This window comes from Methanooceanicella nereidis, from assembly GCF_021023085.1.
Lineage (GTDB): Archaea > Halobacteriota > Methanocellia > Methanocellales > Methanocellaceae > Methanooceanicella > Methanooceanicella nereidis.
This window is the reverse complement of record NZ_PGCK01000009.1, coordinates 57672-114838: the sequence shown is the minus strand read 5'-3', so window position 1 is coordinate 114838 and position 57167 is coordinate 57672. Positions and strand designations below refer to the sequence as shown.

At 45.2% G+C, this 57167-nt stretch carries 61 protein-coding genes and 2 tRNA genes (2 of these 63 cut by a window edge); 33 read left to right on the top strand and 30 right to left on the bottom strand.

From position 1 onward, the window contains the following. The 4 genes from CUJ83_RS11360 to CUJ83_RS11345 form a co-directional block, all read left to right on the top strand. Positions 1 to 819, top strand: partial view of a PAS domain-containing sensor histidine kinase gene (locus tag CUJ83_RS11360; protein WP_230742484.1) — the end only. It extends 1131 nt beyond the left edge of the window; the window shows 819 of its 1950 coding nt (coding positions 1132-1950); the start codon falls outside the window, past its left edge; it ends in the stop codon at positions 817 to 819. Between the two features lie 47 nt (positions 820 to 866). Beyond that, positions 867 to 1478 carry a LysE/ArgO family amino acid transporter gene (locus CUJ83_RS11355; RefSeq protein WP_230742434.1) on the top strand — a complete coding sequence of 204 codons (612 nt, stop codon included), beginning with the start codon at positions 867 to 869 and terminating at the stop codon, positions 1476 to 1478. A gap of 26 nt (positions 1479 to 1504) precedes the next feature. Then, a complete protein-coding gene (locus CUJ83_RS11350) occupies positions 1505 to 2035 on the top strand; it encodes a tetratricopeptide repeat protein (RefSeq protein WP_230742433.1) in 531 nt (176 codons plus the stop codon). Positions 2036 to 2369: 334 nt separating this feature from the next. Next, positions 2370 to 2735, top strand: coding sequence for a hypothetical protein (locus CUJ83_RS11345; protein ID WP_230742432.1), 366 nt, complete (start codon positions 2370 to 2372; stop codon positions 2733 to 2735). An 83-nt stretch (positions 2736 to 2818) separates the two neighbouring features. Here CUJ83_RS11345 and proS read toward each other — a convergent pair whose 3' ends face one another. Then, positions 2819 to 4243: a proline--tRNA ligase gene (gene proS / locus CUJ83_RS11340; RefSeq protein WP_230742431.1), complete on the bottom strand. Its 1425-nt coding sequence runs from the start codon at positions 4241 to 4243 to the stop codon at positions 2819 to 2821. A 143-nt stretch (positions 4244 to 4386) separates the two neighbouring features. Between proS and CUJ83_RS11335 the strand changes: the two genes are divergently transcribed. Together CUJ83_RS11335 and CUJ83_RS11330 are read left to right on the top strand one after the other, a co-directional pair. Continuing rightward, positions 4387 to 4617, top strand: coding sequence for an Lrp/AsnC ligand binding domain-containing protein (locus CUJ83_RS11335; protein ID WP_230742430.1), 231 nt, complete (start codon positions 4387 to 4389; stop codon positions 4615 to 4617). Between the two features lie 348 nt (positions 4618 to 4965). Next, positions 4966 to 6306, top strand: coding sequence for a cation:proton antiporter (locus CUJ83_RS11330; RefSeq protein WP_230742429.1), 1341 nt, complete (start codon positions 4966 to 4968; stop codon positions 6304 to 6306). Positions 6307 to 6352: 46 nt separating this feature from the next. On the opposite strand, the gene CUJ83_RS11325 is transcribed toward CUJ83_RS11330, so the two are convergent. The 3 genes from CUJ83_RS11325 to CUJ83_RS11315 form a co-directional block, all read right to left on the bottom strand. Continuing rightward, on the bottom strand, positions 6353 to 8260 hold the full coding sequence (locus CUJ83_RS11325; protein WP_230742428.1) for a KamA family radical SAM protein: 1908 nt from the start codon (positions 8258 to 8260) through the stop codon (positions 6353 to 6355). A 129-nt stretch (positions 8261 to 8389) separates the two neighbouring features. Next, complete coding sequence (locus CUJ83_RS11320; RefSeq protein ID WP_230742427.1) at positions 8390 to 9670, bottom strand: cation:proton antiporter; 1281 nt, start codon at positions 9668 to 9670, stop codon at positions 8390 to 8392. Between the two features lie 165 nt (positions 9671 to 9835). Further along, on the bottom strand, positions 9836 to 10372 hold the full coding sequence (locus CUJ83_RS11315) for a DUF5817 domain-containing protein (protein ID WP_230742426.1): 537 nt from the start codon (positions 10370 to 10372) through the stop codon (positions 9836 to 9838). A 109-nt stretch (positions 10373 to 10481) separates the two neighbouring features. On the opposite strand from CUJ83_RS11315, the gene CUJ83_RS11310 reads away from it, so the two are divergent. After that, positions 10482 to 10658, top strand: coding sequence for a hypothetical protein (locus CUJ83_RS11310; RefSeq protein WP_230742425.1), 177 nt, complete (start codon positions 10482 to 10484; stop codon positions 10656 to 10658). A gap of 32 nt (positions 10659 to 10690) precedes the next feature. Here CUJ83_RS11310 and cofD read toward each other — a convergent pair whose 3' ends face one another. Then, positions 10691 to 11584, bottom strand: coding sequence for a 2-phospho-L-lactate transferase (gene cofD / locus CUJ83_RS11305; RefSeq protein ID WP_369424233.1), 894 nt, complete (start codon positions 11582 to 11584; stop codon positions 10691 to 10693). A gap of 363 nt (positions 11585 to 11947) precedes the next feature. Here cofD and CUJ83_RS11300 point away from each other — a divergent pair, with 363 nt between their 5' ends. From CUJ83_RS11300 to CUJ83_RS11280, 5 genes are read left to right on the top strand one after another with little or no spacing between them, the layout of a single operon-like run. Beyond that, positions 11948 to 13192, top strand: a complete 1245-nt coding sequence (locus CUJ83_RS11300; protein ID WP_230742423.1) for a chloride channel protein — start codon at positions 11948 to 11950, stop codon at positions 13190 to 13192. 38 nt (positions 13193 to 13230) lie between these two features. Further along, positions 13231 to 14421, top strand: coding sequence for an HD domain-containing protein (locus CUJ83_RS11295; protein WP_230742422.1), 1191 nt, complete (start codon positions 13231 to 13233; stop codon positions 14419 to 14421). Further along, entirely contained in the window at positions 14422 to 14781 is a 360-nt protein-coding gene (lpdD, locus tag CUJ83_RS11290; RefSeq protein ID WP_230742421.1) for a prenylated flavin chaperone LpdD, read from the top strand. Next, positions 14766 to 15368 carry a UbiX family flavin prenyltransferase gene (locus CUJ83_RS11285; RefSeq protein WP_230742420.1) on the top strand — a complete coding sequence of 201 codons (603 nt, stop codon included), beginning with the start codon at positions 14766 to 14768 and terminating at the stop codon, positions 15366 to 15368. Before lpdD ends, CUJ83_RS11285 begins: the two co-directional genes overlap by 16 nt. A gap of 22 nt (positions 15369 to 15390) precedes the next feature. Continuing rightward, entirely contained in the window at positions 15391 to 15918 is a 528-nt protein-coding gene (locus CUJ83_RS11280) for a CcdC protein domain-containing protein (protein ID WP_230742419.1), read from the top strand. Between the two features lie 50 nt (positions 15919 to 15968). On the opposite strand, the gene CUJ83_RS11275 is transcribed toward CUJ83_RS11280, so the two are convergent. Then, positions 15969 to 16712 (bottom strand): HesA/MoeB/ThiF family protein, encoded by a 744-nt coding sequence (locus tag CUJ83_RS11275; RefSeq protein ID WP_230742418.1) that lies wholly within the window; start codon positions 16710 to 16712, stop codon positions 15969 to 15971. A gap of 254 nt (positions 16713 to 16966) precedes the next feature. On the opposite strand from CUJ83_RS11275, the gene CUJ83_RS11270 reads away from it, so the two are divergent. The 7 genes from CUJ83_RS11270 (at position 16967) to CUJ83_RS11240 (ending at position 23307) form a co-directional block, all read left to right on the top strand. Further along, positions 16967 to 17038 (top strand) — tRNA-Cys (locus tag CUJ83_RS11270). Between the two features lie 197 nt (positions 17039 to 17235). Next, entirely contained in the window at positions 17236 to 18489 is a 1254-nt protein-coding gene (locus CUJ83_RS11265; RefSeq protein WP_230742417.1) for a UbiD family decarboxylase, read from the top strand. A 110-nt stretch (positions 18490 to 18599) separates the two neighbouring features. Beyond that, positions 18600 to 19652: a radical SAM protein gene (locus CUJ83_RS11260; protein ID WP_439651969.1), complete on the top strand. Its 1053-nt coding sequence runs from the start codon at positions 18600 to 18602 to the stop codon at positions 19650 to 19652. Between the two features lie 57 nt (positions 19653 to 19709). Further along, positions 19710 to 20027 carry a DUF2551 domain-containing protein gene (locus CUJ83_RS11255; RefSeq protein WP_230742415.1) on the top strand — a complete coding sequence of 106 codons (318 nt, stop codon included), beginning with the start codon at positions 19710 to 19712 and terminating at the stop codon, positions 20025 to 20027. A 5-nt stretch (positions 20028 to 20032) separates the two neighbouring features. Continuing rightward, positions 20033 to 21016 carry a polyprenyl diphosphate synthase gene (uppS, locus tag CUJ83_RS11250; RefSeq protein WP_230742414.1) on the top strand — a complete coding sequence of 328 codons (984 nt, stop codon included), beginning with the start codon at positions 20033 to 20035 and terminating at the stop codon, positions 21014 to 21016. Between the two features lie 183 nt (positions 21017 to 21199). Further along, positions 21200 to 22492: an Nre family DNA repair protein gene (locus tag CUJ83_RS11245; RefSeq protein WP_230742413.1), complete on the top strand. Its 1293-nt coding sequence runs from the start codon at positions 21200 to 21202 to the stop codon at positions 22490 to 22492. Positions 22493 to 22494: 2 nt separating this feature from the next. Next, entirely contained in the window at positions 22495 to 23307 is an 813-nt protein-coding gene (locus CUJ83_RS11240; protein WP_230742412.1) for an SPL family radical SAM protein, read from the top strand. A gap of 27 nt (positions 23308 to 23334) precedes the next feature. On the opposite strand, the gene CUJ83_RS11235 is transcribed toward CUJ83_RS11240, so the two are convergent. Next, positions 23335 to 23562, bottom strand: a complete 228-nt coding sequence (locus CUJ83_RS11235; RefSeq protein ID WP_230742411.1) for a DUF2769 domain-containing protein — start codon at positions 23560 to 23562, stop codon at positions 23335 to 23337. 239 nt (positions 23563 to 23801) lie between these two features. On the opposite strand from CUJ83_RS11235, the gene CUJ83_RS11230 reads away from it, so the two are divergent. Then, positions 23802 to 24140 carry a rhodanese-like domain-containing protein gene (locus CUJ83_RS11230; protein WP_230742410.1) on the top strand — a complete coding sequence of 113 codons (339 nt, stop codon included), beginning with the start codon at positions 23802 to 23804 and terminating at the stop codon, positions 24138 to 24140. 109 nt (positions 24141 to 24249) lie between these two features. On the opposite strand, the gene CUJ83_RS11225 is transcribed toward CUJ83_RS11230, so the two are convergent. The 6 genes from CUJ83_RS11225 to CUJ83_RS11200 form a co-directional block, all read right to left on the bottom strand. Beyond that, a complete protein-coding gene (locus CUJ83_RS11225) occupies positions 24250 to 25632 on the bottom strand; it encodes an MDR family MFS transporter (RefSeq protein ID WP_230742409.1) in 1383 nt (460 codons plus the stop codon). 564 nt (positions 25633 to 26196) lie between these two features. Further along, positions 26197 to 26640, bottom strand: coding sequence for a DUF3795 domain-containing protein (locus tag CUJ83_RS11220; protein WP_230742408.1), 444 nt, complete (start codon positions 26638 to 26640; stop codon positions 26197 to 26199). 255 nt (positions 26641 to 26895) lie between these two features. Further along, positions 26896 to 27066 (bottom strand): Em GEA1 (EM1), encoded by a 171-nt coding sequence (locus CUJ83_RS11215; protein WP_230742407.1) that lies wholly within the window; start codon positions 27064 to 27066, stop codon positions 26896 to 26898. 359 nt (positions 27067 to 27425) lie between these two features. Continuing rightward, positions 27426 to 27596, bottom strand: a complete 171-nt coding sequence (locus CUJ83_RS11210; protein WP_230742406.1) for a hypothetical protein — start codon at positions 27594 to 27596, stop codon at positions 27426 to 27428. Between the two features lie 72 nt (positions 27597 to 27668). Next, positions 27669 to 28007 carry a P-II family nitrogen regulator gene (locus CUJ83_RS11205; protein ID WP_230742405.1) on the bottom strand — a complete coding sequence of 113 codons (339 nt, stop codon included), beginning with the start codon at positions 28005 to 28007 and terminating at the stop codon, positions 27669 to 27671. A gap of 2 nt (positions 28008 to 28009) precedes the next feature. Continuing rightward, positions 28010 to 29689 carry an ammonium transporter gene (locus CUJ83_RS11200; RefSeq protein ID WP_230742404.1) on the bottom strand — a complete coding sequence of 560 codons (1680 nt, stop codon included), beginning with the start codon at positions 29687 to 29689 and terminating at the stop codon, positions 28010 to 28012. A gap of 502 nt (positions 29690 to 30191) precedes the next feature. On the opposite strand from CUJ83_RS11200, the gene CUJ83_RS11195 reads away from it, so the two are divergent. Beyond that, positions 30192 to 30761, top strand: a complete 570-nt coding sequence (locus CUJ83_RS11195) for a ribbon-helix-helix protein, CopG family (protein WP_230742403.1) — start codon at positions 30192 to 30194, stop codon at positions 30759 to 30761. 491 nt (positions 30762 to 31252) lie between these two features. Then, on the top strand, positions 31253 to 32116 hold the full coding sequence (locus tag CUJ83_RS11190; RefSeq protein ID WP_230742402.1) for a DUF362 domain-containing protein: 864 nt from the start codon (positions 31253 to 31255) through the stop codon (positions 32114 to 32116). An 853-nt stretch (positions 32117 to 32969) separates the two neighbouring features. Here CUJ83_RS11190 and CUJ83_RS11185 read toward each other — a convergent pair. Together CUJ83_RS11185 and CUJ83_RS11180 are read right to left on the bottom strand one after the other, a co-directional pair. Next, a complete protein-coding gene (locus CUJ83_RS11185) occupies positions 32970 to 34841 on the bottom strand; it encodes a PAS domain S-box protein (RefSeq protein ID WP_230742401.1) in 1872 nt (623 codons plus the stop codon). 173 nt (positions 34842 to 35014) lie between these two features. Next, the gene (locus CUJ83_RS11180) at positions 35015 to 35437 is read right to left on the bottom strand and encodes a hypothetical protein (RefSeq protein WP_230742400.1); all 423 of its coding nucleotides are present in this window, start codon (positions 35435 to 35437) and stop codon (positions 35015 to 35017) included. Positions 35438 to 35635: 198 nt separating this feature from the next. Here CUJ83_RS11180 and CUJ83_RS11175 point away from each other — a divergent pair, with 198 nt between their 5' ends. Continuing rightward, positions 35636 to 37102: a fasciclin domain-containing protein gene (locus CUJ83_RS11175; RefSeq protein ID WP_230742399.1), complete on the top strand. Its 1467-nt coding sequence runs from the start codon at positions 35636 to 35638 to the stop codon at positions 37100 to 37102. Between the two features lie 165 nt (positions 37103 to 37267). Here CUJ83_RS11175 and CUJ83_RS11170 read toward each other — a convergent pair whose 3' ends face one another. From CUJ83_RS11170 to CUJ83_RS11160, 3 genes are all read right to left on the bottom strand, one after another. Continuing rightward, positions 37268 to 38077 (bottom strand): ABC transporter permease, encoded by an 810-nt coding sequence (locus CUJ83_RS11170; protein WP_230742398.1) that lies wholly within the window; start codon positions 38075 to 38077, stop codon positions 37268 to 37270. After that, on the bottom strand, positions 38070 to 39029 hold the full coding sequence (locus tag CUJ83_RS11165; protein WP_230742397.1) for an ABC transporter ATP-binding protein: 960 nt from the start codon (positions 39027 to 39029) through the stop codon (positions 38070 to 38072). Before CUJ83_RS11165 ends, CUJ83_RS11170 begins: the two co-directional genes overlap by 8 nt. A 316-nt stretch (positions 39030 to 39345) precedes the next feature. Continuing rightward, positions 39346 to 39639 (bottom strand): hypothetical protein, encoded by a 294-nt coding sequence (locus CUJ83_RS11160; protein WP_230742396.1) that lies wholly within the window; start codon positions 39637 to 39639, stop codon positions 39346 to 39348. Positions 39640 to 39652: 13 nt separating this feature from the next. On the opposite strand from CUJ83_RS11160, the gene CUJ83_RS15935 reads away from it, so the two are divergent. Next, a complete protein-coding gene (locus CUJ83_RS15935) occupies positions 39653 to 40720 on the top strand; it encodes an invasin domain 3-containing protein (protein ID WP_230742395.1) in 1068 nt (355 codons plus the stop codon). A 262-nt stretch (positions 40721 to 40982) separates the two neighbouring features. Here CUJ83_RS15935 and CUJ83_RS11150 read toward each other — a convergent pair whose 3' ends face one another. The 5 genes from CUJ83_RS11150 to CUJ83_RS11130 all read right to left on the bottom strand — a co-directional run bounded on the left by CUJ83_RS11150 (position 40983) and on the right by CUJ83_RS11130 (position 44437). After that, positions 40983 to 41525 (bottom strand): MarR family winged helix-turn-helix transcriptional regulator, encoded by a 543-nt coding sequence (locus CUJ83_RS11150; RefSeq protein ID WP_230742394.1) that lies wholly within the window; start codon positions 41523 to 41525, stop codon positions 40983 to 40985. Next, on the bottom strand, positions 41522 to 41935 hold the full coding sequence (locus CUJ83_RS11145; protein WP_230742393.1) for a flavodoxin family protein: 414 nt from the start codon (positions 41933 to 41935) through the stop codon (positions 41522 to 41524). Before CUJ83_RS11145 ends, CUJ83_RS11150 begins: the two co-directional genes overlap by 4 nt. 15 nt (positions 41936 to 41950) lie before the next feature. Next, positions 41951 to 42760 carry a hypothetical protein gene (locus CUJ83_RS11140; protein ID WP_230742392.1) on the bottom strand — a complete coding sequence of 270 codons (810 nt, stop codon included), beginning with the start codon at positions 42758 to 42760 and terminating at the stop codon, positions 41951 to 41953. Positions 42761 to 43008: 248 nt separating this feature from the next. Then, entirely contained in the window at positions 43009 to 43818 is an 810-nt protein-coding gene (locus CUJ83_RS11135) for an Fpg/Nei family DNA glycosylase (RefSeq protein WP_230742391.1), read from the bottom strand. A gap of 160 nt (positions 43819 to 43978) precedes the next feature. Next, positions 43979 to 44437, bottom strand: a complete 459-nt coding sequence (locus tag CUJ83_RS11130) for a GNAT family N-acetyltransferase (RefSeq protein WP_230742390.1) — start codon at positions 44435 to 44437, stop codon at positions 43979 to 43981. 220 nt (positions 44438 to 44657) lie between these two features. On the opposite strand from CUJ83_RS11130, the gene CUJ83_RS11125 reads away from it, so the two are divergent. From CUJ83_RS11125 to CUJ83_RS11105, 5 genes are all read left to right on the top strand, one after another. Then, entirely contained in the window at positions 44658 to 45320 is a 663-nt protein-coding gene (locus CUJ83_RS11125) for a TetR/AcrR family transcriptional regulator (RefSeq protein WP_230742389.1), read from the top strand. A 60-nt stretch (positions 45321 to 45380) separates the two neighbouring features. Then, positions 45381 to 45797 carry a flavodoxin family protein gene (locus CUJ83_RS11120; protein WP_230742388.1) on the top strand — a complete coding sequence of 139 codons (417 nt, stop codon included), beginning with the start codon at positions 45381 to 45383 and terminating at the stop codon, positions 45795 to 45797. Between the two features lie 14 nt (positions 45798 to 45811). Further along, the gene (locus CUJ83_RS11115) at positions 45812 to 46378 is read left to right on the top strand and encodes a flavodoxin family protein (RefSeq protein WP_230742387.1); all 567 of its coding nucleotides are present in this window, start codon (positions 45812 to 45814) and stop codon (positions 46376 to 46378) included. 12 nt (positions 46379 to 46390) lie between these two features. Beyond that, positions 46391 to 46987 (top strand): CDP-alcohol phosphatidyltransferase family protein, encoded by a 597-nt coding sequence (locus CUJ83_RS11110; protein WP_230742386.1) that lies wholly within the window; start codon positions 46391 to 46393, stop codon positions 46985 to 46987. Between the two features lie 435 nt (positions 46988 to 47422). Further along, a complete protein-coding gene (locus CUJ83_RS11105; RefSeq protein WP_230742385.1) occupies positions 47423 to 47953 on the top strand; it encodes a hypothetical protein in 531 nt (176 codons plus the stop codon). 100 nt (positions 47954 to 48053) lie between these two features. Here CUJ83_RS11105 and CUJ83_RS11100 read toward each other — a convergent pair whose 3' ends face one another. Continuing rightward, entirely contained in the window at positions 48054 to 48908 is an 855-nt protein-coding gene (locus CUJ83_RS11100; RefSeq protein WP_230742384.1) for an ABC transporter substrate-binding protein, read from the bottom strand. 132 nt (positions 48909 to 49040) lie between these two features. Beyond that, on the bottom strand, positions 49041 to 49295 hold the full coding sequence (locus CUJ83_RS11095; protein ID WP_230742383.1) for a hypothetical protein: 255 nt from the start codon (positions 49293 to 49295) through the stop codon (positions 49041 to 49043). A gap of 200 nt (positions 49296 to 49495) precedes the next feature. Between CUJ83_RS11095 and CUJ83_RS11090 the strand changes: the two genes are divergently transcribed. Next, a complete protein-coding gene (locus CUJ83_RS11090; protein WP_230742382.1) occupies positions 49496 to 50509 on the top strand; it encodes a hypothetical protein in 1014 nt (337 codons plus the stop codon). Between the two features lie 229 nt (positions 50510 to 50738). On the opposite strand, the gene CUJ83_RS11085 is transcribed toward CUJ83_RS11090, so the two are convergent. Beyond that, entirely contained in the window at positions 50739 to 51332 is a 594-nt protein-coding gene (locus tag CUJ83_RS11085; protein ID WP_230742381.1) for a fasciclin domain-containing protein, read from the bottom strand. Positions 51333 to 51490: 158 nt separating this feature from the next. On the opposite strand from CUJ83_RS11085, the gene CUJ83_RS15930 reads away from it, so the two are divergent. After that, complete coding sequence (locus CUJ83_RS15930; RefSeq protein WP_369424195.1) at positions 51491 to 51979, top strand: putative immunity protein; 489 nt, start codon at positions 51491 to 51493, stop codon at positions 51977 to 51979. A gap of 70 nt (positions 51980 to 52049) precedes the next feature. On the opposite strand, the gene CUJ83_RS11075 is transcribed toward CUJ83_RS15930, so the two are convergent. The 4 genes from CUJ83_RS11075 to CUJ83_RS11060 form a co-directional block, all read right to left on the bottom strand. Then, entirely contained in the window at positions 52050 to 52736 is a 687-nt protein-coding gene (locus tag CUJ83_RS11075; protein WP_230742379.1) for a DUF8091 domain-containing protein, read from the bottom strand. A gap of 348 nt (positions 52737 to 53084) precedes the next feature. Further along, positions 53085 to 53555 (bottom strand): PAS domain S-box protein, encoded by a 471-nt coding sequence (locus tag CUJ83_RS11070; RefSeq protein ID WP_230742378.1) that lies wholly within the window; start codon positions 53553 to 53555, stop codon positions 53085 to 53087. A gap of 249 nt (positions 53556 to 53804) precedes the next feature. Beyond that, a tRNA-Glu gene (locus tag CUJ83_RS11065) sits at positions 53805 to 53882 on the bottom strand. Positions 53883 to 53984: 102 nt separating this feature from the next. Further along, complete coding sequence (locus CUJ83_RS11060; protein WP_230742377.1) at positions 53985 to 55859, bottom strand: hypothetical protein; 1875 nt, start codon at positions 55857 to 55859, stop codon at positions 53985 to 53987. Positions 55860 to 56171: 312 nt separating this feature from the next. Between CUJ83_RS11060 and CUJ83_RS11055 the strand changes: the two genes are divergently transcribed. Both CUJ83_RS11055 and CUJ83_RS11050 read left to right on the top strand, forming a co-directional pair. Further along, entirely contained in the window at positions 56172 to 56720 is a 549-nt protein-coding gene (locus CUJ83_RS11055) for a hypothetical protein (RefSeq protein ID WP_230742376.1), read from the top strand. Continuing rightward, positions 56717 to 57167, top strand: partial view of a glycosyltransferase family protein gene (locus CUJ83_RS11050; RefSeq protein ID WP_230742375.1) — the 5' portion only. It continues 647 nt past the right edge of the window; only the first 451 of its 1098 coding nucleotides appear in the window; it begins with the start codon at positions 56717 to 56719; the stop codon falls past the right edge of the window. Before CUJ83_RS11055 ends, CUJ83_RS11050 begins: the two co-directional genes overlap by 4 nt.

Genomic DNA, 57167 nt, shown 5'->3' with positions numbered 1-57167 from the left:
ATGGTATCCAGCTATATCACCATGGTCGAGGATATAACGGAGCGTAAGCGCAGCGAGGAAGCGCTTAAGAGGGCATATGACGAGCTTGAGATGCGTGTAAAGGAACGCACTGCGGAACTCGGCATCACTAACGAGGCGCTACAGAAAGAGATACTGGAACATAAAGCAGATGAAGAAAAGATCAAAGCATCCTTAAAGGAAAAAGAGGTGCTGTTAAAGGAGATCCATCACAGGGTCAAGAATAACCTCCAGATAGTCTCGAGCCTGCTTAACCTGCAGTCTTCGAACATTAAGGATAAACACTATCAGGACATGTTCAGAGAAAGCCAGAACCGTATCCGCTCGATGGCCCTTATACATGAAAAGCTATATCAGTCAAAGGACCTGGCGAGGGTGGACTTTGCGGAGTACCTGCGAAGCCTTACAACTTATCTCAGCCATTCGTACCGGTCAGAAGCGTCCGGTATAAGCATTGTGACAAACATAGATGAAGTCTCCCTGAATATCGACTCCGCTATCCCCTGGGGACTCATCATAAACGAGCTCGTGTCCAACTCGTATAAACACGCTTTTCCTGACGGCCGAAGAGGCGAGATCTGCGTGGAATTCCACTCCAATGGCAATTGCCAGTATGTGCTGAAAGTCAGGGATGACGGGATAGGCCTTCCGGAAAGCCTGGATATTTACAATACGACATCGCTCGGGCTACAGCTTGTTCATATTCTGGCCGAGGAACTTAATTGTTCAATGAAAGTCGAAAGGTCGAACGGTACCTGTTATACGCTCACGTGCTCCAATGCGGAGCAAAAGGGCGAGTAATGTAAACCCTTTTTATAATTTTCTTCCGGCAGTCAGGCGATATTAAAATGATCGAATATATATTACAGGGCTTTATCCTTGGCATAGCATACGTGGCACCGATCGGAATGCAAAATCTTTACATAATAAATTCCGCAATAAAAATGGACCGTATCGGTGCCTATAAGGTAGCGCTTATCACCGTGCTTTTTGACATATCCCTGGCTATTGCATGTTTTTTTGGCATCGGGGTCCTCCTTGAGGCGTTTCCGGCATTAAAAGGGGCTATACTTGTCATTGGTTGTATAGCAGTCATATATTTTGGGATAAAGCTTATTATGGCCAAACCTTCCTTGAAAAGTGACGTGAATGTCGAGGCATCCACGCTGAAGGTGATCGCTATCTGCTTTGCCGTCACATGGCTTAACCCTCAGGCAATAATCGACGGCTCGATACTGCTTGGCGGGTTCCGCGCATCTCTGCCGGCCGTCGCATCGGACTTTTTCATCCTTGGTGTCGTACTATCTTCCTTTACCTGGTTTATGGGACTTACCACTGTGACGTCGCAGTTTAAAAAGGTCCTGGATGAAAAGACATTGCATTACGTAAACCTGATCTGTGGCGTGATCATAGTGTTTTACGGCTTATTACTGGGATATAGTTTTTTAGTGATGTTATGATCATATTATAATTATTGCGGGTCAGGATGAAAGGATCGGATGATCTATCGAACAATAAAAACACTGCCGGAGGTCTATCCATAAAAAACGATGATGCAGGTTATCATGTCTATAAGGCTCATATCCTGTTATCGTCGGGAGACGTCGAAGGGGCTATCAGTGAATTTAAAAAAGCCATAAACATAGAACCGGATAACGGGTCCGTACATTATGATCTGGGAATCGTATACCGCAGGGTCGGTAAAAACCGGGACGCAATAAATGAGTACAGGGAAGCTATCCGGATGGGCCCGGATAAGATGGAGTTCCATAGTAACCTCGCTGCCGTGCTGACGATAACCGGCGATCATGCCGGGGCAATAGAAGAATATAAAAAAGCGATATCGATCGACCCTTCTAATCCCGTCCTCCATTATAATCTCGCATATACACTGGAGTCCGTCGGGCTTTATGAGGATGCGAGGGATGAATATGAGGAAGCGATAAGATTAAAGCCCGATTTCGAGCAGGCAAAATTCTACCTGTCAATGTTAAAAGATCATGCGAACAAAAAATAATGCTGATAAATATAATATTTTGAAAGGAAATATTTACAATTTTAGAAAGTTATGAATTATGAATATCCTCATTGTATCCATCAATATGGCCGTAGAATGATACTATCAACAATAAATCTTGATTCCCAAAAAAATGAAATTAAAAAAGCTCAAAATATCTATATTTTTTAAAAATAAGCAAAAAAGTGCGCTGTAACTGCTTTATCTTCGCTGTCCGGCCTATTAATATTAATAAATTTCAAATTTGAATTTATTATCCGCATAGGATAAATATAAACCAATATAGCTACCTTAAAAAAATATCAAAAAATGATATCATAAGAGGGGCTTGACATTGGATATACTCAATGAATCTTTACCGGGCGACGCCGAAGTGCTGGAAGACCTTTTATTCAGCGCGGTAAGGTTTTGTGACATAACCAGCTATCAGTGCGAGATGTGTAAGTGCGATACATACAGCGGTGTCAGGTTATACTTGAATTCACATAAAGAGTTTCCCGACGACGAGTTGAACTTTTTCAACCTGCGGGTAATAAAAGGCTACAGAGGATTTGCAGTTCTCTGCGATGAATGCTGGGATGAATATGAGAGGCCGTTAAAAAAACTGATGGAAAAGATCGTCGGCGATATACGGCCGGAGGATGAGGTCTATAGCAAAGGAGATAACAGGGAAGGCATCTCAAAACCTGTGCATCTTTAGGCCTTTTAGAAATAGTTGATTGGGCTCAATAAAAATCTTATAGAGTTGAATTTTAATTATACCGTTTAAAAAAATTAACAAGGTCAATATGACCTTGCCATTATGATTATCTTATCCGTGGGTTTTCCGCAGACCGGGCAGGTTCCCGCGCCGGTCATTCCATGCGGCGTACCTAACAGCTTACAGTTGATGGCGTCTTCCAGCGCATGTCCGCAGGACTCCTCTCCGCACCAGTATAATTTTACCCAGCCGGACTCGACATGCTCCTTTGCCTCGTCAATAGTGGCGCATTCCTTTATTCTTGAGAGCATAGATACTCTTGCCGTTTCCAGAAGCTCGGACTGGTAGTCCATCAGCTTGTTCCTGACAGTTTCTGACAGGCCGTCCATTGATATGGATTCCTTCTTGCCGTCTCTCCTGACCAGCATGACGGAATTGTTCTTGATATCCCTCGGGCCTATCTCGATGCGGAACGGGACTCCTTTCATTTCCCACTTATAGTATTTGGCTCCCGGCCTTTCATCCGCATCATCTATCACCGTCTTAATGCCCGAATCGTTAAGGAGCGATCCTGCCTTTCTGCATACTTCCTTAACGGTCTCTTCCTCCTTCTTGAACACTATCGGGATGATGACTATTTGTGTCGGGGTTGTGTTCGGCGGCAGGACGAGGCCCTTATTATCTCCGTGAATGCCTATCACGGCAGCTATGCAGCGCTCGGATATGCCGTAGCAGGTCTGGTTTATCAGTTTCTGCTCTCCGGAAGCGTCTTCGTAAGTTATTTCGTATGTCTTTGCGAATCTTGTCCCCAGGTGGTGGACAGTCCCTATCTGTAATGACTTGCCGTCCGGCATCATAGTGTCGAACGCCATCGTGTAGTCAGCCCCCGGGAACTTGTCCCATTCAGGGCGCTTATTTACAATGAACGGCACCGCAAGCTTTGTGAAGAACTCGCTATAGACGCCCATCGCCTCAAATACCTGCTTCTCCGCATCTTCCCATGTCGTGTGGGCGGTGTGTGCCTCTTTGAACGACGTTATCTCCCTGAGGCGTATCAGGGGGCGTGTATGCTTGGTCTCATATCTGAAAGTGTTCACTATCTGGTAGACCTTCAGCGGGAGGTCCGCGTGAGACCTGATCCACAGCTTGAACATCGGGTAGATCGCGGTCTCGCTCGTCGGCCTCAGGGCCAGCGGTATCTCCAGCTCTGTCAATCCGCCGTGAGTGACCCAGTAGACCTCGTCTTCGAAACCTTTGATATGTTCCGATTCCTTGAGAAGTTCCGGTTTCGGGATGAGCATCGGGAAGTAAGTCTCCTGGTGGTCGACATCCATCAGGTCCCTAAGCATGTTATAGACCTTTTTCCTTATCTGGAAGCCGAACGGGTACCATACGTAGACTCCTTTGATCGGATAGCGCACGTCCATGATCTGCGCCATCATCAGTAGCTCGTTGTACCATTCGCTGAAATTATCCTTTGTGGGTAACGATTTAGATTCTTGTTCCACGATATCACCCGATATACGTTTAGGCATAATAGGCTGTCTATTATTAAAGTTTACTATGCCATGGTAAATAGGTTATACAATTTTTTATCTGATATGACGGATATCCTTAAATAATCACATGTATATTTAAATTCGGTGAAAACATGGTTATCGGAGTGACGATGATTAACGTCGTGCCGGGCGAGGAGCGCTCGTCCTATAACGAAATTTTGAAAATAGATGGTGTAAGGGATGTTTTCCATGTATTCGGAGAATATGACTTTATAGTCATCATTGACGTAAACGGGCTTTCAGAAATAAATAAGACCGTTGATACTATCAGGGAGATCAAGGGCGTCACTGCGACCAAGACCATTATTGGCGCCGAGTTATAGTTTTAGCGACTATACTCATACGATACTATTTCTTTTTACTGTGTAGATTACGGTCAAGTGCGTGTCAACACTGATCCTATAGATCATTCTCGGACAGGTCGTTAATGGCCATAATCCTGCAGGCATTACATTCAGGCACTATATATCGCATCATATATTACGATCAGTTGATCATTACGTCCCGGTCATGCCGGCATGATAATGGCTGCCTGTGCTTTATAATGGTCAGTATGTTCACTTGTATCGTTCTAACCGTTGTATGAAAAAGCACCTACAAAATACTTAAATAATGCAACTGATATTTGATTTAAAAACATTAAGATTATTAAAATAACGAGATTGATCCTGATGTCTGGCGTTGAAAATTACGTACTTGAAACATTGCTTACGCTATGTCTTCTCCTGTTCGCCGCAAAGATCGGCGGAGAGGTGGCAAAGAGGTTCGGCGTCGCCGCGGTAGTGGGCGAACTGTTCGCCGGTATAATTTTAGCGCCCACTCTTCTGGGCGGCATACACATACTTGATATGCAGCTCATCGTTGTTAACGAAGAAGTGAAGATGTTCGCAGAACTGGGTGCGATATTACTTCTGTTCCTCGTAGGTCTCGAGACGAGGTTCGCGGACTTCAAGAGAAGCGGCCTTGTGGCCACGATAGTGGCGATAGGCGGTGTAGTCGTACCTTTCGTGCTTGGATACGGCCTTGTTATAGCATGGGGATACCCGGCAACAGAGGCGATGCTGGTGGGCGCGGCCCTGACAGCGACAAGTATCGCGATAACCGTAAAGGTCTTGAAGGACATAGGAAGATGCCAGACGAAAGAAAGTACGATCCTTATCAGCGCTGCGGTGATAGACGACGTTTTAGGCTTGATAGTGCTTGCGATAGTGCTTGGCCTGGTGAACGGCGGAACCCTTGACCTTGTCGAAGTGGGCATCATCGCGGTGAAGTCGGTAGGATTCTGGCTTGCGCTGACGCTTGTCGGAGTGTTCATACTGGCAAAGATCATCGACAGGCTATGTCCGAGAACACAATGTTATCATATGACTGACATGTCCGAACTCCTCGAAGGTCCGACCGGAGAAGGTACACATTGTGTCATAAAATGCCACGGCCCGCAGGAAGCCTCTGCCATAGCAATGTGCTTCGGATTTGCATATGCCGCAGGTATCGCAGGGCTGGCGCCGATATTAGGGGCGTTCGCGGCGGGTATGTCGATCGCAGAGACAAAAGTGCTTCCGACAGTGCAGGAGGTCACGGAGAAGATCAACTTCATAATGGCCCCACTGTTCTTCGTAGTGATCGGTACTTATGTGGACCTGACCGGCCTCACGATGAACTCTTTGATATTCGCGATATGCCTGATAGTGCTGGCAATGCTGGGCAAGATCATCGGCTGCAGCATTCCCGTATATCTGTTAAATAAGAGCTTCCCTGAAGCGGTCATAGTGGGCCTCGGGATGATGTCAAGAGGCGAAGTCGGTCTCATCATTGCCGGTATCGGCGCGACATCCGGCGTGTTTTCCCCTGATGTGTTCTCAGCGGTCGTCCTGATGGTTGTTGTTACCACTGTGGTAACACCGATAGCTTTAACGGAATCCTATAAGCGCTTAAATTTCAAGCACACCGAGCCTCAGCCTGAACTGCTTGACGAAGAATGTGCGAAGGAACCAAAAAAGTCCAAAAAATAGGATAAAAATTTTTCAGGTGCATCACAGGATGCACCTTTTAGCCTTTTTAGAAATAGTACCAGATATACTTGTATTCATTGATGTCTTCGTTATCGGCCATAAGCCTCTTCAGGTACTCATATATCGAGACGTCCGTGTAGACATACGCGTCACACACGGCAAGCTTTGACTCCCATGGATAGAACCTGTAGGCCCTCATTCCGTCGGGCGTGATCATTATGACCTCATGGTCCTGCCACGCCCTCAGGTGGGACTTTCCCAGCTTAGGCACGTTGAAGACGGCTTCATCGGTCCTTTCCAGGCCGGGAAGAAGCCTGGCCTCCTCTTTCCTTTCTTGCTCTATCCTGGCTATCGGGACCCTGAAATCAATGGTCTCTTCCTTGCCCTTGGTGTTGAACGAGTAGTACGGATCCACGCCCGATATTTTCAAGACCTTACGAAGCAGTGCGGATTCAAACTTCCTGCTATTATAATACGTGAACACCTGCTGGTTGTATACGCTAATGCCAGCCCTTCTTATCTTCTGCACCGCTTCCATCGTTTCCGGCGTAACTTCGGTGGGGTGCTCAAAGTGGGTGACTATGCAGACTTCCCTCTTGCCCGGTACCTGGCACTTTTTCAGGATCTCTATCAATTCATCATTTATCCTGAAAGGCATCGTGATGATAGTTCTTGTGCCTATCCTTATCCTTTCTACATGATCGATGGCACAGATCTCCCCCAGCAGCCAGTTTATATACTGGTTGTTTAGTGTGAACGGGTCTCCGCCTGTCACGAGCACTTCCGTGATACTCTCGTTATCCTTTATCCACTGTATCGCTTTTTCGACGGTGCCCTTAGTGACCTTAGCATCGTCAATGCTCTTGATCTCCCAGTTCCTCTGGCAGTATACGCATATCTGCGGACAGGAGTCATATGGCTTAAGTATCAATATCTGCGGGTATCTTCTCGTTATGCCCTCTATGGGACTGGTCGACTTCTCACCCATAAAGTCCAGGTCCAGGCCTGAAAGGCGGTTGTTGACCACGTTCTTACAATACCTGACGCTCGGTATTACCTGCGCCCTGATGGCCCTGTCGCGCTCGGACCTGCCTTCTTTGTTGAACAATGAGAGATAGAACGGGGTTATCTGGAAGGGTATATTATGCCGTTCTGCGTACTCGAGGCCTTCGATCTCGTCGTCCTCGAGCCTGACCAGGTCTGATATCGTCTTTACGTCCTTGAATATATGCTCCATATGCCATGTGTAATCGTTCCAGTCTGATTCCGTGGCACCGAAATATGCCATGATATCATTTTTAAGCTCAATCGTCTTTTCAATGATCTTCGGGTCTAATCCGCTGGCATATTTTTTAAAATATTCTTTCATTTTCATGGAGTAGGTGTCAAGATACAATGAGCGGTTTATGGCTGCCTGACGGCCGTCCATCTCGAGGCTGGGATCGTAATAAGTCTCAGTGACGTGTCCGGATTGACCGTTAATGCCGCGTATCAGGTAAATGAACTCGACTAAAAAGCCCTTGTCGATCTCGTTAAGGACATTCTTGTACCTTGCGAGGTCATAGATGATGTTCAGCGCGGAATACCCTGTCAATTCCTCGTTCTCTGTCCTGATCACGTTCTTTAAGACCCTTATGCACTCTTTTGCATTATTCTTCTCAAGAATGTGCAGGTCCCTTAAAGGATTATCCGAGTATATGTTGAAGTAATCTCTTTCCAGGTCATTAAGATAATCAAAGAATCTATCCCTGGCCTCTTTAAGGCTGCTCGAACTTTTCATTATCTTCTTTATCCGGGGATCAGAATCCCACAGTTCCTCTACAAGCTCATTTTTGGAGAGCTGCATTATTTCCTGTAAATTTTTTAAAGGCGCCTGCTCCCTATTATCACGGGAAATATCGGACGCCATGTTAGGTGAGCCTTTAGTCTCACTATTTGTATCCGTATCGTGCATAAAAGTAGGTTTTAAATTAACCCATTATATATCTTGTGATAAAACATTTATAATATATCTATTACGTAATAAATTTCTTTAAAATATTAATATTGTTTCATACTAAAATAAAAATATGATCATATCCCGTCAGGTATTCTGCAGGTACTTATCCCTGTCCTCAAATGACTCTTTTGCCGTTTTCCCGAAACTTGAGAAGATCTTATTGAATATGGCCGATACCGGGCCTGTCTCAATAATGAATATCATGAGCGCGTTCATTATGATGCTGAACAGGATTATTGAATAGGTGACGCTCTGGATCAGGTCACCGCCCGCTATGCCCTGCTGTATGGGGATCGATGCCAGAACTGCGGCAGCGAGACCTCTCGGGATCATTATCGCCATTATCGAAGCGTCATATTTCGGCGTGGTCTTCGGGATGGATATCCATACTGTCGGTATACGAAGGATCAATAGGATAATTGTCATAAGCAGCCCGATGTATAGCACCGATACGTCCGTGAGGTGTATTGACAGCCCTATGTAGACGAAGAAGAATGTCTTTAGCAGGAACACAAGCTCCGAGAAGAATAATTTCTCGGTCTCGTTGAGTGATATGGGGCGAAGGTCGACGTGCCTCTTATGCAGCGGCTCTTTAAATATCTCAATATTGCCCAGCGTTATGCCGAATGCCAGCGAAGCTATGGCCCCGCTGTATCCAAGCATTTCAGCTATCGCATATATGATAAAAACGAAAGCAGGCGTGGTAAATATCGAGTTCTGGATCCCTCTTACCTTATTCAGGAATATGGACCAGCTTAAAGCACCTATGATGCCGATCACACCGGCCAGAATGAAAGAAGCCAGCATTTTTCCGATGATAAGGCCGGGGTTTATCTCCCCAAACTTAAGAGCCTCGATGAATGATATGGCCACGACTATACAGATGACGTCGCCAAGGGCCGATTCCAGGCTGAGCACGATCTTACTTTTATCGTGCATCTTAAGCTGCGAAACAAGAGGTATGATCACAGTCGCCGCAGTGCCTCCCACTATAGAACCGAGGAGCAGCGCGCTAAAAACGCTCATTTCCAGAAGCATTACGCCGATGGCGCTTACGATGGCCATCGTGATAAGGAAGTTCAACACCGTTAAGGCCATAGCTCCACGTAACGCCTTTCTCAATACGTCCAGCCGCAGGTCGATACCGCTCTGGAACAGTATCACTATCAGCGTAACCGTCGCGAACACCGGCCCGAATGCCCCGAATTCCTCCGGGGGTATCAAGCCCAGTATGGGGCCCAGGAATAACCCTATTATCATTAATAGGAGCACATCAGGTATCTTTGTCTTGCTGAATAGCGCAGCGAAAATGTGCGCCAGGAATACCAGAAGGCCTATTAAAAATATGACAGGTGCGACTTCCATAATATACCTCTATAATAACAGGATGATATGACAGGATTGTCAGAGTTCTGAGCTTGCTGGATAAACGATAAAGCTAGAATGTAAAGATACCATTATCAATATAAATCCTTGTCGATTATTTTCATCTATGGATCATGTTGTCTATATAGCCTTTTTTATGAGCGCTTATGATTTTCTCAGGTATCCGTATTTAGGCGAAAATGCCATTCCGGACTGTATCATCTTCTCTACCCATTCTTCAAATTTTTCCCTGGATATATTATGAAAAGATACCTTGTTCCAGTACTCTTCGACGGACACATCGCCTCTTAGCGAAAGCTCTTCGAAAGTATCTTTAAGCACTGTCTGCTGTCCGGCCTTTTTCGTCTTTCTGGCTTCCAGTTTCATAATTTCGTCGACTTTACGTTTATCTTCCAGAAACCGCTCATCATGAATATCTTCCGGGATGTTCCCGGCTGAAACACCGGACAGCGCACCACTGGCCTTGATCTCATCGAATGCGGCCGTATCTCCCGACATACTGGCGTTTATGCCACCCCTGGCTGTCTGGGCTTCTTTAAGATCGTCCGTAGTAAAGAATACCCTCAGCTTCGAAGTCTCATGCTTTTTATTACAGTTCCTGCATGAGATCGTCTTCGGCCCCGTCTCGATTATGAAGGGGTTCCTGCATTGCGGACAAACTACTACGGCATATCTGTGCATAGTGATAGACTGGCGTGAGATGGTATAAAAATATTAGTATCGTACTCTGAAAGTTATTCAGCCAAAAACATTTTATGTTCGTAAATATACGAAATATGTGGGTAAAAAAATGAAGTGTATATTTTGCGGAGAAGAATTCACTCTGGAGGGAATAAGATCGACATGCGGCAGCTGCGGCGAGAGCCGGGATTGCGATAAGGTGAGGTGCCCTGCCTGCGGCCAGGACAATCCCCGTGTAAAAGAGCTAATAACGATGATGAATGACCTATTAAAATCAAATGAATAAAAAATACATGTGTGCGAAAGCGCTCTGATCTTTCACACACATTTGCTTAAGACGAAATCTGCCAGAGCCTTGCTTTTTTCCTTGCCCGTCATCAGGGTGTCGAACCTGTCAACCTCGAAGTCATACATCGATAAGTCGGTGTTATCCCTTTCATCCATTATGAACACGTCGACGACATCCTTATAGAACTCGGCGACGCCTCTGGTCGATGCCTCAAGGCCTTTAGCTTTCATGAGCTTCGCGGCAGGCCCGCTGACAGGCTTATCCCCGATGAACGGGCTTACAGCGACTACGAACTTTATCTTCAAGGCATCAGCCACTCCTTCCAGCGCGAGTATCGGGCCTATGCTCGTTATAGGGTTACTCGGGCCTATGATAATATTCTCGGAGGCGTTCAACGCTTCCATCACCTCGTCCGTAGGTTTCAGGGTTCCGAAGAGCCTGGCTTCTGTCACTTCCGGCTCTCCGCGGCAGGTCACCCAGAAGTCCTGGAAGTGCATATCGCCTTCAGTGGTGCTTATGACCGAAGTGATATCATATTCGCTCATCGGAAGGACTCTCGATCTTATCTTATAGGAGCTGCAAAGCTCCATTGTGGCCTCGGTCAGGGTATTGCCGTTCCTTATCAGCTCGGCGCGGCGTATCTGCGTCGCCCTGTCCCTGTCCCCTATCATCAGCTCCTCATAATGGCCTATCGCTTTTAATGCCTCATGGGTGTGGAACGTGTCTCCCTTTATTCCCCACCATTTACCGTCATCTATGATGCCTGCCAGGGTGTATATGACCGAGTCAACGTCGGGGCTTACCATATTGCCGGAGACCCATATGTCCTCGGCCGTGTTCACAATAACGTTCAGATCCTCGCTATCCTCAAAACCCCGGAGTAATTTCGGAGTACCAGTACCGCCTGATAAAACTGAAAACATTATAATACCGATACTCTGTATGCGGTCAATCATCTTAAAACTTAATAATCACCATCCTGCATGTCCCACTAGCTTTTTGTACCGGCCACATGAAAATGCCTTATATACGGCGTACAGCATGCCGTACCCGGATATCGGGCAATCTTATTCGATAATGCCGGTTAAACCATCTGACTTACCGACACGGCGCAGTACTCTTATTCTATCCATGTAAACCGATCGGGAGCTAAAAAACTTTTATAATTTTATAATGATCCCCGTTTTAGACGAAGAGTACATAACACATGATGAATATACCTTATTCCCATTCCTTCAGGAACAGGTGATACGAATCCGGACCAATAGCATAGAGGCGCTTGCGTAATGGCATTTGAGTTTAAAGAGGAAAGCATAATACAGCAAGAGACTGATCTGTTCATCGGAGTATTAAAATGGATATTATATGCAGCGTTCATCGGAATAATGGTGGGCGTATCGACAACTATATTCCTAAAAGCTCTGGGATGGAGCACCCAGTACACTCATCAATATAATTATTATTTCTTACTATTGCCACTGGCTTTTTTTTCGAGCTCATGGCTTATAAAAAAACTGGCGTCTGAGGCGGAAGGCCACGGAACCGATAAGGTCATCGAGGCCGTGCACCTTCGCTCCGGGAAAATAAACCCGATGGTAATTCCCGTGAAACTGGTCGCGACAGTCCTCACGATAGCTTTCGGCGGGTCTGCGGGTAAGGAAGGGCCGTGCGCTCAGATCGGCGCAGGACTGTCTTCACTGTTCGCGGACATCTTCAAGTTCAGCGACGAGGACCGTAAAAAATTCGTCATATGCGGCATAAGCGCAGGTTTTTCATCCGTTTTCGGGACTCCGATAGCAGGCGCGATATTCGGCGTCGAGGTGCTTTTCGTAGGGAACCTGCTATACGGGGTACTGTTACCTTCTTTTATCGCGGGCATGGTAAGCTTCTATGTTACCACGCTGCTAGGGATCACTTATTTGTACAGCCCCCTTCCTTTTGTGCCGGACCTGAGCGAGATGTTCCTGTTGAAAGTTATCGTTTCAGGCGTGTTCTTCGGCATCTGCTCGCTCGTTCTCATCGAGTGTATGAACTATTTTAAAAAGCTGTCAGGAAAAATAAATGCCAGCGAGCATGTGAAGGCTCTGGTGGGCGGTTTCTCGCTTGTGGTGCTGGCACTGATATTCTCCCCGATGTACCTCGGGCTTGGAATGGATACCGTCGAATCGACAGTACAGGGAAACACTGTCGAATGGTATGCCTTCCTCCTTAAGATGGTGTTTACCGGCATAACATTGAGCTTTGGCGGCAGCGGCGGCATACTGACGCCAATATTTTTCATAGGGTCGACAGCAGGCGTATTCTTTGCGGAGGTATTCGGGCTTGACATTGCCACGTTCGCGGCGATAGGGCTGGTCAGCGTGCTCTCCGGCGCGACAAAATCCCCGATCGCATCGAGCATCATGTCGATAGAGATTTTCGGTCCGCATATAGGGCCATACGCAGCCATCGCATGCATAATAAGCTTCATTATAAGCGGTCCCAGGAGCGTCTATCCATCACAGGTATTTTCCCTTAAAAAATTCATCTGACAGAAAGAAAATATAGTATCAGTGTCAATTTTACATCTATGAGCCCCATAAGAGACCCCATTCACGGTTATATAGAGATCAGCCCTTATATCGAAGAGCTGCTGGATACAAGAACTATGCAGAGGCTCAGGAACGTGAAGCAGCTGGGCTGGACCAACCTTGTTTATCCCGGGGCGAATCATACAAGGTTCGAGCATTCGCTGGGCACATATTATCTCGCGAGCAAGGTCTCGGCAGAGCTTTCCCGGGAAGAGCGCATGGAGATCGAGATCGCGGCTCTTTTGCACGACATCGGCCACGGTCCGTATTCACATGATTCCGAGGACATCATCGAGTTTTATACGAGAAGGAAACACATGGACGTAAAGTTCCTTCTTGAAAAAGAGGAGATCTCCACAATACTTGATAAATACGGCATATCGGCTTCAGCTATTTCCAGCCATATAATGGGAAAGACGAAAATAGGGCAGATAGTGAATGGAACGCTGGATGTAGACCGGATGGATTACCTTATACGCGACTCATACTACACCGGCGTCGCATACGGGATGGTCGATTATTCTCATCTTTTACGTAACTTCAAGTTCCACGACGATAATATCGTGCTTTTCCACAGGGGACTAAAATCCGCGGAATCGCTCCTTATGTCAAGGTTCCTGATGTACCCTTCAGTCTATAACCATCATGTCGGCCGAATAGCCGGTGCGATGTTCGTGAACGCCCTTGACGTGGCGATCCAGGAGAACGATCTTGACCCGACGCACCTGCAGTTAATAGATGATTACGAACTGAACGTCCTGATGAGGGGTTACAACAAGTACTCTTCCGAGATGATCGACCGGCTTAATAACAGGAACCTTTTCAAGAGGGCCATCTACGTGGGCTTTGACCTTGTCGATAAAAGCATTGTAAAATATGCCAAAGCGCATAAGGAGATCGAGAGCGAGATAGCCAGGCTTGCCGGTATCGACAGCGGCTATGTGCTCGTCGACATACCTAAGGTGCCGGAGTTCAAAGAGAAGAACGTGAAAGTCCTGATGGAAAACGAACAGCTGAAATACGTGGACAACGTATCCGAACTCGTCAGGATAATAGAGCAGTCTTATGCCAGTGACTGGCGTATGGGCGTATACACGCTACCTGAGCATCGCGAGAAAGTGGCCGGTATCGCCAGAGATTATTTCAACGTGGAAAAAGTGGCAAAACAGGCAAAGCTAGAGGTCGCATAAATGGGCCGGATAGTACTGGAAGGGTCTCGGGGAAGGGTATCGATAATATTGAACGCTGTAAGGCTTGGCCCTGACACGCTTGTGTATATCACGGGCGGCGATGCGCATATCGGCGCCGCCGCAGTGGGAACTTTCACCGGCGGCCTTGCCAGCTCTTCAGTGATAACAGTGCCATCGCACAGGGACGACCGTGTTGCCAAGGATGCTGCTGAAAAGCTCTCAAAAAGCCTGAGATCGAACGTAGTGGTCGTTGCCGGGATACATTATGATAATATGACGCCCGATGAGATAACGTCGGCGATCAGAATTTGTGAAGAGCTTATCGTAGAACTGGTGGAAAAGCTATGCAAAAAAGAATAGTTATCGCAATGACGGGCGCAAGCGGCGTGCAGTATGGCATCAGGCTTGTGGAGGTCTTACAGGGAAAGGCCGAGACCCATCTTGTCATGTCAAAGCACGCTAAAGAGCTTATCGAGTTCGAATCTGACATTAAGGTCGAAGACCTGATAAAAATGGCTTCCTATCATTATGATGAAGAAGATTTTATGGCACCCATAGCCAGCGGCTCGTACAAGTTTGACGCGGTGGTGATAGTCCCGTGCACCATGAAAACTTTATCCGCGATCGCCACAGGGTATGCGGAGACGCTTATAGCCAGGACTGCCGATGTCGCCTTAAAGGAGGGCAGAAAGCTTGTGCTGGTGCCTCGTGAGATGCCGCTGAACCTTATCCACCTTGAGAACATGGTAAAAGTGAAACAGGCGGGCGGCTCGATAATGCCGGCATGTCCGGGATTTTATAACAGGCCGAAGACCATAGACGATCTTATAGATAACGTCGTGGGAAGAATACTCGACCAGATAGGCATCGAGAACGACATTTTTGAAAGATGGGGAGAACCGAAAAAGAGAAGGTCGTCTCCAAAAAGCTCATCTAAAAAGAAATGAGTGGATTGTGAAATGATATAATATGTTACTTATCGAATATTCCGGGATATTCACTAATATCACTGCCGGCGGAGCACAGGACTACCAGATGCCATCATCCTTTATCCTGCTGATAGTAGGGATAGTTTTATTGTTACAGTTAAGAGAACGAAAGTTAAGATTACAGAAATTTATTTTACTGCCCTTATTCATGATCCCGTTAACGCTGATGGTCTCCTTAAACGACATCCTGGGCGGATGGCTCAATATCATCATACTAATGTTCGGGCTTGCAATAGGAAGCGGTTTAGGGTATGCGATCTCAAAGTTCATGAAGGTGAGATCGGATGACAACGGCAATATCCTGGTAAAAGGATCGCTGATCGGGACCGCTGTCTGGATGGGTATCCTGATCGTCAAGATGTATGGGAAAGACCTGCTGAAAGGTTCTCACCTGCTTGACACGGGTCTCCTTATTTCGTTCTTTCTAATGGTATCACTGGGCACTATTCTTGTCAGGCGATATTATCTCTACGTAAGATACAAAGAGCTTAAGAGTGCCGGAAAGTAGGCCTGTAAAAAAGATCTGTAGAAAAACGCCTGATATGGGCCGGCCAGTATTTACTTTTTACCGCATACGGGACAGACGGGGTTCTTACAGATCTTTAGTTCATGGAATTCCATGTATTCCCCGTCATACACGAGCAGCCTTCCCGCCAGCGGTTCACCGATGCCGAGAATGACCTTTACCGCCTCTGTCACCTGCAGTGCGCCTATCACGCCCGCGGTGGCGCCAAGTATCGGAAAGATCTCGTTCGGCGGGGCTTTCGGAAAAATACATTCAATACAGGGGGTGCTGCCGGGTATGATCGTCGTCAGCCTGCCTTCCATGCCCCATACGGAGGCGTATATCAAAGGTATGTCGTGCTCTATGGACGCCCTGTTCAGGAGATACCTTGTCTCAAAATTATCCATGGCGTCCATTATTATATCGCAGTCCCGGGTAAGGTCGTAGACATTATTCTCATCGATCCTGCCGTTAAAGGCCTCGATATTTATATCCCTGTTCATCTGTGTGAGCTTCTCATGCCCGCTAACGACTTTAGAGACCCCTACATCTTTCTCCCAGTGCAGTATCTGCCTGTTAAGGTTTGAGAGATCCACGGTGTCCATGTCCGCTATGACGATATTGCCGAACCCTGCGACGGCCATGTATTCGGCTATGGGGCTGCCCAGGCCACCGCATCCGGCCACGAATACTTTTGTATTTTTAAGCTTTTTTTGCCCTTCTTCGCCGAATCCTCTCATGATGATCTGGCGGTCATATCTCTTTATCTCTTTACCTGATAATTCCCCGGCCTGCATGGTAACCAGTTATATTGTAATCTGCTAATACATAATTTTTCATATGGTGGAAGTCACGATAGTTATTTGTTAACCATTAAAAATTTATATATATTAGTATTATTATATTATTCATTGATATTTTATAGTAGTGATTCCTTAATCATGCAATAAAATATAATCCAGTGGGCTAATAAATGTATATAAATGCCCCTCTCTAAGCAACAATCTTATATATCAAAACATGCTTTAAGGGGTATGTAACATACTAACATGCCAACGTGGCGGAGTGGCTACGCAAACGCCTGCAGAGCGTTGTAATTCCGGTTCGAGTCCGGACGTTGGCTTCCTTTTCTTTTGATTTCAATAACACCGATAAGTTTATCTATTTATCATATTCGTTATATAAATGTCTTAAAGTGCTCACGGACTATTATTTTTTGGCCATATGCGCTTTGATAAAAAAATATTTCAAGTATAGCGGGTATTGATTCACCGGCTGATGATAATCATGATCATCTCACTTCCTTGAGGAGGTATTACGTTGGGTTTTAGAGAATTCATCGAAAAATTAAAGAAAGATGGCGAACTCCTGGAGATCACGAAGCCCGTGTCGCCCATTTTTGAGGCGCCGAAAATGGCTTTTCAGGATAAGCGCCCGATACTGTTCCAGGACTGTATGGGCCGCAGGGCTGCAATGAACGTTATGAACTCCAGGGAGTCATTTGCTAAAGCCCTGGGCGTAACCCCGGAAAATATCATCAATAAGCTCTCAGGAACTTCTTTTGATGGCGAGGTAAAACATGTCGATAATTCGCCGATGTTCGAGGTCAGGTCAAAGGCAAACCTGTCAAAACTGCCCATAATGAAGCATTTTAAAAAGGACGGCGGGGCCTATATCACGGCGGGCATAGTCGTATCGAAGTATAAGGATAATGTCAACGCTTCGATTCACCGGCTCATGGTCGTTAACGATACCACTCTGGCAGCCAGGCTGGTACCGCCCAGGCACACATATGTGATGCACAGGGAGGCGGCAAAGCATAACGAGCCTCTTCAGGTGGGTATTGTCATAGGCGTCGACCCTGTTACCGTGTTCGCGGCGTCCACAAGAGTCCCGGAAGGAAAGGAGTGGGAATATGCGTCCTCCCTGAAGGGAGAGCCCGTCGAGCTGGTCACCCTTGATAACGGCGTTGAAGTGCCGCACGGAGAGATAGTTCTGGAGGGCAGCATCGATCCGGTAGAGAAGGTTAAAGAAGGGCCGTTCGTAGACATTACCGGCTCATACGACCATATCCGGCCGGAGCCGATAATTAATCTGACAAACATGTATACCAGAAAGGACCCGATATATCACGGAATACTCCCGGGCGGCAGCGAGCATAAGCTTTTAATGGGTGTCCCGTACGAGCCGTTAATATATAAGGCGGTCGGTGGCGTGACCAAGGTCAGGAACGTGGTACTCACAGAAGGGGGCTGCTGCTACCTTCATGCTATAGTCCAGATAGAGAAGCAGACCGAAGGGGATGGAAAGAACGCCATCATGGCAGCATTCGCGGCGCATACGAGCTTAAAGCACGTCGTGGTCGTTGATTCCGACATTAACATCTTCGACCCGATGGATGTGGAATACGCCCTGGCCACAAGGGTAAAAGCCGACAGGGACGTTATGATAATATCCAATGTCCGGGGAAGTTCGCTGGATCCCGTATCGGAAGATAACGTGACTTCAAAAATGGGTATAGATGCTACGAAGCCATTAAAGGCCAGTGAAAAGTTTGAGCGGGCTAAGATCTAAAAAGCCTGCAATATCTTTTTTGTTCTTTTACTTAATTTTTTTAGGTCTTCTACATAAAAATATATTTAACATAAGGTAACAATTAAGTCCAAACGTCAGGTCTTAAGATGATAAACAAGCTGGAAGAGGACGGCACCGGCTCAGCCCATACAAAACTATGCGAAGGCTGCCGTTTATGCCATCAGGGCGCAAAAATGGTACTTTTTATTACCGGAATATGCAGCAGGGATTGTTTTTATTGTCCGCTCTCCGAGGAAAGAAAAGGTAAAGATGTAGTTTATGCCAACGAAAAGGTTGTGAGATCTGACGCCGATGTTATCGCCGAGGCCAGGCAGATGGATGCGCTGGGGACCGGGATAACTGGCGGCGAGCCTCTTATCAGGCTTGACAGGACTATTCATTATATCCGCCTCTTAAAAAACGCTTTCGGCAAGCAGCATCATATTCATCTTTATACGAGCACGGCTCCGGACATAGATGTTCTGGAGAAGCTTAAAAATGCGGGGCTGGATGAGATCCGTTTCCATCCACCTGAAGATGAATGGGATGACTTCCGGAACACGAGATATTATGCATCTTTAAAGGCCGCAAAAGAGGCCGGAATGGACGCAGGTATCGAGATACCTGCCATAAAGAGCGTTCCCGAGATCGAAAAAGCAGTAAAGGATGTTGGCGGGTTCCTTAACCTTAATGAGCTGGAATTTTCGGACACTAACTGCGATGCGATGAGGGCAAGGGGATATGAGCTAAGGGATGATATATCTAATGCCGTCAGGGGCAGTGAACAGACAGGATACGAGATAGTTTTAAATACCATAGCAAATACTAGGTATTGTTCCTCTCGCTTTAAAGACGCCATCCAGCTTCGTGAAAGGCTAAAACGGATAGCGCGTAATGTTGCAAGGCCGTTTGATGAAATCAGCGATGACGGAACTATAATATACGGAGAAATAACCGGAAATATCGCTGCAGCGCTGAAATTAATAATGGAAGTTGAAGTTCCATCCGGCATGTACGAGTATAATGAAGACACCGGCAGGATCGAGATCGCCTGGTGGATATTAGAGGATATCGCGGAAGATCTGGGCGGCGGGATAGAAAGATCGATCGTTGAGCGGTATCCGTTCGAGAATGGACTGGTCGTGGAGAGAATACCTTTATGAATGATAAAAATAATTTAAGCATAACCGTATATACCGATCATTATTTACTTTTTGGAAGTGGTGACTCTGAATAGCTCTGAAGACGAAATGGTACTGGGCCGTATCAAAGAATACTTAAGCAGGGATAAGGACGGGCGCAGACGGGCAGTTCTTTCTATGTTCCTGGTGGGCGGACCGTACGAGACCAGGGACATCGATGAAAAGCTCAGGGAACAGAACTTTGACGTTAAGAACAAAGGCACGCCGGCCATGGTCGGCCTGATGGGGTCCAAGACCGGTATTTTGAGCGTTGATGTCACCGGCGACCATAACATGTATTCCATAAAGGAAAAATACAAGCACCTCGTCAAAGAGGCGCTGGAAGACACACAGTAAAGTCTATGAAGCTAAAATCTGTTTTAAGGAACCTCCTGTTGTCAAGATGGTACGAGCGCATACCCATCCTGTATGCATGGTATGAGCATTCCATCATGAAAGAGGTCCTTAAAAACCCGATACCTCAGCATATAGCTATAATCCAGGACGGAAACCGTCGGTTCGCAAAGATGATCGGTGAATCCACCGAGAAAGGCCATAAATATGGCGCCGATGCGACAGAAAGGGTACTGAACTGGTGTGAAGAGCTCGGAGTTAAGCAGCTTACTCTTTATTCTTTCTCTACGGAGAACTTCAACAGGCCGGAAGGTGAGAAGAAGGCGATATTCGATCTCATGAAGGCCAAGTTCAAGGAAACGCGCGAGAACCCGAGGACCCATAAGTCAAGGCTCAGGGTAAGATATATGGGTGACATAGAAATGTTGCCCGAGGACGTCAAGAAAGAGGTCCTACTGACCGATGAGGTAACATCGGAGTATGATAACATGTTCCTTAACGTCGCTATAGCCTATGGCGGAAGGCAGGAGCTCGTAGACGGCGCTAAAAAGATGGCGAGGGATATACAGTCGGACGTGATCGAGCCTGCGGACGTTAACGAGGATATGGTGGACGACTACCTGTACCTTGATAAGACTCCAAAGTCAAAGGTCGATCTCATCATCAGGACAGGCGGAGACGAGCGCACGTCGAATTTCCTCCCCTGGCAGTCAAGCGGTAATGAATGCGGGATATATATTTGCGCCCCGTTCTGGCCGGAATTCAGGAAGATCGATTTCCTGAGGGCTATCCGCACCTACCAGATCCGTGAAAAGGAGCATAAGATCAAACAGGCAGTAAAGGTCGTTAAACTTAAGCGCCATAACGGCGGCTTCTCGAAAGACGAGCTTAAAAATGACCTGTCCGAAGCCTTAAAAATAACATTGAAGGAAGCAGAGGCCATAATGAAAAACCCTCTGGTAATGAAAGAGATCGTAAAAGCGAGCTCTTGATCTTTAACATCATATCTATTATTCGTTTTAAGAAAGTTTTATTTGAGGTTATCTTTTGGGAGAAGATAGACGCTGTTAACATCCTGTTAAAAACGCAGTAGAGAATATCATTAATAAAAAGGGAATACTTTCAATCCTCACTGATATCCTTTATATCATCCGAAACTAAATCCTTATCAGCTTATGTTAGATCCAGGCCAGACACAGCATATATTCAAAGAATGTCATTCTAAGAACCTCCTGGGAGAGCGTGAGGGCTCTTTATGTGTCGCGTGTAAAGGCACGAAAATGCTGTGCGCAAAAGAAAGATGTCCCATACTTGTAAAGTTTTATGCGAAGCTAAAAAATATGCCGAAGATAGACTCTTCCTCCATTTACGGCTCCGCTCCGGGAGTTTTTGTCGGCAGGCATGGTTATCCGCAGGTATCTATAGGGCCGCTCGTCCCGCCGGTCATCGGCGATACCAGCGAGATGGATACGCCTGAGAGATGGATAGGGAAGACCATCGATGACATAGTCGGTTTCAGGAGCTCGCTCGTAAGGGGGCTGTTCAAGGTCAACGTTAAGCGCCCTGAAAAATTCGGGAAGATAGTGGATGACATGCTTCTTTTATCGATGTCTTCCGACCCGGTGGATACCGACGCCCGGTTCTATAAAAAGCCGTATGGCAGGATAGAGCTTGATGACGAGGTACAGCCCTTCGGCCCTTCGGCCCCTCTGAAAAGCGTCGAGATAGGTAATTTCCGGCTGGATCAACGTATAGAGAAAGCCCATTATGACACGGACCTGGGGTCAAGGGATGCAGTACTGGAAATGTATGATAATGACACTCTCGTGACACGGATACAGAAAGCGTTCAGCATGGGCGCCTTCGGCCATAAGCGATCACGAAAGATCGTGCCTACGAGACAGAGCATTACGGCTGTTGACAGCATCATATCCGAAACGCTGATGGATGAGGTAAGGCAGCTTCCTCTGATCAACGAATATCGCGTTTTTGAAAGCTGGCAGCTGGATAACCGTTTTATCGTCCTTATGACACCGGAACCGTGGAGCTATGAGCTCGTGGAGGCATGGTATCCCGACACCGTCTGGAATCCCGCGGGCCGGGAAATAATGATCATATCGGACCATGAGGGCTACGAAGGAAGGAACACTTATGCTTCGATAGGCGGATGCTACTATGCTGCCAGGCTGGCAACTTCAGAATATCTGTTAAAAGAAAAGAGACAGGCAAAAGTCGTCATATTGCGTGAGGCCCATTCGGGATATATCATGCCTGTAGGTGTCTGGAACGTCCGCGAGAATGTAAGGAACGCCCTGAAAGGCCCGTACTCATCATTCAACACGCTGGAGGGGGCGCTTATGTACATACAGACAAGATTCGACATTCCTATCAAACGATGGACCCTTAACAGCGCGGTGTTGAAGGATTCCCGTTTCCAGAAACGGCTGACGGATTTTTGGAGTGGCTGAACTTGAGCGTCAGGTATACTGAGATAACCTGTAAAAAAGCTCTAAGCCCGTCAACCCTCAAAGGGCTTGATTATTCATTAAACCCGTATATGGGCTGCGAGCATGCGTGTATCTATTGTTATGCGCCATACACGTTACATTACCAGGGCAGTGAGCCATGGGGCACGTTTACGGCGGCCAGGATGAATATTCCCGTAGTGCTTGAGCGTGAGATAAGAAAGGCCCCCAGGGGAGTTATCGGCATAAGCACCGTAGTCGATCCGTATCAAAAGCTGGAAAAAAAGCTGGAATTGACAAGAAAATGTCTTGACGTGCTTTTACCTAAAGACTTTCCTATCTGCATACAGACTAAATCGGACCTTATATTAAGGGACATGGATATCATTAAAGAGTTTAGCGAAAAAGAAGTCGGTTTTACAATAACTGCTGCTGACGATATATCAAGCTCTTTGATAGAGCCGGGGGCACCGCCAGTGAGCAGAAGATTAAAGGCGATGAGGGTCCTGGCGGATGAAAATATAGACACATGGGCGTTCATCGGCCCTGCAGTGCCCGGGATAATTGACAGGGATAGACTTGAAAGCATCATACTTTCCGCGAAAGAAGCCGGGGCAAAAAGAGTCATGTTCGACCGTCTGAGGTTACGGCCCGGTATGTGGAATGCACTGGAGGATCATCTTAAGGATAAAGATATAGGAGTGCTGGATGCCTGCAGGTCAGCTTTATTCGGGGATAGCGGCTTCTTTTTATCCATAAAAGATGATATGAGACTTATTTGTGAGAAACTGGATATGCCGTGCGAGTTTAACTATTAAATAAAAATATGGAAATCAAGGATATATTTAACCGAACGTATCCAGGTTTCCATGTATACAATAATAGCTCCCGTCAAGCTTATGTTCTATCGCTACCGGACACATGCCGCATTTACATCCTTTTTTCGCTATTTCCGTATTGATGTTCCCTAATGAGCAGAAGAGTAGTTTCCCGCATTCTTTGTCATAACTGGGGCATGTACCGCAATATGACCGGCATATATTCCTGTTTTTCTCGCTATTCTCGACGAACATCGTGTCACCCAACCATTTATATTAATTATTTTGTTTAAAATATATAATTCTATGCGCATGCATAACTGGAACTAAAAAACCTTAAACGATCATATGCACATGGCAGGCTATCATATACTGATCAATTTTCTACGATAATTAAAGCCGTTCACATTTTGTTTATTATTAAAATAACCGACATTAATCGACATGATATTTTTAACGTTATCATCCAATCAAGATTTCATCAGGTGATGGATTTGTATGAACAACAGATGCGTACTATAGCCATCGATGAGCTAAAGAAGAGAATGAAGACCAGAAAGCCTTATTTGCTTGCCGACGCACGCAGTCTAACCAACTTCACAGAAAGACATATTCCGGGCGCTGTGCCGATACCTGCGAATGAGGTTGAAGAGCTTATCAATAGCTTTGACAAAGACCTGGAGGTAATAATCTATTGCGGCGGATATGATTGTTCCGCAAGCACGATCGCTGCTAAAAAGTTCATTGAAAAGGGATTCAAGAATGTCATGATATATCGGGGCGGCATTAAAGAGTGGGCAGAAAAGGGGAATCCGACCGAAAATAATTATTAAAGACACCGATTAAAATTTGGCTTTTATACCGATATTTATTTTTAGCCTTACAATAAAGCCTTTTCAGGATACCGGACAGATTGTATGGTCAAAAAGGCTGAATAGTGTGTCATTCAGCCTTCGGGACCTCTATCTGCGGAATTCCTTTTTCCTTAATGACGGCCTCCTCATCTTTTACGGCTACCATTGCGACATTCTTATCTTTGGGTATATATCTGTTCAAACCCATGAATAGCAGCAAGCCGACAATAAATATGCCGGATATTGCCAGCCACATATACTGGGTATTATATTCGAACGAGTCCTTTAGAACTCCTCCGAACAACGGACCTATCGCAAAGCCCATCGTAAATACCAGTCCGCTGAACCCAAAGTACCTGCCTCTGCGGTCTTCCGGCGACATGTTCGCCTGCAATGTGGCCGATGCCGGGGACCATATCATCTCCGCCACCGTAATAATTGCTACGCTAAAATAGACCAGCAGGTTTATTTTCGCCAGCGCCAGTATCCCGAACCCCAGGGCGAAGACTACGCAGCACAATGCCAGCGCCATCGTCATCCTGTATCTTTTCACGACCAGCGATAGCGGGTATTGCATCGTCGCGACCATTATCCCGCTTAGTGAGAAGAACAGGCCGATCTCAAATTCTGTCATCCCGATATAAGCTGACGAGTATACCGATAGCAGCGAATACATCTGGGAGTACGGGATGACTATCAGCAGCGATATTATGCAAAATAACAGGAAAGGCGTATCCCGGACTATCCTCTTCACATCACTGAAGCTCAAGCGGCTATCAGACGACGACGGCTTAGTATCCCTTAGCATGAACACGACCAGGAGCAAATATACGAATGTCGTGAATGCCGTCACATAGAACATGCTAGAATATGACATGGCGAACAATGCGAGAGCTCCGCCTAGCATGGGGCCTATGACCCAGCCGAGGTTGGCTCCGATCCTTAGCAAGCCGTATGCTTCTACCCTGTCGCCAGGAGGTACCACGTCAGCGACCATCACTTCCGGGACCGAACGGTATAGCCCGTCTATGAAAAACGCCACGGTCAATACCATGACCATGCCGATATATGACACTTTAAAGTCTATCGAGACGCTAATGAGCAGATATGCCAGTATCTGGAATATCAGCCCTATCATGAATAATCGCTTTCTTCCATATCTGTCGCACAGGGCTCCGCCTATGTATGCCGATATGGCCCCCATCACCGTCGCGATGAAGAACGCGATACCTATCTCAGTCATTGATATGTTCATCTTCTCATACATGTAGATGGACAGGAAGGGCATCACCAGCGATGTTCCCAATACGTTGATTATCATACCTGCGAACAGCAGCCATACCTGCCTGTCAAACTTTGTCCTCAGGTCTTTAAAGCTTGATATTATGTTTACCATATGATCGCCAGCTTGAGATCGTTTATTATCGATCTTGTGATATTTGCAATTAAAGCAAATGAGAGTGCTCTGCAAAAGTATTCGTCAGGCGGTTCTGCCTATACGCCATCGTTATGGCATTTAAGGTCTTTTGATCGACGATTAAGGTCTATCCAGTTAACTAGAAACGCTTCTATGTATATGAAGTAATCGTGATATGGATTATCACATCGCACAGGGCCCTGTTTTTTAGGATTTGTTCCAAATAAATTGTTATACAAGGCTACAAAAGATTACACAATTTAACCACAAAGGGCTCAAAGGTCGACTAATTTTTTCACCACAAAGCGCACGAAGGCGATTAAGGTACACTAATTTGTTAACCACGAAGCGCAGGAAGGCGAACAAGGTACACCAATTTCCACCACTAAGCGCATAAGGGGCTCAAGGGTACACAAAGGACTTCTTTTTAAATGTTATCATATTTTAAAAAAAAATGCGGACCCTTAAGCCCTTCGAGCGCTTTGTGGTGAAAAAAGCCGTGCCCTTAGTTGCCTTTGTGTTAATTTTGACCAATTATGGATTGTATACAGGCAGTAATAAAGCCCTGAGACAAAAGTGATCACATACGCAAAAACATTTGTCGCAGGTATAAAAAAATTAGAAGTTGTGGCCGCAGTATCTGCATTCAGTATCATAGAAAGTATGCGTGATACCGCATGACGGGCAAAGCCATTTCCTTTCCTGGTCCGCGAGCCATTTATCCATGCCTTTTTCTTTTAGCTCTTTAAGGTTCTCTATGGATGTATGGTGGTGTGGCGATTTATTCTTGTTGAACTTTTTCAGGGTCTTACAGGGGAACTCATCACAAAAAGCGCATGACTCGACCCCTTTTTTCGCCGAGCAGGATTTGAATTCGCATTCACCCGTCCAGCAGTTATTATTTTCCGACCTGCATCCATCGCACCTGACCTTGCCGGTTTCTATGCCAAGGCCTGCGGCGATCGTCTTTGTCAGTTCCGTATCATCGTCGTGATAAGCTCTATAGATTATACAGCAGCCGCAATATAAGCCGCAAATACCTGCCAGTTGCCTGTCGTCCATCGGCTTTCTAGTAGGGGCATATGTACTTAAACATTTCTTTTTATTCTGGTATCTCAAGATTTAAATTGCATAATTGGGTAAAAATAAGGTCATGATGGCCTTGCATAATGACTGTATCTCTTTGATGAATACAAAAAAGCCTGATCTTCATTATCGAGATATCTTTTTATTGTTATATGGTTCGTTTTTGATCGATCGAATATATCGGGAGTTTATGGCGGCCCTTTTGGACCGCCTTATATCAGCGCTTTATCTTTATTCGCGCTGCTGTTCCTTCCCCCTTTCTATGAGCTCTCTTACCTTTTGACCTCCTTTGTGGCCGATCTGAACATAGAATTCGTGCCCGTGAGTCCTCTTTGTGGTCTCCCCGCCTCTTCTTCCGGCTTCTCTTACTGTCATCTCTCCACGTTCTTCTCTTTTAGCCATTGGTATCACCTAATTTCCAACTTTAGACTATATATTAATCAAATTATCTTGCGAAAATAGTATAATTGCCTACTTAAATGAAAAGATGTATACAAAGAGGATTCGAGGCTCTTTTAATTAGAATAAATTACTATATCGATAAATGGACTTATTATTAATGATTTAATTTATTAATATGGCAATATTTAATTAATAACGTATTTTAGATTTATAATTTAAGATATTTCAATCTTGTTCGTCTTTGTGCGCTTTGTGGTGAAATATTAATGTTACTTTGTCGCCTTTGCATGCTTTGCTGTTTACTTGAGCGATCTCATTTGTCGCCATGTATAAAAAATTAAATGGTGTGAAAAAGTGGATCATTTTTTGAATCTAAAATATGAAGCTATCAGAATTAATATCGCAGCGATAATATTGATCATCATTCCAACATTATCCCCTCTGGAATAAAACCATACACTGCCTACCATCAACAGTATAAAGCCTATAATGTAAAATATCTGGACTATCCGGTTAATATCATAGCTCATGATAACTGAGATATGACGTAGGATACTTATATTTTCCTGATTTGACCACCTGTAAAAAATAAGGATGGCTCATTAAAGAGCCTCTCCATCCTTTTCTCCGGTACGTATGCGTACGACATTATCTACGGGTATGATAAAGATCTTACCGTCCCCGATATTGCCAGTCCTGGTGTTATCGACTATTGTGGATACCAGACTTTCCACCCGGTCATCATCGACAATGATCTCTACTTTTATTTTTGAGATCATGTCGACCCTGTATTCCTGGCCTCTCCACTGCTGTACGATGCCTTTTTGCCTGCCTCTTCCTTTGACCTCCGTAACGGTCATGCTATGGAATCCGGCCGCTTCAAGAGCCCTCTTAAGGTCCTCAAACTTAGTTGGTCTGATTATCGCTTCGACCTTCTTCATGATCACGCCTCCTCTGAATCAAATTCTACCGTTTTCGGGCAAGTGTCCGTCTGCTTGCTGTTGAACTCAGGATATGCGGTCACACCATGTTCCGCTATGTCCAGGCCGCACAATTCATCCTGCTTGCTTACCCTTGCGCCGACAAGCCTGTCTATTACCCAGAACGCGGCCAGTCCGATTGGGATGGCCCATATCAATAATATCAGTATGCCGATTATCTGGATGCCTATGGTTGGTATGAACGAGCCTCCTATCATGCTCCCTCCCGGGTGTACCCAGTCCATCGGGATGATTCCCCACCAGAATAACTGGCCCCAGATCCCTGCCATTAATACGCCTACTATGCCGGACATCGTGTGACAAGGTATCGTACCGATCGCATCGTCTATCTTCAGCGTTTCTTCCACGAACCTCAACACTAGAGGGAACTGGAATCCGGCGACCAGGCCTATAACGAGCCCATAGACGGGGTGCACGAAACCGGTGCCTGCACATATGGCGACGAGGCCTGCAAGCATTCCGTTTGCTATTACCAGCGGATCAGGCTTAAGCTTTAATACTGATGAGCCCAGCATCGATCCGACCACGCCGCCCGCCATTGACATTGTAGTGACGATCACTACCCACCAGAGGTCGCTGAAAATATAATCCGCTATATACAATCCCCTTACACCGGCACCTTCGCCTAATGGTCCGCTGAAGTAGTTGGCTATGGCCGAACCTCCGTTGAACGCAAAGAAACAGAACGCGAGAAGTAGCGCTCCAAATACTGCCAGGGGGATGTTGTGACCGGGTATCGCCTGAGCCCTGCCGTCTATGAACTTTCCTATTCTGGGGCCGAGGTACCATGCTCCGATAAGGCCGACGATACCTCCCAGTATATGGATCATACTGCCTGCATAATCGGTCAATGGCGCATAGAAGTGTTTACCGGTCGCGTCCGCTACCATTCCGTACTCTATAAGCTTCTGTCCCAGCTCCGAATCAACCGCGGGCGTAAAAATCGAGTTTACCGTCTGCAGGATACCGCTATTGGGATCTATCAGCGGGCTTCCGGCAAGGCCGCCCCATATCAGCCAGGCTAATACCGGGTATATTAATGCAGCATAAACGATCACGAATAATACGTGACCCTTTAAAGTCATCCTTTCGGAAAAAACTGTTCCCGGTATTGCAAGGGAAGTGAGCATGAACACGAGCGAACCCAGGAACGCCCAGATGTACATGTCGGGAGTTGCCATGAACGTCCACGGGAGGGCCGAGGTAGAGCTGAGGGCCCAGCCGACCGCTCCTGTTATCGCATCTCCTGGCAGGTTCGCCAGCACACCGCTCCAGCTTGAGCCATCCGCCAGTGTCGCCGAATAGGGTAGAATATACGCAACAGGCCATGCGAATCCCTTTATTGCGAACCCTACGAAGAAGAATACTATAATGCCGATACCTATCTGGATCATTACTTTAGCACCGATGTGTGCTGCGGTCTTCGACCTTACCGAGCCTGCCTCGAGCAGCATGAAACCGGACTGCATAAAGAATATGATCGCGAACATTATTGCCCAGAAAATAACTCCTACGAGCATTGTGAGCATCGAGAATTGTTCCTGTGAGACGCCTGCATCAGATCCCGCAGATGCGGGCTGGACAAGCAATACCATGAGAACAAAAAGTAATAATCCGAACATGATGGGTTTATGAGCTTTATAATTATGCACCAAGCATCACCATAGGATAAGAAATTCCTATAACTCATATATAATATTAACTCATAATTTTGATTTCATAAACGTTCATAAAACGTATGATTTTTTAATATTCGTCATAATTTTAATTTATTTTATCAATGTGGTATAATTTTAAATTATTTTGTTATTTTATAGTGTTTTTATAAGTTAATATTGTTATAAAAGATAAATTTGGAATATAATATTTATTATTATCACATTACTTTTTATCAATTTCACGTATCTTAAGGAAAAAACACTCAAATTAAGAATTTGTATGTGGCGTGCCTACAAACACTTATTTTTCTGGAATTTGTTTAAATGTCGGCATATATTATTTTAATAATTTTAAGCGAATTTCATAATCTACCTGTTATAATATCATAAAATTTGACCTTTCGGGATCAAAAATACACCCCTAATTAATAAAGTTAATATACTTGAAGAAGGCAATATACTTCCAATGAAGTCTCCTATAAGGGTTACAATTTCTTTTGATGAACGAACATACCAGTATTTCGAAGACCTGAAAGACGAGCAGCAGGTCTCTCAAAGCGAGCTCATAAGACGGGCCGTCAGGTTCTATTATGATAACAGGGCTATCGATAAGGATGACCGTATAAAAGTAAATCAGTACGTAAACCTTCTCGGCGAAGGCGAACATGTTATACTGGACGTTGACCACTGGATGCTTTTCCTCAACCTCGTGGATAACCTTGCTGACAATGATACATTCTGGAAAACGCATAAAGAGATCGCGCAGTCCCATGCTGAGCAGTTCTCTAAAAAAAGCATGACGCCGGAAGAGATAATGAAGAGGCTTGAGACCTGTAACTTTTACAAGATCAGCAGGTCTAACGGCTCGGACCATGAATATACTTTACTTACGGGCCCCGGGTCTCAGCGCCGTTTCATAAAAGAGTTCCTGGAAGAAACCTTTGACGGTATAGGTGTAAAAGCCGACATAAAAGAGGATTATTCGAAACTGAGGGTCATACTGGAGAAAGAAGATAAGCCTGTAATAATTAAATAAGGGCCGGTTTTAATTAGCTTTACTTATACTGACTACGAATTGCCGGCGATACAACTACGAACCAGTAACCCCTGTATAGTCTCCCTGAACTCGGTCCCCGACCATATCATTTCGTCCTGTTGTTCCGCCAGAGTCTTAGCCATACAAAAATAGTCTTATGTCATGGACTTTTTTTATGGATCAACATGCTGTTAATTGTTAAGGCATTAATGCCTGAATGCTTAATTCTATAATAAATAAGGTCCGTAAAGACTTCTTAAATAAGCGTGTTTGTATTGGCTTAACGACATGGGGCATTATCTAAGCATATTGTATGGTCTCGTACGCTATTTTTTTCCATGATGATTTTAACTATGTAATGTAAATCTCTATCTATTGATCCGGTGTCATAAGAAAAGACCGATATAGAAGAGGAGGTATTACTTCTGCCTGCGGGTAACAGGTCAAAAGTCTATGTCATAAAGACAGATGATCGGGCAAAAGGGGTAAATTTGTTACTAAAATATTTTAGCCTCGATGCGCTATCCGGTAAACGTGTCGCCATAAAAGCTAATTTTAACAGCGCAGACCCTTTTCCCGCTTCGACTCATTTGGATACTCTTTCAGCAATTATCGATGCTTTAAAAGATAATGCGGCCGGCATCGTTATGCCGGAACGCAGCGGCATGGGTATCACGCGGGTAGTCCTTCGGGAAATGGGTGTGACAGATCTTGCGAAAAAGCAAGGTTTCGACATAGTGATACTGGACGAGCTTAAAAGCGGCGACTGGATCAAGGAAAACCCTGAAGGAAGCCACTGGGCAAGAGGTTTTTTATTTCCCCGCGTCTTTAAGGAAGCCGACGCGATCGTACAGACCTGCTGCCTGAAAACACACAGGTTCGGTGGCAATTTTACCATGTCCCTTAAGAACAGCGTAGGCATGGTCGCAAAATATGACCCCGATGACGGTTACAATTATATGGGCGAGCTTCATAGCTCAAAATATCAAAGGCTGATGATAGCCGAGATCAATACTGCCTATAAGTCCGCATTTGTCATTATGGACGGCATTAAAGCATTCTCGAATGGCGGCCCTGAAGCCGGGAAATTGATAGAGCCGGGAATAATGATCGGCAGCGTCGATAGAGTAGCTATTGATGCCACAGGGGTTGCAGTACTAAGATCATTTGGGACCACTCCTGAGATATCCGGCGGAAGTGTCTTCCAGCTAGAGCAGATCAAAAGAGCCGCCGATCTGGGTATCGGAGCCCGGGGATACAATGATATGGAAATCATACCGGTAAATAAGGATGCAGAAGATATCTGCTCCGGCATAGAAAAAGAATTACGTCGAGAAGTACAGGCAAAAACCTGATGAGATGTTCCGGGATGCATATCATTTTTAAGGATTCTTAATGACCTTTGTCGTCATTGTGCATTCCCATGAAAAACTTTTTAATGGTCTCTGTAAAAATTTGCATGTAACATCTATTATGGGATCGATGTTCTGCCGTTGTGCCTGTCGGATGGCAGGCAGACACGTAACCTCACAGAAACACAGAACCACAAATTTTTTTTAGAATTTAAGGTCACGAAAACCCAAAGGTTCACTCACCAAACCACAAATGGCTCTAGTATCACCGTCAACGCACTAAAGTCTCTAATGCACGGCTTAATGCTCGAAGTGCTCTAAGTCACCAACGCTAAAACAAGACCCGAACATTCTCCAAAAACACTAAATTTTAACTGCACGGTTGACGCTTACACGACAAATATATCCCTGCTACAGGTCAAGGGGAACACAAACCGGGATATTGAACTTTTGTGGTTTGGGGAATGTTCGGGTCTTGTTTTAGCGTTGGTGAATTAGAGAGGTTAGTGCGTTGAGCCGAGCGTTAGAGGTGTTAGAGCGTTGACGGTGATACTAGAGCCTTAGAGGTTTAGTGAGTAAATTCTTAGTGCTTTTTGTGCACTTAAAAGATCATAAAAAAATTTTGTGTTTCCGTGTTTCTGTGAGGTTATGTGTTTACCTGCCATCCGACAGGCACAACCATAAAAACTTCATCTCAAAGACCGTTTAGTAAGACACATTTTTCATTCTTAAAACCTGAGCAAGACCCCGCTCATCAAAGATTTTGTAGTGGAAAAATGAGATTGACCTCGCATCATTCGCATCCTGAATTAAGACGCTATAAAACACGATAACTTTCGAAATGACTGCTAATCCTTTACTCGATAAAAGCCGGGAACTCTATCGTGAATTTAGTGCCGTTCCGGCCATCCAGCTCTATCGACCCGTTTAGCTGTTCAGTCAAAACGTTCACAAGCTGAAAACCCAGTGATGTCGTATTCCGGAAATCAAACCCATCCGGCAAACCTATTCCATTATCGCTGAAGACCAGGCTCATACTGCCATTCATCGACATCTCGATGTTTATTTCGCCTTTCATGTCTTCGGGAAATGCATGCTTTAGGCTGTTCGAGATAAGCTCGTTGATTATCAGGGCACAAGGCACTGCCATATCAATGTTTAAGAAAATATTCTTTACACTGATGTCCAATCCAATAACAGTTTTATCAATGCCATAAGATCTGAACATATATGCTGTCAGTCCCTTTAGATACTCATTGAAGTCTATCCTGGCAAGGTCATTGGACTGGTATAGTTTTTCATGTATCAATGCCATTGTCTTGACCCTGTTCTGGCTTTCGATAAAGATGTCGAGAGCTTCCTTATCTTTGATATATTCTTTTTGCAGGTTCAGCAGGCTTGAAATGATCTGAAGATTGTTCTTGACGCGGTGATGGATCTCCTTAAGGAGCACCTCTTTTTCGTTAAGCGACTTTAAGATCTGGATTTCCGCCCGCTTACGCTCCGTTATATCTCTTACTATGGCAAAATTAAGTTCCCTGCCGTTGAAATCAAGGAAATTGGCCGTTACCTCTGCCGGGAATATTACACCATCCTTTGTTATGTACTCCAGCTCTTTTGTCGATGATCTTATTTTCTTCAAATGGTTCCAGCATTTATTCCAGCTCTTTTCTTTGGTACTTTTATCTATATCAAAAATTTTCATCTTTAACAGTTCATCGCGTGAATAACCCAGCATCTCGCAGGCCCTTATATTCACGTTCAATATGCTGGCATCAGGAGCTATCCAAAGGGCTGCGTCCTTGAACCTGTCAATGGCGAACTGCGTGAGCTGCAGTTCCTCCTCGTCCTTTTTACGCTCCGTATTGTCGAATATCGTCGCCATTACCGAAGGCTTACCCTTATATTCTATGATGCTGGCAGTGACGTCCGCCCATCTTCCTTCCCCGCTCTTTGTGAGGATCTTGAATTCATACCTTGACGGTACGCTTTTTCCCTGCAGCCTGGAATATGCTCTATCCTCCACGAGCTTTTTAAAGTCCGGGTGCACAATATCCGAAAATTTCATGTTCAGAAGCTCTTCTTTAGAATATCCGGTCATCTTTTCGGCGGCAGGATTGGCGTATATCAGTTTTTCGCCCCTGTGTAAAAATATGGCTGATATCGACGTCTCGGATAGCACCCTGAACTTTTCCTCGCTCTCTCGAAGGGCATATTCCGAGCTTCTGCGTTCAGTAATGTCTCTTGCAATACCCAGGACCACAAGCTGTCCTTTCATTTTTATGGGAATGGCCCTGACCTCGATTGTAACATGCGCCCCATCTTTTCTGTAAAGGTCGATCTCATCCGGCCCCGTAGAGATTCCCATTACGTTTTTGGCCAAAATGCCCGAGACTTTAAGGATCTGATTGAACGGCAATATTCTCAGTCCCAGCATATTCTTGCCGATAAGCTCGCTCCTGTCATATCCTATCAGCTTCTCCGCCGCCCTGTTGCCGTCGAGAAAGTTACCCTTCAAGTCGTTAATATAGTAAGCGTCAGGGGCATATTCGAAAAGGGCCTTAAATTTTTCTTCAGAACTTTTTAACTCTTCCTCTACCTGTCTGCTTTTTTCATTAAGTTCGCTCAGGTTCTTTATCTGTTCCCGGAGAACCCTGATCTCCCCGATCAGCTCATCCCTGGTTTTTTCATCGTCCTTAACGGTGCCGCCCTGTTTTTCCTGGAACACAAATATCACGAATTAATAGCCGTTTTTACTATATATTGGTTTTTTATTGTTAATAAATTAAACAATTACATTAAATTGTTTTCTGTCAATATTATAATCATATGTAAAAAATTTTTAAGAGAATGACCATAATTAAATTTATCTTATGATCCAATACTGGCCATATCCGGATATCATTGGTCTAAATTATATTTCGCTGACCCGTCCTTATCAGGCCCGAGGAACTCCAGCGACTCGTATGCTCCCTTTCCGAACAGGACCATTGAAAAATCCAGCTCATACTCTTTAGTCTCGCCGGGGTTTAGCTTAATCGAGCCTGATTTCGGGGTATAATGCTGGCCCTGGACCTTTCCGTTCAGCCTAAAACAGTCCGTACCAAACTCGACCGGATCCTGACGTGTGTTTTGGAGCATCACCGTTATCGTATTCTTGTTATCTTTTATGGTCTCTGTATCGACATTTACCACTTTACATTTTATGCCGTCCACCTCACCCCATTCTCCCCTGGCTATGCCTGAGCCTATGCATCCGCACATAAATGTGAGCACTGCTATGGTAAAAAGCAATGATAAGCATTTTTTATTCGTAATTGTCATCCTAAAGTCAATAGTTATTATTTATGCGCTTAAAGTTATCTATTAAATCGCATTATCATGTTTAATAAGAGATATCAATTTTAATGTTTGAAAAATCTAGAAAATATTTATTAAAAACCTTAGTAAAACCCTATTTCTCACTATTAAACACAATTAATGTTTATTTTTTACAGCGTAATCATATTTTTGGTGTATGGGATGAACGGATTGAAAAAAGCGCTAATTATACTGTTATTAACAATGTTATTGCTATTTACGGCAATCAGCGTCCAATCTGCAAATAACATGGCAGACAGGTCTATTTATAACACGTTACTTAATAAGGGTGAATTTTCCACGATGCTAAAAGCGGTAAATACCGCCGGCATGGAAAGCACTCTTAGCGACCCGGGGCCTTTTACGGTTTTCGCTCCTGACAATGTGGCATTTGATAAACTATCTATCGGGACTGTCAAAGCCCTGACCGATGATAAGGAAATGATGACAGACGTTTTAAAGTATCATGTCGTGCCCGGCAAATACACTGCAGAAGACCTGAAAAAGATGAAAGAGGTCAAGACTATCGATGGAAGGTCTCTTAAAATAAAGACTATCGACGGGGACATAATGGTCGACGGTGCAAGAGTGATCGGGTCCCCCATCGATTCAAAGAACGGTATCATATTTAAGGTAGACAAAGTGCTAATACCCCAGCAGACAGCGGCATCACAAAAAACGATATTCGAAACGCTTTCAGCGGCGAACGATCTGACGACATTGTCCAGCGCTGTGAAAGCGGCAGATATGGGAGATCTTTTTAACAGCACCGGTCCTTATACGCTGTTCGCCCCGGATGATTCCGCATTTGATAAATTACCTTTCGGCACTGTCCGGGCATGGCTCGGAGATAAAGTGAGGCTTGGCAATGTTCTAAGGTATCATGTTGTGCCGGGGAAATATTCCGCCGAAGACCTGAAGGATATGAAGCAGATCAAGACCAAAGATGGAAAGACACTCCCGGTCCGTGTCAAGGGTGAGGAAATTATGGTCGGCGATGCAAAAGTGACCGGCCCTGACCTCGAATGTTCGAACGGTATCATACATAAGGTAGACACCGTTTTGATACCTGAAGATGAAAAGGCTCTTCTGGCACCCGGACAGGTCACGAGGGGGACAGGCACTTTATTGGATTGGATCGGATTGCTTCTGGCAGGCCTTTTAATAGCAGGAATCTTGTTCGTCCTGCTCCCATGGATAATGAAAAAGAGGGGAGAATCAAGGTATGAAGAAGCCATGGAACTGGAAAAACGCAGGGCTCCTGCTGCCGCCGTTTACGGCGAAGCTGAAAATATAACATTTGACGAATCGGCCGTTAACGAGCTAAAGAGCATTGATAAAAGTAAGCTCGCAGGCATCCGTAAATACATCATAGGCTCCTACAATAACTTTAAGGACATGGTCGACCTTGTACGCGACGCTCATATGGACCTTATCCATGTCAGAGATATGGACTCAGCGAGAAGGCTTTCAGAAAAATACTCTTTGAATCCATTCAATTCCAGTACCCTTGAACTGGCGCTGGAGAAAAACGCCACGATATATACGAAGGATAGGGAATTGATGGAAAAATACCGTGCTGCGGGGGCGAGGACGGAGGACTTGAGTAAACTGATAACGGGGGCATAAATAAAAAATAATGGTGTTTCGGCCGTCTTATGGGGCTTATACGCCCCGATTTTTTATCTAAAAATTAAAAAGGCCCGTGATTTAGCATCGATTTTTTCAGCGAATGCGAAATCTCCGGCCATCTTCTCTGTTTTTATTTTATGCAGTTAACACAGTCAGTCCTGCTCATAGTTCAATTATTTCGAACTTCCACATGGAATATCCCAGAAAGATCACTGACAGTGCCATTGTGACAAATATGGGAGCCAGCAGTTCCGCCGGTAAAGGTGAGCCAGCCATGATCGCATTGGCGATATTGGAAAGCGCCCATGGCGTAACATATACCGTTTCTTTAATAATGCTCGGTATTATCTGCCCGGCAAATATTATCCCCAGTGAAACTCCAAGAGCCAATCCTCTGGATGTCGTCAGCGTTCCCACCATGAACATCAATGCCACGTAAAAGAGGCATATTAGTGCCAGTACTCCCATAGCTGTGATGAACGGTATCACCGGCATTGGCGCTCCATTCACTATAGAGAATTGCCCGTATGCGATAGCTCCCTGCAGGAATATGAGTATTGAAAGTAAGGCTATCGCGTTCGCGGCGAACTTGGATATTATGAAAGCTTTTCTGGATACGGGCTTCGACATTATCCATGCCGCCGTACCGGTCTCTCTTTCACTGATAATTATATCATGGGTAAGGATCGCCGCTCCCATCGCGAAACCTAAACCGGCCACGTTGAAAAAGCCTTGCATTCCCATCTCTATTTTTTCACCGGTCGTAAGCACAGTTCCTGTCTGCGTAGCTACTGTACCGGCGACCAGGAATAATATCATCGCAAGCATCCCGTTCACGATAAACGTCCATAGTATCGCCTGTATGATCCATTTTTTAGTCCCCCACCATCTGCCATTCTCTTTTCTGAGCATATTGGAAAGGCCGCATCGCCATCCGTTTTCTTTTATAAGCTGTAATCCGTTTTCAGACATTGTTTTTCCCTCCCACGATATTCATGAATATCTCTTCAAGCTCGTACCTCTTCTTGCCGAATTCTTTCACCTGCACGCTCTTATCTTCGAGCACCAGCCGCAATAATCGATCTTCAGCAATACTGTCATCCGTGACGGTCACGTTGATCGAAGTGCTTCCGTTGGACGAGACCGTATTTACTAAAGACACCCAGGGCTGACCTGTCAGTACGGAACGTGCGTTAGCCGCATCCCCTTTAAGGACCAGGCTGTATACCGCGTTGCCGTTACCCTGAAGTAGTTCCTCGATCGGGGCTTGCGCCACCAGTTCCCCGCGGTTCAGTATTGCGACCGTATCGCTTACTCTCTGGACGTCGGACAGTATATGGGTCGAATAGAATATCGTGGTCTTTTCTCTGAGCTTCTCCATGATCTCAAGCACGTCTCTCCTTCCCATGGGGTCCAGCGATGCTGCAGGCTCATCCAGGATAAGCAGGTCAGGATCGTTTATCTGTGCCTGGGCTATCCCGAGGCGCTGCCGCTCTCCGCCGGAGAATCCTTTGATGGGCCTGTCAGCTTTGTCATCGAGCCCCACCAGCTCAAGAGTATCATCTATCTTATTCTCTATCTCATTTTTAGGGCCGCTGTAAAAAAATCTCGCTGTAAACCGTAATGTTTCCCTGGCGGACATATAATCGTAATATCTCGGGTCCTGCGCCAGGTAACCTATTCGCTTTCGTATTAGTGTGCTTTCCTTTACTATATCCATTCCAAAAACATTGCCTGAGCCCGCAGTAGGCTTGATCAGCCCTAAAAGGAGTTTTATGGTCGTGCTTTTTCCAGCCCCGTTGGGTCCAAGGAACCCGAAGATAGAATTCTTCCTTACCTTTAGATCGAGGGACTTGAGGGCCTGTACGCCATTATACGCTTTTGTCAGGCCGTTTGTGCTTATCACAAGATCGTTATTATCCATGTTTGATCACTGCCATTGTCATAGAGTCTTTTGATATTTTCCGGATCATCAATATATCCTTATGATGTACATAATCAATTTATGTACATATGAGTAATAGGTACTATAGATTAAATAGGTATATATAACTTTTCTTTTTTAATAGGATATTTTGTAAATAATTGGCTGGAAAACACATATCTAATTTAAAAAAGAGTTCAATGTAAAGCGTTAAGTTATGGCGGTACGACCGTTAACTAAATAATATAGTATCATTTATAGAAATAGTCGATTATTTAACGATTTTAATTATTAGAGGTATGATGTTGAAACGGGGTCAGTTATTTTTAGCGGCCATAGCGGTTGTTTTTATATTGGTAGCCGTCTCAGGCGCAATTGTATATGCAAACCCGGGCACCAGGTCCGATATAATCAACTCGGCTACTGTACAGGGTATTTTATCATTATTTTCTCCGAGGCAGGACGTGTCTATACCGATCCATACGAATGTACTGGCCAGCGATCCAGATGCTTCGGCAACTCCCGGCCCTTCTGTAACAACTGATCCAGGATCTACTCCTATTCCTTCAGTTAGCACTATGCCGTCAGCGAATTCGACTACAACTCCCACAGCATCTCCCATCGTGAGCATAACGCCTACTCCGACTCCATACCCGAATTCAACTTACACGCCGACTCCTACGGCTGTCGTGACGATTACTCCGACGCCTACGCCTGCACCGACGTCATCTCCCACACCGGCCCCGACACAAACACCGATACCGACGCCAACTCCTACTTCCAGGCCTACCGGAACTGTTACCGGTAAGGTTACAGCTTATCTTACGAATGCAGGCATAGGCGGAGCCTATGTGGCTATTGTGGACTCAAATGATCCGGATATTATCTATTACGAAACTACGGCCGATAACCAAGGTAATTATGTTATCAATGGCGTGAATGAGACCGGTGGTAAGAGATCGTATATGGTCTATGCGTATCATGAATCATACATTGAAGGTTATTCTCAATCATTCCTGATAGAACCTAATATGGTATTTTGGGTTCGTGTAGTATTAACCCCGAATACGCCGCCTCCGACCCCTACAGGCACAGTGACAGGCCAGGTCACTACTCATAATAATATCGGTATTCCATATGCTTCTGTGGCTATAGTGAGCGCATATGATACGAATCATAAATTTTATGAAACTACGGCTGATGGTAATGGTTTTTTCGAGTTCCCTTGTGTTAATGCCACTGGCAGTCAGTTATCCTATAAGTTATATGCACAACATGGTTCTTATGGGGAAGGATATTCCTATGCGATCGCTGTGCATGAAGGATACACAACAAATACCAACGTAGTAATACTCACATTGCCGGCCAATATTGCACTTTCTGCAGATAACCAAAATATTCAAGCCGATGGCACCAGCACAGCGACCATTACTGCATATGTTACAGATTCGATGGGCAATCCAGTAATAGATGGGTATACTATAACCTTTAGTCAGACTAACACTTCTGCCGGGGCAGGATTGCTGGCCCCTGTCTCATCAAGCTCTCCAGATGGCAGTACTGTCACCGCTACTACAAGAAACGGTTATGCAAGTGTGAAGTTCGGATGGGCAACTGTTGAGGCGACTAATACTATAAGGGCTGAGATTAACAGTTTAAGTGCCCGGGTCGATATACATATAACGCTTTGAGATGATTCCTGCTAAATGGGTACATCATCTCTTTTTTTAAATACCGTGGTATCCTTACTATATTTACCAAATGACTTAAAGGTAAATTAGAGTATATCCGGAATCCGGGATTTATCTTATTAAAAATTAGATGTTAATCCGAATTGTCAAAAATAAAAAAGGAAATCATTCTTCAATCCAGGTTGAAGAATTGTTTTTTCTACTAATTTTATTAATGGAATAATGGGAAAATCCCAGACTGATCATTGATATGACAGTCTAGCTATTCTTTATATTCCATTCCCGAATTCTCATTTGCCTGGCTTAACCTTGTCGTCCTTGCCTCTTCATACAGGTACTCTGCTCTCTTTTCAAGCCGGGCTATTATCTCGAACAGCGATCTCATCTCTTCATCGGTCAGGTTCTCGAACAGGTTGAGCATCGCCTTAATGTCATTATCCTCACGCCTTTTAAACAGGTCATGGCACTGGTCGGTAACCTTAAGCCTGATTATACGCTTGTTCTTTTCGTCCCTTTCCAGGGTCATGAAACCGCGCCGCTCCATGCTGGCAGCGATCTGCTTGACGTTCTGGTGTGTCGTGCTCATGGCGTCCGCGACTTCCTGTATGGACGGAGCATGCCTGAAACCGGCGCCTATGATTATGAGCATGAGCCACTGTTTCGTGGTGATACCGTCCGGTTCCAGTTCCTTTTCGATAATATACCTCCATCGCTGCTCTATCATAAAGAACATGATGAGGATGAATCTTGCCATGTCGAGCCGGCTGGAGCCCATCATGTCTTTTACTTCATCTATATCCGTCAAGCCTTTACCATCTCCCTTGCGAATCTCTTCGCTGCATCGAAGTCTTCCTTCCCCGGGAAGCCAATGTTCATAATAAGAAAAGCCCTTCCCTTGCAGTTATATTTTCCGATTACGACCGCACCTTTTCTACTCAGCGCCTCTTCCATAGCATCCACCTCTTTTCCCTCTCCTTTTCCAGATGCGCCGAATAGTGCCGTCTTCCTGCCCGTGAAATCATTCCCTTCAATGAACTTCATCATGTCATCAGCCGGTTTACCTCCGTAGCAGCCGGAGCCCAGGAATAAAATTTCAGCTTCCGGCAACGTAGAGAGCGACTTGATGCTCTTCGCCGTGACGCCAAGCTCTCCGGCTATAGCGTCAGCCAGCTTCCTGGTGCTTCCGCCCATTGTATAATATAATACTTCGCACATTGTTTAGCCTCCGTTTCAAGCGGGAACCATAGTCTTATCTTTCATCTTTCCGTAGAATGCCACGGCCAGTATGAGCGAGCAAGCCACCAGCACTATGAATAACAGCGCCTGGGCAGCGACGACTTCCACGCCGTTCAGGATCATGAACAGTACCATAGATAGTATACCGGTCCCCAGCGTGATCCCTTTGATGAGGACTATTGACGCAAGCGCGTATCCCCAGGCGTCATTCTTCAGCAGTAAAACTCCAGTAATGAATGCAAGCGGCACCACTACGCCCAGGTCCAGTGCCTGGATGACAAGCGTAGTGTATGTTTCCAGCAATGCCGGGGCCTCGCCCGATACCAGTGAGGGGATGATCACGCCGAGCCACATAAGCAAAATGGCGATACCGATGAAAAACATGAACCCTGCGGTGACTTTAACCGGTGCGCCCGTAAGGCTTTCCCTGACCTTGTTGACGTCAAGGGTAAGTATGCTGGCCGCGAAAGTGTACAGCGAGAGCGAGAAGATGGCCACGTATGCCAGGAACATCTGATTGTAGGTGGCAAGGAACGACATCGACGCATACGTATACAGGAAGAAGAATATCGTGCCCGTCCAGATAAGCCGGCCACGTAGCGAGCCTCTTGCCGCATAATATGCCGACACAAGCAGAAGCGGTACGCAAAATACGAACGTGACCAGGTCGTTGCCTGTCATCTGTGCTGCTCCTGATACGGTATCGTTCTTATACAGGTCTTCCCAGAGCAGCCCTGCGCCGGAGGCGATGGCTGCGAGAATGGCGATAAGCGCTGATGTTATAATGATGATCTTTTTGTCCATATTCAATTTCTCCTTTATTGGTAATATGTTACCTTATTATATGTAACATATTACCTGTTAGTATTTAAGCTTTTTGTTTATGTAATATATTACCTGTTAAACAATGGTTTAAAAAATAAGTACATCGACCGGTTTTATATGAAATTAACGGCTTTTTTGACTCTTCATAAGCAATATATCCGCTAATCGCGGATAAAAAATATGATTTTTTACTTGACAGCAGCACTTATGGAACGATATGGCCGGGCTTAGCGCTGGCATGCCGGGCATATGTACGATGACGTACTCCCGGTCTTGATCTTCTCTATGGTCGTACCGCATTCCGGGCAGGGCTTGCCTTCCCGGTATCCTACCATGAATTCTGTGAATCTTCCGGGATTGCCGTACAGGTCCTTTTCAGGAGCGATCCCGCCCAGCGATACTGCCCTGAGTAAATTATCCTTTATTGCATCATACAGGACCGTTTTCTCTTTTTCTGTCATCTCCGGCACTTTTCTCTCCGGATGCAGCCTTGCCTTGAACAATATGTCCTGGACATACACATTCCCTATGCCGGCGATGGAAGACTGGTCCATCAGGACCGATTTGATAGCACCCTTTTTTGATCTTAGCATAGAATTAAAACGATCGTAAGTGAACTCATCGCTGACGGGCGACATTCCCAGCTTTGAGGTCATTTTATGGCTGTCAAGCGCATTAACCGCATGTGCATAGCCAAACCACCAGAAACCGATTGAAAGATGGCTCCCATCGTCGAACGAGAATGACAGCTGGTATTTATCGGGCAAGCTCTGTCCGGGTTCATGGTATAGCAGGTTGCCTCCCATGCCCAGGCTTAACAGGAAATAAGCATCCGGATATAGCTTAACTAATATCCACTTTCCTTTAGATGTGACCTTACTTAACTTTTTACCGCACACAAGGAGTTTGAATTCTTCAGGTGTCACGTTCAGGCATTTGTGCTGTCGTATCTCTACATCCTGTACTGTCTTTCCCTCAAGCTCTTTGCCCATCTGGCCAGCCAGATTGAAAATCTCGGGTAATTCCGGCAATATCACACACCCCTGGTATCCATGGCCTCTGATACAATAACGCCATGTATGGATTTCGATGATCTATAAAACGATGCCAGTGCGATATTATCTTTTGGCAAGCACACTGAAAATTAATGGATAACGACACCAGCTCATGACTATAGGTTTTAATATGTCACAGTTATCATACGATCTTCTTTTTATATATCCGTACGATCTCGCCATCCCTCTCCATTTCATTTCCCATATATTCCCAGCCTTTCTTTTCATAATAGCCGGTCAGGGGCGTGTAAAGGTATATCGTCCCATATCCCAGCTCTTTTGCTTTTTTTAACACAAAGTCCTGAAGGGCAGAGCCAATACCTTTGGATCTATATTCGGGTAGAACGTAGAGATCCGCCATCCATGGGAAAAGATCCTGTCTGGAGAAAAGGTCCGCCCTTAACAGCGCGACAGTGCCGACTGGCATACCGTCATGATATGCGACGTACATCATGGGGATATCGTCGGCTTTACAATGCGCCACAAGGCTCCTGTAAAATTCATAGTTTCGAGTATTGCCCCAGAAACTCCATAACCATTGGGCGACAATGCCCTGGACTTCCGGGCTTTCCGATACGCTTGAAAAAACGATGTTACTCATCGATAAACCTTCATTGCTGACCTGTTATAATACTTACCATCTCTTGTTCTTTCATAAAGTACCATGATTTGTAATTCCAGTTGCAATTAGACCAGAATCAAATTGGGTAATAACTCTGCTTATGCAAAACCTTATATACTTATCATGACATTACGTCAAAATAATGACACGTTGTCAGAAATATGACACAATGATATATTTATGACATGGTGTCACGTAAATGGGGCGATTAATAGTGTCGAAGGCAGAGAGGAAGGAGAGAGAAAAAGAGTGGCGGCGAAACGAGATCATCGATACCGCAGAGAAAGTGTTCTTCTCCAGAGGCTACGAGAACGTCAAAATGGATGACATAGCAAAAGAGATGGGACTGGCAAGGGGGACTCTATACCTGTATTTCAAGAACAAGGAGGATATATATGTCTCAATCGCTATCCGCGCCTCGAAAATAGTCAATCAGGTATTCACCGAATGCTCTCAGAGGAAAACGACCGGGATCGAGAAGGTCAGGTCACTCATTATGTCTTACAATGAGTTCTATAAAAAATACCCTGGCTATTACTCTGCGTATTATCATTCCGGGATGTTCGATCAGAAGGATTCCCCGGAACTTGAAGAGCTAAGACGTATACGGGCTGATAGTTTCCGCATGGTGGTGGATGCTGTCCTTGAGGGCATCAGGGACGGGACGATCAGGAAGGATGTCCAGCCTGAAGCAGCCACACTGGTCATGTTGTTCTCGACGAATGACGTGCTAAATCTCACTCCGGTCACCATGATGTATATGAAAAAGTTCGGGCTGGACCAGGACGGGCTCTTCGATATTACTCTGGACATGATGATGCGTTCCATCGAAAACGTAAAAAAAGCTCGAAAAGCGGCCTGATGAAGGCTGTATGCTAACGATCATTTATAGGATCTATCAGGAAGGAAGTGGAGGTAAACGATGTACAAAGTATTATACTACTCGATGACCGGCAACACTAAGAAGCTGGCCATGGCTATCGCGGATGAGATCGGCGCAGAGGCGGAGAGCATCAAGTCGCTGACTACGCTGCCGGATGCAGAGGTCGTTTTCCTGGGAAGCGGGAATTACGGGAATAAGCCGGGGGAAGACATGTCGAAGTTCATCGAGAAAAACGATCTTTCCGGGAGGAAGTTCGCTCTCTTCGGCACTTCCGGCAGCGGCGAAGGCAATGAGGTCCGGGCAATGTCTGAAGCCTTGAGACAAAAGGGGGCCGTTGTCCTGGGAAGTTATTATTGTAAAGGGCGGGCTTTCCTTGTCATTAATATGGGCCACCCGGGCAAAGAAGACCTGGAAGGCGTGAGGAAATTCGCAAGAGAGATGATCAAAAGCAATTGAGACAGGTCGTTAATATGGATATCAAGAAGATCTTACTGGCTGCCGGGTCAGTACTTATTTTAGCAGTCGTGGCGGTATTTGCCGTACTGGGCTTTGTCATATTTGATGTTATGAGCTATACTGCAACCGGGTCTGAAACAATTAACCCTGCAGGCGATGTTACCGGTAAAGCTCTTGTAGTATATGACCCGGGCATTTCGGGTAGCGCTAAAAACATTGCCGAGACAGTGGCAAATGACCTGAAGTCGAATGGATATGTGGTAGATCTATCGGGCATCCGAAGCCAGACAGCCGCTGACCAGTCCGGTTACGACGTCATAGTTGTCGGCGGACCTATATATGCCGGTAATGCCAGCAGTGCTGTCCGGGAATATCTGGCTTCGATGAAGCCTTCGGAAAACGCGAAAATAGGGGTGTTCGCTACCGGCTCGGTCAGTATCTCCGATGCAGGACAATTGCAAAAAGAAGCGGCTCCGCTTCCGGATGATAGCCCGATCATGATAGATGCTGTCGTAAAGCTGATCCCTCAGGATGATACGGACAGTAAATGTGCAGTGTTTGTCACAACTCTTCTACAATAGGGGTAACCGAAAATGAGCATGCTTTACGCGTATAAGCCACAGAAGGACCGTTTCCTGCTCTCAATATCACGGGCATTATTTGCAGCAGGAGTGACGCCGAACATGATAACCGCGTCAGGCTTGCTCATTTCCGGCATTGCAGGTGCGCTTGCCATGTCAGGCCACCTCTATGCCGCTATCATACTTTTCTTTGCCGGAGCCTGTCTTGACGCCCTTGACGGATCATTCGCGAGAGCATGCGGCCTCTGTACTGAGTTTGGTAAATACTTTGATAGCTGCTCTGACCGGTGCTCTGAGCTTTTACTCGTCACCGGCGCTGTCCTCGGAGGCGCACCAGTCTCCGCTTTTCTGGTCGTGGCAGGCTCTGTTCTTCTCATGGCATCGAGGGTTTATAATCACAGGAAAGGCCTCGATTCAAATGCTGCCATGTTCGGACGGCCGGAAAGGATAATGCTCCTGATGGCCGGATTAGTATCCCCTGAACCTTACAACACAGTACTTTTTATGGCCGCTTTCATGATGTGTATCATTTCATCGTTACAAGCTCTGGCTTCCGGAATTGATTGGAAAGCCAGTAAATTAACACTCATGGCCGATACTAAAAAATGATGGCAGTATAAAAATTTTAAACGGAGAGTAAGATAAAAATGGACAAACTTTTTGGGTGATCATGACCTGCCAGCGCCAGTCATATATTTTCGAGTAGAATTACTTTCATTATATGGATATATTGACCGTTTTTGTATATCTGCAGCAGATAAATATCCAATTTTAATATGCGTCTATTAATTTTTTATATAATAATTCTAAATAAATTTAGAAATTAATATATAATTATAATGCATTGCGAATTATGGATTTAGTTAATAATATCGATATCCTGTAGCCGCAGGGATAATATGGCAGGATATTAAAGAATTATCGTTGAGGGGGATGTTATCTGGTATGGTCAACAGTTCAAGATCATCTGGCCGGTATAGTATTTTAAAAATCACATTCAATTTTTGTAATGATTATAGAAGGTCGAAAGTAAAAAATAAAATATTGTCTACTATGGCGATAATAAGTATCGCTTTAATGTTCATGACTGCGTTATCAAGCGCAGCGAAGCCAGATCCGGGCTCGTTCGATCCTTATGGCATCGGTTTGATAAATGCTGCAGGTACTTCGCCGATGATGGGCCCTTTTTCTCAGATATATGGTATGGGGCCTGGTGCGGTAACCGGCCCTAAGTTCGCACCTGTAATTGAATATGGGATGAGCGGTCCGAGCTTTATGTTTGGGGACCCCGGGCAGCAATATGGTTATGGCGGATTTGCTACCGGATATGGATATGGGCCGGGTTATGCCGGGCCGGGCGTTATGGCCATGAACCCGTTATCGAGGATGAACATTCTGGCAATAACCGGCTTCATAAATGGCATGTTCTCTCCGGGATTCGGAAACTTCAATACTGGCGTTTTGGAGGCTCCAAAGGTACTGATAGAAAAATGGGAAAAGGAATCTAAAAAGTCAGTTCCTAAAAAACCGTCTAAGATCGAAAATGCTTCAAAACCTGCAAAGGCTGCTAAATAAGCTATGGCCGTCGAAGCATTCTCACGGTATCCTTGAGATACACAAAAACTGAATAATTCATATACGGAAAGAAAAAAAAATAAAAAATGTCTTATACAGCTCACATAGCCGGTACGGCCACCAGTTCCGGATAGAACAATGGCCTGCCATACTCTTTCTTTCCAAACTCGCCGATCTTTTGCTGGACCTCGGGACTGGCCATATAGTCCATGAACGTCTTTGCCATATCATAGTTCACGTCCGGATGCTTTGCCGGGTTTACCGTTATGATATCATACTTGTTCTCAAGAGTCTTATCGGCATCTACAAGCAATCCCAGGTTCAGGTTTTTCCTCTCATTCAGGAAAGTACCTATATCCGTGAGCGTATATGCCTGCTCATCACTTGCCTTCCTGAGGGTATCGGCCATTCCCTTACCGGTCTCCATATACCATGCGGACAGAGTAGAAGGTCTTGTCGCTCCGCTTTGATCCCACATCTCCATTTCTTTCATATGGGTACCGGACCTGTCACCTCTGGAAACGAACTCGGAATTAGACCGTGCGAGCTTTTCGAACGCCTTTGCAGCGCTCATTCCTTTAATACCTGCAGGGTCGTTCTTCGGTCCGACGATCACGAAATAGTTGTGGGCGATCTGTTTTGTATCCTTGCCATATCCTTCATCCATGAAGGTTCTTTCTTCTTTCGGGCTATGGGCGATCAGAACGTCGACATCGCCTTTAGCACCCATTCTCAGGGCTTCACCAGAACCGACCGGTATTACATTAACCTTAACATTATGCTCTTTCTCGAAAGCAGGTATTACCTGATTAAGTAAACCTGTGTCCTGCATGCTGGTCGTAGTGGCCAATCTTAAAACCTGCGGGTTCGAAGCTGTTATGCCCGACATGGGTATTAATACCAGCATAATAGCAAATACTATTACGCTTGTTCTTGTAATGTTTTTATAATTCATAACATCCCCTAATTGAGATGGATTATTTTATAAATAAAAATATATAAAATATAATTTAATATTATAATATTGATACAGTTTTTTGTTCGATATCCTTTTTATGGATTCCAATTTTACTTATTAGCATAAATATCAGCTAATTGACCAAATCAACACACCATTACCGGTTTTTTTTATTCCGAAATTGCATAGTTTTTGTATTTTTAATAAATTATCGTATGACATTATCCAATAAGCCTTATTATCTGTTTTATTATCCGTGTCTTGTTTTTTAAACACCAGGAGTTCATCTTCAATTGCTGCTTTTATGTACCCATATCGATCAGTATATCTAAAATTATATGGTCTGCTACCATTTCTTCCTGTTAAATACTTGTTTATGATCATTTAGTATGTACAATGAAAAAGAATAGTTTGTTTCCGGGATTTTATTAATAAATCCATTTTCTTTAAATAATTTCTATAAATTTGGTATATTACGCAATCTAAAGTCTTAATTTTTTATGTTAAATGTTACCAATGTATATTAATTCGGGGCTTAAACCAGTGAATAAGGGTATATTTCAAAATCATTGAGGTGGGTATTCTTGAGAGGAATAAAAAAGGCTTTTGTAGCCTTAGCTATATCATATTTAATGCTATCCTTATCTACGGTGGTCGCCTTATCATATACGGACCAAAGGGGCGAGATCGTCGTGGATGGGTGTATCGATTACGGATTATCGTGTATACGTGGCAGTCCGAGAGCAACAGTATTCCATAAGGGGGATCTATGTCAGTTCGATAATGAGTATTTTTTAACATATTTTTCAGAACCTGGTGCCAGCGTATGCGGCCAGTCGACGCCGATGGCCAATATCGTCCAGACATCTGATCAGTCCGGTATCGCTGATTATTGCGGGTTTTTCACCTGCTCGTATAGCTATACGTTCTATGATAATCCAAGCTGCCCGTTTTTCGGGGGTATGAGCGGTAACCTGGGCTTAATTCGCCCTCTCCAGACAATCGGTCCCCTGGGCAGCGAATATATGTTCCCCTACATGGATATCATGGGATCTGAAGATCTTGTGTTCGATGAGCCTCCTACGATCAGTATCAAGGATATGGGTAATAAGACCGCAAGCGGGAAAAATAAGACAAAGTACCTGTTCCGTCCTGATGCATTTGACCTCTCAATTAACAAGAGCAAGAATGAGACTGCAAAGAATGAGACGAGTAAAAACGCGACCGGAAAGAAGGAAACGGAAAAGAAAGCCGGTTCGGAGAATATCAGCCCGATCCCGAATTTCATTAGTAACCCGTTCTGGGACTTAGGGGCTGATGCAACACCTGGTAATATTACTACAAGCAAGTTTTTTAGAAAGACCACAGCGGATGAGATCAGTAATATGACAAGCCTGGAGAGAATGTACTGGAACATGCATTATACTACCAAGATGGATAGCGGGGCTGTAGGTCCTGTAAGTCACCCGTTCACTATCGCCGAATATGATAATGGGTTCAAGGTAGTGCCAATGCCAAACAGGTATAAGGCCATTAACGAATCATTGAACGAGACTTTACCATGGGGAGGGGTTCACAGGAGATTATGGGACCTTTGAATGATGCTATATGAAAGATGAGATTATTTACCCACCTCTTATCATAGCAATATTGATCAAATTAGCTAATGTCTTAGGTAAAGGTCATATGATCTACAAGGTAAACATTACGGGTGAAAATACGTAACATTGGTGAAAAAACATAATAAAAAGAGGTTGGATAAATCCTAAAAACATTTTACCGGGCAGGAGATAAAAAAGGAATTGAGAAGAGATATGCCCCCTATGTTCACCTGCTCACCGATATAGCGCTGGCGGGCAACATGTCCATCCGCTCCATCATCGTCCTTATCGAAGAGGGGATTTTGTCCATTACGTATATCATGCCGTTGTTGGTTTTGACGGCCTTGATGATATTGGCATCGTCCACCATCATCCTGCCATCCATCCTCCTGACAGTCATCGTCTTCCCGTTCATCAATGTGAGCGTCTTGCCGTCGGTCATATCGTCAGGCATGACCATGTTGTTTATCATGTGGCCTCTGACAAACTCTGTGGCCTTCTGCCTGTCCTTCATCTTTTCCATCATCTTGTTCTTCATGTCCGGGCTCATGGTGTTCAGAGCCGTGTCCGAGGCGACGAACAAAGTGTACCTCCCTTCGGGCATCATCATTCCCTCTATCCCTGCCGTTTTCATCGTTGACGCAGCTATGCCGATGTCTTTCGTGTCCATCATCGCAGCCATCATGTCCTTGTTGGACTGCTCCATGGACATCATGCCGTCCTGCATCTCGCCATGCATCCGTGCCAGCGCCGGGGCCGTGAAAGCCAGCATGATCGCGGAGAGTGTCAGTACTGCTACGATCTTTCTTAGTTCATCCATCCAAATCACCAATATTTCGGGACGTCCGGCCAGTTTAATAAGCTTATCAATAACTTTCTTTCCACGGGTCACCTTATACGATTTTAATGTCGCCAGTCTACATCCGTCACTTAAATTATCAAAAATTTAATTAACATTCAAGCTTTTCTCTAAATTAGATGAAGATTAAAAAGGAAAGATCCAAATTCTCAATTACACATAAAGACGAGGCAACTGTAGAGCTTGTGAGAAAAACTGACCATAAAACTTTAGCCATCTGGGCAATTGATTGTGTAGAGCGTGTCCTGCCCTACTTTGAAAAGAAATATCCTGAAGATCATCGCCCTCGAAACGCTATAGAATCACTCCATGCGTGGATAGATACAGGGGTGTTCAAGATGTCTGATATACGCAAGGCTTCGCTTACAGCCCATGCAGCCGCTCGTGAAGTTGGAGAAGACAATGCTGCCCGCTCTGCTGCCCGTGCCGCAGGCCAGGCGGTGGCAACCGCGCATGTTCCTACTCATTCTATCGGTGCCGCCAATTATGCCTTACAGGCTATCCATAGGGCCGCCAGCCCTTTGGATGCCGATGCTGCCGTAGCCAAAGAACGAGAATGGCAATACCAGCACTTACTCAGACTGGGAGAAAGATCATCACCGGAGTAGTAAATATAATTCACTGCAAAAAATGTTTTTGCGTATGTTATAACTTTTATCACTTGGTTTTTACTCAGGCTCACTCAGTTGTCCGCCGGGCATACAGTATCGCATTAGCCCTTTTCCCTACCGGGGCCACACAACCCATTATCCGCAGGCAGTAGACCATTTTCTGGGCCATCCTTCTAGAATTATCTGTGGCTCTTGCCAGGTCATTGACTGAAAAAGGTTCAGTCAGAGTCGTGGGGATAAAAGCTTGCATATCTGTTGGCGAATTCAATATCAGCTTATCTACCACCCGCAGTAACCTGCGCTCATCCGTGACCCACCCTCTCCGCCTCCAGCCGCGGACGCCATCGTACCGGCGTACTTCTTCTTCCTCGATCAGCAGCAACTCAATCGAGAAGTTGGGATCCTTAAGCAGTTCAGGCAGTCTTATCAGTTCCTCGAAGATGTGTTCAAATGAACCGTGCTTGGGTGATTTACGGCGGCTGACCGGGCTGTTCCCGTCATCTGCCAGCTTAATGATCCATTTCTTACGCGGTATCGGATAGACCAGCCTCACGGAATGGTCGATCAAGAGTTTCTCCAGCTTCCGTTTTATGGCACTGAAATTCCGTGTCTGTATCTCGACCAGGAGATCGCCGCGCACGATATCTATCACAAATCCGTCTACCGACACCTCGAATATGTCTCCGGTTTGTGCATACCACCGTTTCAAAGCTTCATGAAGCGGCTTTTCGTTAAGCGTGCTTATTTTTGACATTCCCCGGATCGGCCTCGCTCTCCCCTGTCCATAATTCGGGATGGTTCGTAGTCACTAAAGTCCAATATTCAATTACTTCCAATCCATTAATATTGATCGGAGAGCCAGGATATATCGGGCTAATGAAGCTTAATCAGCTGATACTTTCATTTTGGGCTTATTTTGTTCTAATTAGTTTTCAAATTATAACGAGTTAGCGTTATTAGCTATGGGATTCAAATCCCCATAGCATCAATTCTCCTGTGAAGTTAAGTACTGAGTAACCGATACTCCATTTTTCAATAATCGATAATTTCGGTTTACTGGATGGAGCTGGCTAACACTGTCTATATGCTCCTCTGGTATTGGTCAAATATAGTCCTTATGTACGTTACCTACCGAGAGTCCCCCGACTACATTTCCCTTATCGTCATATAAGACCTTATTGGACCACAGGACCTTGACCAGCTCGCCGTTTTTCTTCATGTTCACGTCCTCGTTGGAAATGTATTGCTCCGGGTGTGCCAGGATATCTTTGCCTACTTTGATGTTTTTTCCCCCCGATGGGCTGGTTTCGGGTAATATCGTCCCGATCAGACTTTTACCGAGCACCTCGTCCTCGCTATAGCCCAGGTACTTTTTGCCGAAGTCGTTGATGAACGTGAGCCGTATCTGGCTGTCCCATACGATAATGATACTGTTAGCATTCTCCAAAATATCCTGGTAGCTCAATGTCCTGCCAGGTAATTTGATAGTCCTCTGACTGCCGGAAGGTGGCGCCAGAGCTAATATTGAAAACGCATCCGAAATGTCATTCACTATTCCATTGAATATGTTCATTACATCCCTCATGGAATAATTTTGCAGGGATATATTTAATTTTGAGTATTTTTTTATGCGAACAGTCTGCCATAAATCGTTATTGCGAATGCAATTATTGTCTATGGGTTTTAAACCAGTTCAATATGGCTCTTACAAAACGTATGGTGACCTGGTTATTAATTATATACAAAATATTCATATAAAAATTATTGCGTATTCATAAAAAATATGTCAAATATATACTTAATAACATGAACTAAAATAGATTGGTGCTCCGGTGGGGATTTGAACCCCAGTCGACGGAGTGAGAGTCCGTCATGATTGGCCGGTCTACACTACCGGAGCATTTGATGCAACCCATACATGCCATTCATGATATAAATAGATTACGGGTCACCGTATTTTAATAAATAACTTAGTATCTGGAACCACTTCTATAATAATTTCTTAAATATCTGGCATACGGTAAATATGGTAGTCTTGCCCCCACCTGTCCCAGGTCCAGTTTAGCACTTCGACCAGGTTCCTGTCATAGAATCCTTTATTCACGGTATAATACTCAGATCCTCGTTCTGCAGGGCCGACGAACACATAATCTATGTCAAGTGATCTAAGAAGCTCCATCGTCGCATTTTCATCTTCGGCGTTATAGATCTTAGCTACGTTATACATTCTGTCCCCGTACTCTATGCCGTGAGTATACATCCATCCGCCATATCCCATATATGACGGTCTTCCCGCAAGTGTGATCACAGGGTGTGTCGGCGTGTCAGAGGTTATGAATAACGAGTCTGCGGCAGTATTTTCTTTGATCCAGCCGGATACGTACACGTCGCCCTCATTGAACTCGACGTACTTATTGGATACGATGAACATCGCCGCCATAGCGCCTGTGATTATCGTCAATCCAAGTACCAATGCAAATACCGGCTTTCCTGCTTTTGGCATATCGTATATGCGGAGCAGAGCCGATGCCATCAAAAGCACTGACGGCATCAGCCAGAAGCTGAAGAACTTATGGTTATCGTATTCCCACGGCTGGAAAATTACCAGGTTGGCCATCAGGAATATCGTAATGAACGGAAGGTAGAACTTGAGATTTTTCTTGCCGGCGATGAAAATGCCCGCTATCAATAATACGAGAGCAAAGCCCATGTTCTTTATCCAGAAGACCGGGAAGTCCCATATGGAATCTATCATCCATCCTAATTTGAATCTCAGGAAAGACTCAGTGACGCCTCCCGATATCCAGAGAGCCTGGGGCAGCGCCAGCAATATCGCCGGCACCATGAAATAATGCCAGTTTTTCTCCCTGTATATTATCAGGAGCAATGTGCAAGCCATCATGATGCAAATGTAAGAGTGCGTATGGAACATCGGCAGCAGTCCGGCGATCAGTCCTGCGGCCATAAGACCGTTCTTATTATCTGTGCCTTCTTCTTTCCTGTCGACAAGCATTGCATAGAATAATAATATGATAATGATGCCCGCGGAAAATCCCATCAAGGCCGTACGCTGTGCCATAACGACGATGATGAAATTCGTGAATACATAGCCAAGCTGATAATTTGTCGTATAGTTCAAATTCTGTGTCGCAAGAAAATTATAAATGCTCATGCCCGACTGCGTCCAGCTATCGAACAGCGCCAGGAAACCCAAACCGCCGCTCAGCGCTAATAGTATGACCGATAAAGCCCCTCCCCCTATCCTTCCCGTAAACCTTTTTCCCAGGAAAAATATTGACGAAAGCAGCGAGGACAGCAGAATGGCGCCGGGGATGACCATGCTCCACTGTAACCCGAGCCCCAGCCTGTCAAGGATGCCCGAAAAGAAATCGATAAAGAATGTATAATGCATGGGCTGCCCGGCCATCATAGGATATTCCGGCGGGAAATTCTGGCCCTGTGAAAATGACGTTATTATCGATGAGTGGTAAGCAGCATCCCCGTAAAGGGGGAATGCGATATGGTACTCCCCGTCATAGAATGGCAGTACGCAGGAGGTCATCAGCGCAAAGGATAATGCTGCGATAAATGCTATTATCAATAGTTCATTTCTGTTAATTGTGACCGTTAAAGGCAGCCTTAATATTGCTACGACTATCACCATTACGGCAAATGACATTACGATGCCTGCATCGATGTTCCAGAATATGCTCGCAGGCATGAAAGCCGTCCATGTTGCGAGCATGATGCCTATCACCGGGGACATCACCATAAGCTCAACGGGCCTGAGGCCCGGCTTTAGCCTGTACGTTATCGCCCATCCGGCTAATAGCGATAATACCAGAAATATCAGTGCAAGTATCCCGTACAAATACACGGGTCAATCTATAATTGGCTTATTAAATATACCTTTTTGTACCATCAGAAGTAGCTTATGAGGTCTAATCATTGCCGGCTGGCTTTAAATCGCTTAATTCATACTTTTTATATCGACTTCTATACGGGCGTCAAAAAATTTGTACATTTCATCCCATTGTGAGATTATAAAACACTTTTCAGAGGTCCTTTAACGCACTAATTATCAAGCAAGCCAGTTTAAGCCATTATTGATCAATCGATCGACTTATAAAATATGATATATACTTATAGTAAACTATATGAATTATTGATTGGTTATTAGTTTTTTGTTATGACCGCTTTATCCGACATCGTTAAGGTTGCTTTAGTCATTATCCTGTGTCTTGCTTTTCTATATTCCTCATATGTATTAAGCGGAACTATCAACATACCTGTAACTAACGATCACTACATATTCCCGGAAGTCAAGGCCAACTCTGACCCCTGGTATGACCGGGTAGTAAGATACGGCGAATACGAGGCAACCGACTGGATAAACGAGTATACGAATAAAAGCGATAAGTTCGTCGCGGATATCTTTGGGGCCGAGCTTATCATGGGGATGACGACCCGCGTATCGACCGTCGGCGGTGACTGGGCTAACGCTCCGAACCCGGTGAAGTACATGGGCGATACGAACAGCATTTATATCACTAACGACCCCGAGAGAGCATATGGCCTGGCGGTCGAGAATAATGCGGACTACATATTCGTCCCTAACAGGGCCAAGTTCTCGGGCTTCGGATGGGAATACGGGAACCAGACCAAGTTCTACGACGAGCGGTATTTCAGCCAGGTCTACCGGAATAACGATGTCACTATCTTCAAGGTGTTGTCATGAGCGAGTTCGATTTCATCAAGCGTCACTGGTATAAGGCAGCCCTCTTACTTATCCTGCTTATAGCCCTCTGGTACCGTATGGGCATCATCGAGAGTTTCATTATACCGACATACGGTAACACGATGTATCATGTGGGCATCGAGCGTGAGACTATCCTTACGCAGCATTATCCTGATTATGAACTATCCTACGGCGGAGGCTTCCCGCATTTCTATGTCCCGGCATACAGGCTTCTGATCGTCTCCATGTCAATAGCGTCAGGCATCGATCCCATGATAATGTCCGGCATTATGACGATAACAATCGCGCTTTTCATACTTCTTGCGATGTACATTCTAGCGTACAAGCTTAGCAATAACCTGTACATAGCTCTCTTCGCGGCGTTCTTCTTCGTGATATCGCCCGAGATGACCATATTCACGATGAGGCCGCTCCCGGAGCTTCTGG

Excerpts from the sequence above, each read along its gene's own strand:
- CUJ83_RS11355 (WP_230742434.1), top strand. The coding sequence starts at position 867 with ATGATCGAATATATATTACAGGGCTTTATCCTTGGCATAGCATACGTG.
- CUJ83_RS11350 (WP_230742433.1), top strand. The coding sequence starts at position 1,505 with ATGAAAGGATCGGATGATCTATCGAACAATAAAAACACTGCCGGAGGT.
- CUJ83_RS11335 (WP_230742430.1), top strand. The coding sequence starts at position 4,387 with ATGGTTATCGGAGTGACGATGATTAACGTCGTGCCGGGCGAGGAGCGC.
- CUJ83_RS11330 (WP_230742429.1), top strand. The coding sequence starts at position 4,966 with ATGTCTGGCGTTGAAAATTACGTACTTGAAACATTGCTTACGCTATGT.
- CUJ83_RS11325 (WP_230742428.1), bottom strand. The coding sequence starts at position 8,260 with ATGCACGATACGGATACAAATAGTGAGACTAAAGGCTCACCTAACATG.
- CUJ83_RS11320 (WP_230742427.1), bottom strand. The coding sequence starts at position 9,670 with ATGGAAGTCGCACCTGTCATATTTTTAATAGGCCTTCTGGTATTCCTG.
- CUJ83_RS11315 (WP_230742426.1), bottom strand. The coding sequence starts at position 10,372 with ATGCACAGATATGCCGTAGTAGTTTGTCCGCAATGCAGGAACCCCTTC.
- CUJ83_RS11310 (WP_230742425.1), top strand. The coding sequence starts at position 10,482 with ATGAAGTGTATATTTTGCGGAGAAGAATTCACTCTGGAGGGAATAAGA.
- cofD (WP_369424233.1), bottom strand. The coding sequence starts at position 11,584 with ATGTTTTCAGTTTTATCAGGCGGTACTGGTACTCCGAAATTACTCCGG.
- CUJ83_RS11300 (WP_230742423.1), top strand. The coding sequence starts at position 11,948 with ATGGCATTTGAGTTTAAAGAGGAAAGCATAATACAGCAAGAGACTGAT.
- CUJ83_RS11295 (WP_230742422.1), top strand. The coding sequence starts at position 13,231 with ATGAGCCCCATAAGAGACCCCATTCACGGTTATATAGAGATCAGCCCT.
- lpdD (WP_230742421.1), top strand. The coding sequence starts at position 14,422 with ATGGGCCGGATAGTACTGGAAGGGTCTCGGGGAAGGGTATCGATAATA.
- CUJ83_RS11285 (WP_230742420.1), top strand. The coding sequence starts at position 14,766 with ATGCAAAAAAGAATAGTTATCGCAATGACGGGCGCAAGCGGCGTGCAG.
- CUJ83_RS11280 (WP_230742419.1), top strand. The coding sequence starts at position 15,391 with ATGTTACTTATCGAATATTCCGGGATATTCACTAATATCACTGCCGGC.
- CUJ83_RS11275 (WP_230742418.1), bottom strand. The coding sequence starts at position 16,712 with ATGCAGGCCGGGGAATTATCAGGTAAAGAGATAAAGAGATATGACCGC.
- uppS (WP_230742414.1), top strand. The coding sequence starts at position 20,033 with ATGAAGCTAAAATCTGTTTTAAGGAACCTCCTGTTGTCAAGATGGTAC.
- CUJ83_RS11245 (WP_230742413.1), top strand. The coding sequence starts at position 21,200 with ATGTTAGATCCAGGCCAGACACAGCATATATTCAAAGAATGTCATTCT.
- CUJ83_RS11235 (WP_230742411.1), bottom strand. The coding sequence starts at position 23,562 with ATGTTCGTCGAGAATAGCGAGAAAAACAGGAATATATGCCGGTCATAT.
- CUJ83_RS11220 (WP_230742408.1), bottom strand. The coding sequence starts at position 26,640 with ATGGACGACAGGCAACTGGCAGGTATTTGCGGCTTATATTGCGGCTGC.
- CUJ83_RS11215 (WP_230742407.1), bottom strand. The coding sequence starts at position 27,066 with ATGGCTAAAAGAGAAGAACGTGGAGAGATGACAGTAAGAGAAGCCGGA.
- CUJ83_RS11210 (WP_230742406.1), bottom strand. The coding sequence starts at position 27,596 with ATGAGCTATGATATTAACCGGATAGTCCAGATATTTTACATTATAGGC.
- CUJ83_RS11205 (WP_230742405.1), bottom strand. The coding sequence starts at position 28,007 with ATGAAGAAGGTCGAAGCGATAATCAGACCAACTAAGTTTGAGGACCTT.
- CUJ83_RS11200 (WP_230742404.1), bottom strand. The coding sequence starts at position 29,689 with ATGTTCGGATTATTACTTTTTGTTCTCATGGTATTGCTTGTCCAGCCC.
- CUJ83_RS11195 (WP_230742403.1), top strand. The coding sequence starts at position 30,192 with ATGAAGTCTCCTATAAGGGTTACAATTTCTTTTGATGAACGAACATAC.
- CUJ83_RS11180 (WP_230742400.1), bottom strand. The coding sequence starts at position 35,437 with ATGACAATTACGAATAAAAAATGCTTATCATTGCTTTTTACCATAGCA.
- CUJ83_RS11175 (WP_230742399.1), top strand. The coding sequence starts at position 35,636 with ATGAACGGATTGAAAAAAGCGCTAATTATACTGTTATTAACAATGTTA.
- CUJ83_RS11170 (WP_230742398.1), bottom strand. The coding sequence starts at position 38,077 with ATGTCTGAAAACGGATTACAGCTTATAAAAGAAAACGGATGGCGATGC.
- CUJ83_RS11165 (WP_230742397.1), bottom strand. The coding sequence starts at position 39,029 with ATGGATAATAACGATCTTGTGATAAGCACAAACGGCCTGACAAAAGCG.
- CUJ83_RS11145 (WP_230742393.1), bottom strand. The coding sequence starts at position 41,935 with ATGTGCGAAGTATTATATTATACAATGGGCGGAAGCACCAGGAAGCTG.
- CUJ83_RS11140 (WP_230742392.1), bottom strand. The coding sequence starts at position 42,760 with ATGGACAAAAAGATCATCATTATAACATCAGCGCTTATCGCCATTCTC.
- CUJ83_RS11130 (WP_230742390.1), bottom strand. The coding sequence starts at position 44,437 with ATGAGTAACATCGTTTTTTCAAGCGTATCGGAAAGCCCGGAAGTCCAG.
- CUJ83_RS11125 (WP_230742389.1), top strand. The coding sequence starts at position 44,658 with ATGGGGCGATTAATAGTGTCGAAGGCAGAGAGGAAGGAGAGAGAAAAA.
- CUJ83_RS11120 (WP_230742388.1), top strand. The coding sequence starts at position 45,381 with ATGTACAAAGTATTATACTACTCGATGACCGGCAACACTAAGAAGCTG.
- CUJ83_RS11115 (WP_230742387.1), top strand. The coding sequence starts at position 45,812 with ATGGATATCAAGAAGATCTTACTGGCTGCCGGGTCAGTACTTATTTTA.
- CUJ83_RS11110 (WP_230742386.1), top strand. The coding sequence starts at position 46,391 with ATGAGCATGCTTTACGCGTATAAGCCACAGAAGGACCGTTTCCTGCTC.
- CUJ83_RS11100 (WP_230742384.1), bottom strand. The coding sequence starts at position 48,908 with ATGAATTATAAAAACATTACAAGAACAAGCGTAATAGTATTTGCTATT.
- CUJ83_RS11095 (WP_230742383.1), bottom strand. The coding sequence starts at position 49,295 with ATGATCATAAACAAGTATTTAACAGGAAGAAATGGTAGCAGACCATAT.
- CUJ83_RS11085 (WP_230742381.1), bottom strand. The coding sequence starts at position 51,332 with ATGGATGAACTAAGAAAGATCGTAGCAGTACTGACACTCTCCGCGATC.
- CUJ83_RS15930 (WP_369424195.1), top strand. The coding sequence starts at position 51,491 with ATGAAGATTAAAAAGGAAAGATCCAAATTCTCAATTACACATAAAGAC.
- CUJ83_RS11075 (WP_230742379.1), bottom strand. The coding sequence starts at position 52,736 with ATGTCAAAAATAAGCACGCTTAACGAAAAGCCGCTTCATGAAGCTTTG.
- CUJ83_RS11070 (WP_230742378.1), bottom strand. The coding sequence starts at position 53,555 with ATGAACATATTCAATGGAATAGTGAATGACATTTCGGATGCGTTTTCA.
- CUJ83_RS11055 (WP_230742376.1), top strand. The coding sequence starts at position 56,172 with ATGACCGCTTTATCCGACATCGTTAAGGTTGCTTTAGTCATTATCCTG.